We start from the raw sequence: 57,671 nt of genomic DNA, 5'->3' as shown, positions 1-57,671 counted from the left end.
TCTGTCGTAGTAGCCGCCGCCCATTCCCATTCTATTCCCTTGGCTATCAAAGGCGACCAAGGGGGTGATAACCACATCAAGTTGTTGGGGTAAAATCAGCTGGCGAATATCTAGGGCGGGTTCCCAAATGCCGAGGTGGTTCTTTTGTAATGGAGTGGTGGGCTGATAGCGTAAAAAGATCAAATTGCCCTTGCTAAAGGGATGCAGCCTTGGCAGATATACATCAATTCCAGTCGACCACAACGCATCAATTAAAGGCCGAGTATCAAGTTCACCGTCGTTACTTAAGTAAGCGGCTACACTACGCGCATTTTTTGATAGCAATGCTGCGAGCATTGGCGCCATAGCTGTATTGGCATACTGCTGTTGCTGTGCAAAGGACAACTCACGCCTTGCTTGGCGAATTCGCGCTCTAATCGTCTGGCGGCTGTTTAAATCTGCTGTTGCAGGCGATAGTGACGGCGTAATTGCTGGCATCTATTTGGCTCCTATTGATGGTCACTGCAGCTTACCTTTGCGCTTTATTAAAAGCAAAATCTGAGAAGACTAGAACATTTGCTTAATTCAAGGCTGGTATGGTGCAAAGGGCTTCCGGTTTAGACTAGTACTCGGATTCGAATCGAGCCCCCCTAGGCTTACATAACGGGGGAATTGTCGAGGTTATCACTTAGAAGATTAAACTTCCCGTTACGGCTGCTGTGTTGCTGTGACCTTTGTTGATAATTGTGATTGATTGTCAGCGTTTTGGCGTTGCGTGGTTGGTGATTTGTGTAGTATTTTAGTAGCGTAAACTGCTGTGATTTGGCGCTACTGCATTGGGTATTTCGGCTGTAGCGATAGAAGTAAAGTACAAATCTTGGCTTAAATTCATTTTTACCCGATAACGCGCTGTTGTTATTAAATGAAAATTCGCCGCGATGGTTTACTTAACTCTCTCACCTATGTTGGGCAAATTAAGGATGTGATGATGAAACAAATAAGTGGTGCTGATTCGTGTTAATCCGGCTGTTATTACCTGCACAGTACTCTTTGCTATGTTAGGCCGTTACCAGCGTCATTTTGGGCGCATAATTTACTTGGTGTGGTGGTTGTTATTTAGCTTGTTGCCCACCAAGGTTAGTGCATCGGATATTGCTAGTAGTGTTACAGGTGGCGTCGATAATCGCTTTGCGGATGGTGGCTATTTTGAGCTTGGTGCTAGTGTATACAGTGTCAATAAGTTCGATGTGCGTCAGACTGAGCATGAAGCAATTCAACCTAGCTTGCTGATCAGTGGTATCTATCAATATAAAGGTGCGTTTGTTGAGATGGTACATCAGTCTCAAGATGGCATTAACCTAGGCTTTAATTTTTGGAATTCTGAAAACTGGTCGTTAGATATACTCGCTGCCAATTTAAAAAGTTCTTGGGCACGCCCTGAAGGGGTTAATCCAGAGGACCTTATTGAGGCACAGCGTAACGACTACCTGATGTCAGAAGAGTCTTTATACATAGGTGCAGGTTTACGCGCTACCCGCTACTGGGATGATCATTATGTGTTCCAATACCACATTGTCAGCGATTATTACGATGGTCAGGGTATTCAAAGTAGTGCCCGATTAGGCAAGTCATGGCAGGTGCGCAACTGGAATTTTCATGCCCTTGCCAGCCTTGAATACGCATCGTCGAGTTTAAACCAGCAGCTGTTTGGTATTAGCGGTGACGAAGCAACTGCACGTTTCCCTGAGTATACCCCGAGTAGTTCGATTAGCTACGGCTTAGAACTTGGCGTGGCCTACCCGATTAGCGAGAGCTTTGTCTTTCGTGCCATGTACCGTATGAATGTGCTTTCTGATGAAGTCACAGACAGCCCCTTTAATGAATCTGGCTATGTGTCGTTTTTTAACGCCTCAATCAGCTATGTCTTTTAGGTGGCCTATGACTAAATGCTGTTTATTTAGGGTGATACTGATACTGCTATTAATTGCGCCTTTAAGCGCCGTTGCAGACCATGCGGACATTAATTTTACCGCAACGCCTGAGCAATGTGTGGCGTTGCACAAAGGTCAAACTTGCTATCAAGATGTGTTGTTCCAATGGCAAACACCTGCAGTTGGGCGTTACTGTTTAGTTGAGTCTAAAAATGGTCAACAGTTAACCTGCTGGGATGGGCGGGCAGTCCAGCAATATCGGTACGGTTTTGAAAGTAACACCAGTACAGCATATAGTTTAATTCGTAATAATGAGCTGACACCGTTAGCGGAGGTGAAAGTGGTGGTTACTTGGGTTTATAAGGCACCTAAGCAAAGTCAGTCAGGTTGGAGATTGTTTTAATGTCAGCGCCGCAAAAGCACATCTTAGTGGTGGAAGATGATACCTCGCTGTCTGAATGGATCAGTGATTATTTACTCGACCACGGCTACAATATTACTGTGGCGAGCCAAGGGGATTTTGCCTTGGCAATGATTGCAGAAGAGCAGCCTGATCTTGTGCTGTTAGATGTGATGTTGCCAGTGAAAAACGGCTTCGATGTATGCCAACAAGCGCGGGCATTTTATAGTGGACCGATATTGTTCATGACTGCTTGTGTTGAAGATGGCGATGAAATACAGGGCTTAGAAGTGGGAGCAGACGATTATTTAACTAAGCCGATACGCCCTCAAGTGATGCTTGCTCGTATTAAGGCGCTACTCAGGCGCACAACGTTTGATAATATCAAGCAGCAATTAGTTTTTGACTCTCTGGTGCTCAATGCAGTGGCAAAATCGGTGACAATAGATCAGCAACCGCTCGCTTTAAATGCTAACGAGTTTGATGTGTTTTGGTTACTCGCGGTGAAGGTGGGGACCGTCGTCAGTCGCTCTGAGCTGATCGCTGAGCTGCGGGGGATTGAATACGACGGCTTTGATCGTTCCGTGGATATTAGAGTGTCGCGCCTACGTAAAAAGCTCCATGAAGCGCAAAACCAGCCTTACAAAATTAAAACCATCCGCGGTAAAGGTTATCTGTTTTGCCGCGAAGACGATCCACAATATTGACCCAGCAACGGGAAGCGACAAATGAAAAAGCTCATTATCTCGTTAGTGCTTGTGGTATTGCTCTCGATTGTTAGTCTAGGTTGGTCAATCAGTGAGTTTGCCAGTCTCAGCAGCCCTAATGGCAATGGGCCGACAACCAAAGAGCAATTGACCGCGCTAAAACTGCTTGGTGTGGCACTGGCCCGCAGTTTAGATGACGAAACCGTCGACCAAACCCGCTTTATCGAAAGCTGGAATCAACAGAACCAACAGCAACTCTCTATCATTGCTGAAGCCGCATTTGCTTTACCGCCATCGCTAACTGCGCAGTTTAAAGCTGAAGCCTCGCTACTGCTTGAATCAGAAGAGGGGATTTCGCTGCATTACCGTTTGCCTAACCTGGGTAAAGTGCTCAATATCAAAACCCAGTTGGTCTCTCCCCAAGAAAGTGAATTGAGCTTAAATAAGCTCTATACCATGCTGTTTTACACCGGCGTTATCATCATCCTACTGGTGTGGGTGTCACCGTTAATTCGGCAACTGATGAACCTGAGTAAAACTACCAAGGCCTTTGGTATGGGTCAGTTGCAACAACGAATTAAGGTGAGTAAAACCTCTTACATCGCTGAGATTGAAACCGAGTTTAATCGCATGGCAGATAGGATTGAGCAACTGGTGGATGACAATAAGCTGCTTAGCCGTGCAGTGTCTCATGATCTAAAAACCCCGATAGCGAGGTTGAGATTTGGCATGGAAGCGCTAGAAGAGACCGATAATGAACAATTGCGAGTTAAGTACTTTACTCGCTTGAACCGTGACATAGACACCATGGAAGAGTTGGTTGCCACTTTACTGAGCTATGCTCGCCTCGACGAAGCGAATATCAAGCCTGAGCTGCAGGTTATAGAACTCAATGACTGGCTAACACAGAAACTAGCCAGTCATAGTAATATTGCTTACCCGATTGCGTTTGAAGCTTCGCGGCTAGCCATCAAGGTGAAAACCGATCCTAAATATTTATCGATGCAAGTTGCGAATCTGCTCAATAACGCTGAGCGGTTCGGTCAGTCAGCCATTGAAGTGTCGGTTGAAGTGACTGCTGGCCGAGTCTGGGTGCATGTTGCAGATGACGGCAAGGGGATCGATTTAAGCGAAGTCGAGCAAGTGGTGAAGCCATTTGTGCGAGGTCAGCAAAGCCGAGACAACGCAGGTCATGGTATGGGACTGGCGATTGTTAAACGTATTGCTATTTGGATGGGCACCGAGCTTAGCATCGGTCGCTCAAACACCCTAGGCGGGGCGCGCATGTCACTGAGTATTGAGCTGGCTTAAAACTGACGTTAAAGCCATTGCTTGTGCCATAACAATCACAGTGCGCTTAAGGGCACTGTGATTGACACGTGGCAGTTAGCTGTCAGCTGACACATGTTGCAGGATATATTGAGTATTGTATACCCGTGAGTTGCTATCACTGGGTTTGTGTTTTAGCCCAGTGACTTCGACTACCGTAGAGGTTTCTTTATCTATGCTTGAGCTTCCCCAAAAGATATCACTACTTTGTGTCCCAGCACCGAATTGACCTACCGAGTCACGGTTAGTTTGCTCGTTAGTAAAGGTAAAGTAGGGGTAGCCAGCTTGTTGGCAGATCTCCGCAGACTTAAGCATTACATATTTACGCGTTAGTGAACGGTTGGTATTGGTATTGCCCACAAAGCTAATTTGCCAACTATCAGGCGCAATTTGCATCGTTTCAAAGCCTTTACCAAAGGTCCAAAAGCTCTTTTCTGTATCGTACGGCGTGGCACATGCGCTTAGTACAACCGCCAGTACCACGCAGATGGATAGATTTCTAATGTGTTTCATCATCACTCCTTTCTAACTAAAAACTGTAGGTTACGCCAAGGGTGGTTACCCATTGGTTATTGCTGCTAATCAGTGGCGAGTCAGCCAATTCCTCACTTAAATGGGAATGGGCGCTCGATTGGGTTATGTCTAAGTTATCGGTAATGGGGATCACTAAGGCATAACCGGCGTGATAGGAAAATGCAGCGTCGCCCTTATATTCGGCGCGGTCTTGGGTGGCGTCAGATTTAGATACGCCCGCATAGTAGTTAATATACTTTTCACTGTAATAATGCACGCCAGCAAAAGGCACAAAATCGGCAAAGCCAAGCTTCATTGGGTGGTAGTAAGTGATATCTGCTTGATAACCGTCATACACACCTGTTACATCATGTTGGAACTTAGTTGAAAGCGTGCCTCTGCCAAGGTGAATATCAGCGTTTAAGCCTAAATCACCACTGATCTTTCGATCCTTCATACCTTTTAGGATGTCGGCATCACTTGCATCAAATCCTGGGTTGGCGACCACAAAGGCACTGAAATTGATACCGCTATTGTTGTCACCGAAAAAACGATAGTTAATCCCTGCCAGATCAGCGTTAAAGTCCTCACCATGATAACCGCCGTTAAAATATACCCCGGTTTTATGGTCTTGGCCTTTATAGAACTCACTGCCTGTCGCTCCTCCGGCGCCAGCAAAGAACTGGCCTTGGTGACTGTAAATGTTGCCGTTACGGATATAGGTGTTGTCAGCGGCTAATGCAGAATTGGCAAGCAGTAATGTTGAGATAACCAAATAAATCTTTTTCATCGGATGGTCCTTTTTCGTCTTTCAAATATCAGTGGGTTCACTATATTTGAAGGCGAATAAGGACTCTGTATCCAAATGTAACCTGTCACCAAACTGCTTTAGTAAAGGCTTTTACCTCTGCGTTTATTTAATCGGGAGTGTAATGACCTCTCTTGTGTTGGGCTGAGGGCAGCTTGTCGTCGCAGTGGCAATTAATCACTTTGATCTCGCTGTGATTGCCTGTACGGATAGGCAGGGGCAGGCTAAACGTAGCAAAAATTAGCCAAGAAAAAAGCCACCTTAAAAAGGTGGCTTTTTATATTTGAATTGCTCCCCAGAGGGCCGACCTGTCGGTGTAGCCCTTGAACCGTAGGTTCAAGGCGGGTAAACGATTAAATCCTAAGGCTTCTCGGTTCAAGCCGAGCTTGCACAATGTCAATAAAGCATTCACCCTGAGTTTGTAAATATCGGCACAGGGACATAACCAACTGACGCACACCCCAGGGAGCAAAGACGTTTCATCGATACCTTTTGGGTACCTCGCCAGCAATGCTGACTACTGTATTGCTACAGTTTAATCTTCTTTTGAAGAGCGCTCAACCAGTGCATCTTCAAGTGTAGATTGTAACAGACCGATTTTATCATCCATCTGCTTGATATAATCTTGGTTTTTCTGCTGTTCTTCTAAAAGCTCATAGCCAATATTTAATGCCGCCATGATAGCAATTTCTTCACGGCTTAAATTATTGGTACGTGATTTAAGCGAACTTAGCTGTTTTTCAAGCTTGTCTGCCACCTGCCGCAATGCACTCTCTTGTCCAGCTGGACAAGCGATGGAGTAGGCTCGGCCTAATAAGCTAATCTCAATAGCATGGCTACTCATTGCAAAAAGGGCATCCGTTAATGTGGCTCTTGTGCGGACTATATCGGTCTGCTAGGTAAAGTGCAATAAGCAGGCCCTGCTAATAAGATATAGTTAGATTAAATGTTGTTTAGATAACCAAAATGACGTTTTTCTGGGTATATGTCGGGCTATTTATCAGCAAATTTAACCCGGCTAGTGACACTGTGGTTGACCAACATGTTAGCAATTGGGGCGAGCGTTGGGCAGGGGACAGTTCACAGAGTTATATAAAACCCTTGAGCTTGCAGGTTATTTGCCCAGTTTTACACCGATGTGACCTCGGCTTTTCCTTGGTGGCGCACAGCAGATCTGCTAGCATGGCGCAAGAATATTTAGATTTGGACAATGGTTATGGCAACTCCCCCTTCACTTGGTATCGACAGTTTACTTGCAGAACTCAATGCCGCTGAAATTGGTCAGCATCCCGTTGAAGTGCATGGCGCGTTAGTTGGATTAATTTGTGGCGGAGTCAAACCGGCTAAACATGCTTGGGTCAAACCGTTACTCGAATTGATTAATGACGGTCAGTTATTACCAGAAAAGCTACAGCAACTGATTGATGAACTGTTTCAAGACACCTTAGCGCGCATTAGTGACCCTGATTTTGGTTTTAGTCCTATGCTACCCGAAGAGGAAGAGCCGCTAAGTCAGCGTGTGGAGGCCTTGTCATTGTGGGTACAAAGCTTCCTGACCGGGATTGCTATGGTGCAACCTAAACTCAATAAAGCCTCTGCCGATGTCCGTGAAGTGATTGGCGACTTAGCCGAAATCGCACAAGTCGAATTTGATGTAGCAGAAGATGATGAGTCAGAAGCAGCATATATCGAACTGATGGAGTTTGCCCGTATGGCGGCGCTACTTTGTTACTCAGAGTTTGGTCCAGAGCCAAGTGATGAAGCGCAAGGCGACGAGCCTGTAATCCATTAATCACGATACTTTTGCAGAGAAACACTATGAGTCATTACACGCCCGAAGCCGCTGTCAGCGAGCAAGCCGTGGCACAGGTCGATATTGCCATTGTGGGTGGCGCAATGGCTGGCAGCACCTTAGCGCTGGGGTTGCAACAACTGAGTCAATCGCTAGGCAAACCGTTGAAGGTGGCACTGGTTGAAGCCAGCGCCCCTAATCAGCACCATCCTGGGTTTGATGCTCGCTCAATTGCTATCTCTCACGGGTCTATTTTTGAACTTAAGCGATTAGGTGTATGGCCGCATATTGCACATTTGGGCACCGGAATTGAGCATATCCATGTTTCCGATCGCGGCCACTTTGGCATGACAAGCCTTGATGTTGAAGACTTTCATGTGGATTGTTTTGGTGAAGTGGTTGAGCTAGCCCCAGTGGGGGCAGCCTTGTTTGATCAGATCAGTAAAGCCGAAATTGAACTGCATTGTCCGGCAAAGTTAAGCCAGTTAGACACCCACAGCGATAAACAGGTCCTCACTTTAGATAATGGCAGCGTCATCCATGCCAAATTAGTGGTTGCAGCCGATGGGGTTCAATCCCAAGTGCGCCAAAGCGTACAGCAGCCCATCACTAAAGTGGAATTTGACCAAGTAGCGATAGTGGCTAATGTCTGTGTAGACACGCCCCACCATGGCCGCGCTTATGAGCGCTTTACCGAGTCTGGCCCTATTGCTGTATTGCCGATGAGCAACAGCGAAGGCCGATCGCGTATTTCACTGGTATGGGCTTTAAAAAGCGCAGAAGCAGAGCGGGTACTGTCCCTTGATGACAGCGGGTTTTTAGCCGAGTTACAGCAAGCCTTTGGTCATCGTGCAGGCCGGTTTACCGCCGTGGGTAAACGCGTGAGCTACCCGCTGGCACTGTCTTATATGCCTAGGCCGATATACCACCGTACTGTGTTTGTCGGCAATGCTGCCCAAACCCTACACCCGATTGCAGGGCAAGGATTTAACCTAGGGCTGCGTGATATCGCCACCTTACTGGCCGAGATGCAGGATTATTTGCAGCAAGACAATGACGATGTTGGCAGCACTGAACTGCTGCATCGTTACTTGAGCGCGCGCGAGTCAGATCGCAACAGTACCATCAATAATGTCGAGTTTTTGGTGCGCGGGTTTTCCAATAATCATTGGCCATTAGTGGCTGGGCGCAGCCTAGGTTTGCGCCTTCTGTCCTGGTTGCCGCCGTTAAAAACACCGGTAGCAAGAAAGGCGATGGGCTGGAAAGCGCCACGTAAGTTAACCGTAAATTAATTGCTAGGGCAGGGCCCAAATAGTAACTCAATTGGCTAGAGGAATGTTTCATGTTTAGTGCACAAACCTATGATGTCGCCATTGTTGGCGGTGGTATGGTGGGCTTAGCCACCGCAATCGGCTTAGCGATGGCAGATTTGCGAGTGGTTGTGATTGATGCCGGTGAAACACAAACGCTATCGGGCGAGGCGCGCTTGCGGGTGAGCGCCATTAACAAAGCCAGTGAGCGGTTGCTCAACTACCTGGGCGCTTGGCATTATTTAGATGAAAGCCGTGCGGCGCCGTATTCAAAAATGGCAGTGTGGGATAAAGACAGCTTAGGCAAAATTGGCTTTGATGCTGATTCTATGAGTGAAAGCCACTTAGGCAGCATTATTGAAAACGACAACATTTGCCAAGCACTGGCCAAACGTGCTGGTGAGTTTAGCAATATCAATCATATTGAGAACCAACGCTTAGCCAATATAGCTTTTGGCGAGCGTGAAGCATGGTTGAGTTTAGAAAACGGTGACAATCTTAGCGCTGCATTAGTCATCGGCGCCGACGGCGCGAACTCTTGGGTTCGTAGCCAGTGCAATATTCCACTGACTTTCTGGGATTATGGCCACCATGCGGTGGTGGCGACTATTCGCACCGAGATCCCCCATGGCGATACCGCCCGTCAGGTGTTTTTAAATTCTGGGCCATTAGCCTTTTTACCTTTATTTGAAACTAATCTGTGTTCGATTGTGTGGTCACTCCCACCCGAGCAAGCTAAAGCGCTACAAAATGGCGAAACTCAGGCATTTGAACGTCAATTAACCGCAGCTTTTGATGGTCGATTGGGTTATTGTCATTTAACCAGCGAGCTGCATGCCTTCCCGTTAAAAATGCGTTATGCACGTCACTTTGCTCGCCACCGTTTAGTGTTGGCAGGCGACGCGGCGCACACTATTCATCCATTAGCTGGGCAAGGGGTAAACTTAGGCTTTTTAGATGCTGGCGCCATTATTGAAACCATTACCGAATTACACGCTAAAGGTAAAGATATTGGGGATTATGCGCATTTACGTAACCTAGAGCGCTGGCGTAAAGCGGATGCTTTAGAGATGATTGCGGCAATGGAAGGCTTTAAACGCCTATTCGATGGCAGTAATCCTATTAAGAAAGCGGTGCGAGATATCGGCCTCAATTTGGTTGATAACCTTTCTCCTGTGAAAACACTGTTCATGCAACAAGCCATGGGCAATAAAGGTAAGTTACCCACCCCCTGCCAACCTCAGTAGAGTTTTGCGATAAAAACGCAGAATAAGCTAAATAAAACAGTGAGTTGTTTTGGTTTATTCTGCTTTACTTTTTTTCATGTAAAAAAACTACAAAAGTAACATGAGAAAAAGTAATGACAAAACCGTTCGGATTAGAAAATTCTCTTGTATACAAAACTGTGACGCAAGGTATAATTTCGCCGCATTTTGATACCATTGATGGATCTATACCATAAACGTATTACAGATTATCGATGCATCTTTATTTCACCTAAATCGATAGCAAGGCTATCGTTAGGCTCACACCTTGACCTGCGTACCCTACAGTAGGCGAGGCCCCGAAAGGGCATAAAGAAGAGATAATAATGGCTAATAAAACTGTACTCTTTAACAAGCACTTAGAAGCTGGCGCCAAAATGGTTGATTTCCACGGTTGGGATATGCCAATTAACTATGGCTCTCAAATCGAAGAACACCATGCAGTGCGCCAAGACGCCGGTATGTTTGACGTGTCACACATGACAGTAGTAGACGTAACGGGTGCACAAGCTTGTGATTTCCTTCGCAAGCTGCTTGCTAACGACGTTGCCAAACTGAAAGTACCGGGTAAGGCGCTTTACGGTGGCATGTTAGACCACAATGCAGGCGTCATTGACGACCTCATCACCTATTATCTTAGCGACACCCATTACCGTATCGTAGTTAACTCTGCTACCCGCGAAAAAGACTTAGCTTGGATTGCCGAGCAAGTTAAAGGCTTTGATGTCACCATCACTGAGCGTCCTGAGCTGGCAATGATTGCTGTTCAAGGCCCAAATGCCAAAGCAAAAGCGGCTAGCGTATTTAACGATGCACAAAACCAAGCGGTTGAAGGCATGAAGCCATTCTTTGGTGTACAAGCTGACTCATTGTTTATTGCAACCACTGGTTATACCGGTGAAGCAGGTTACGAAATTATCGTACCCGATGCAGAAGCCGAAGCACTATGGCAAGCACTGTTAGACAATGGCGTGCGTCCATGTGGTCTTGGTGCGCGTGACACGCTACGTTTAGAAGCAGGCATGAACCTTTATGGTCTAGACATGGACGAAAGCGTTAACCCGCTAGCGGCCAACATGGGCTGGACTGTTGCGTGGGAACCGACTGACCGTGACTTTATTGGTCGTGAAGCGTTAACGGCTATTAAAGCGGCGGGTACCGATAAACTCGTTGGTTTAGTGATGGAAGCCAAAGGCGTGATTCGCCCAGGTATGGCGGTATTTTTCACCGACAGCGACGGTGTTGAACAGCAAGGCGCGATCACCAGTGGTACTTTCTCGCCAACCTTAGGCTATTCTATTGCCATGGCACGCGTACCTAATTCTGTTGGCGAAGTCGCAGAAGTAGAGATGCGAAAGAAGCGCGTCCCTGTTAAAGTTATCGCACCATCGTTTGTACGCAATGGTAAACAAGCATTCTAGTTTTTGCTGGTTGAGTGGAGACGCTCAACCAATCAAGAACAGCATTATGTGATGAGCGGCTTTGTTAGCCAAATGGCTAATTGAGTTAATCGCGTTCAACAAGTAAACCTTTGGCTAACTTGTTGCGTATAAGCCACAAGCTCATCAACCTAGATACAGTTTTGCCTAATAGGCTTTATAAAAAGCATTAGAACATCAGATAAAGGATCGAAAAAATGAGCAATATCCCTGCTGAACTTAAATATGCCTCTTCACACGAATGGATCCGTAAAGAAGAAGACGGTTCTTACACTGTGGGTATCAGTGAGCACGCCCAAGAGCTATTGGGTGACATGGTATTCGTTGAACTACCAGAAGTGGGCGACACAGTAAGCGCTGGTGAAGATTGTGCTGTTGCAGAGTCTGTTAAAGCGGCTTCTGACATCTACTCACCACTGTCTGGTGAAGTACTTGCTATCAACGAATCTTTAGAAGATTCGCCAGAGCTAGTGAACAGCGATGCATACGGCGACGGTTGGTTCTTCCGCGTTATGCCATCAGATGTCGCTGAAATTGAAAACTTGCTTGATGCTGAAGGCTATCAAGCAGTGGTCGACGACGAGTAAATCGTTGTTGATGGCAAAGCCCCAACGCGACAAGCTTGGGGCTTTGTTCGTTATACTCGCTTTTAATCCTATAGCTAAGTGACTTTATCACGGCAAGGTTAATTAAGGCCCAAGCAAAATGGGCTTGCTGAAGTTATTTAGCTATTGCGTACAAGGGTTTGTATTTGGTTTATACCAAGCAAACGCGACTTAACAACGAGACCGGTAACTCTGCACCCTACAGGCAAGATACTGGCAAATATGGAACTAGGTTAATCATGACCAAAGAAACACTCACTCAGTTAGAGCAGCATGATCGCTTTATCGGTCGTCACATTGGCCCAGATAGCGAGCAACAACAAGAGATGTTGAACTTTGTTGGTGCTGAATCTTTAGAAGATTTAACCGCTCAGATCGTCCCAGAAGCGATCCGCTTAAACCGTGACCTTTTGGTTGGTGATAGCGTTGGCGAAGCTGAAGGCTTAGCTTATCTGCGCACCGTTGCCGATAAGAACAAGGTCAACAAAAGCTATATTGGTATGGGCTATTATGGTACTGAAGTGCCATCGGTTATCCTACGTAACGTATTTGAAAACCCAGGTTGGTACACGGCTTACACGCCATACCAGCCAGAGATTGCCCAAGGCCGTCTTGAAGCTATTTTGAACTTCCAGCAACTGTCTATGGACCTAACCGGCCTAGACCTAGCATCAGCTTCACTGCTTGATGAAGCCACCGCTGCTGCCGAAGCCATGGCCTTAGCTAAGCGTGTATCAAAAGCCAAAAAAGCCAATATCTTCTTTGTGGCAGACGATGTGTTCCCACAAACCCTTGATGTTATTCAAACCCGCGCAGAATGCTTTGGTTTTGAAGTCGTGGTTGGCCCAGCAAGCGAAGCGGTTAACTACGAGCTATTTGGTGCGTTATTCCAGTACACCAACAAGCACGGTCAAATCACCGATTTCACTGAGCTATTCGCCGAGCTAAAAGCGAAAAAAGCCGTCGTAACAGTAGCTGCTGACATCATGTCGCTAGTGATGTTGAAATCACCGGGTTCTATGGGCGCTGACGTAGTCTTTGGTAGCGCGCAACGCTTTGGTGTGCCAATGGGCTTTGGTGGTCCACACGCCGCGTTCTTCGTCTCGCGTGATGCCCACAAGCGTTCACTGCCTGGCCGTATTATCGGTGTATCACAAGATACCCGTGGTAATCGTGCACTGCGTATGGCAATGCAAACCCGTGAGCAACATATCCGCCGCGAAAAAGCGAACTCAAACATCTGTACCGCACAGGTACTACTTGCCAACATGGCGTCGTTCTATGCGGTTTTCCATGGTCCACAAGGCCTGAAAACCATTGCCGAGCGTATCCACCGCCTAACTGACATTCTAGCCACTGGCCTAAGCCAAAAAGGCGTGCAGCTAGTTAACGATACTTGGTTTGATACCGTATCGTTTAGCGGCCTAGAGGTTGCAGCCGTTAAGCAACGCGCTGAAGCTGCTGGTGTTAACCTACGTATCGATGCCGACGGCATTGTTGGCGTCAGCCTCGCCGAAACCACACTGCGCAGCGATATTGCTGAGTTGTTCGATGTGATTTTAGGTGTAGGTCATGGCCTAGATGTTGATGCACTAGATGCAGAGGTAATGGCGAATAGCGCATCAGTCCCAGCGGCGCTGGTACGTGACGATGCTATCTTGACGCATCCAACCTTTAACCGTTATCACAGTGAAACTGAGATGATGCGTTACATCAAGCGTCTAGAGAACAAAGATTTAGCCCTTAACCACTCAATGATCTCACTTGGCTCGTGCACCATGAAGCTAAATGCGGCCACTGAAATGCTACCGGTGAGCTGGCCTGAATTTGCCAACATGCACCCGTTTGCACCGCTAGATCAAACCGAAGGTTATGCGCAGCTAGTTCAAGAGCTATCTGATTGGTTAGTGGATATCACCGGTTACGATGCCGTATGTATGCAACCTAACTCAGGTGCACAAGGTGAGTACGCAGGTCTACTCGCTATTCAAAAATATCACGAGTCTCGTGGTGATGCCCACCGTAACATCTGCTTGATCCCGCAGTCTGCCCACGGTACTAACCCAGCATCAGCTCAGCTTGCGGGTATGAAAGTGGTAGTGACTGCGTGTGATAAAGACGGTAACGTCGACATGGAAGACTTGAAAGCTAAAGCGGCTGAAGTGGCTGAGAACTTGTCTTGCATCATGATCACTTACCCATCAACTCACGGTGTATATGAAGAAACTGTGCGTGAGATTTGCGAAGTGATCCACAGTCATGGCGGTCAAGTTTACCTTGATGGTGCCAACATGAACGCTCAGGTAGGTCTAACATCACCTGGCTTTATCGGCGCCGACGTATCACACCTTAACCTGCATAAAACCTTTGCTATCCCACACGGTGGCGGTGGACCAGGTATGGGCCCAATTGGTGTTAAATCGCACCTAGCACCATTTGTTGCTGGCCACGCAGTCGTCAAGCACGGTCGTGATTCTGACAACAATGGTGCGGTATCAGCAGCGCCATATGGCAGTGCAGGTATTCTACCTATCACTTGGATGTATATAAAGCTGTTAGGCAAGCAAGGCCTTAAACAGTCAACGCAGATGGCACTATTAAATGCCAACTACATGACTAAGCGCCTAAGCGAGCATTACCCAGTACTTTATACCGGCCGTAACGGACGTATCGCTCACGAGTGTATTATCGACCTACGCCCGCTTAAAGAAGCCTCTGGTGTAACCGAAATGGATATTGCTAAGCGTCTTAACGACTATGGCTTCCACGCGCCAACCATGAGCTTCCCTGTTGCAGGTACGCTAATGATTGAGCCAACTGAGTCTGAGTCGAAAGTTGAGCTAGACCGTTTTGTTGACGCAATGATTGCCATCCGTGGTGAGATTGCCCGCGTTGAAGCAGGTGAGTGGCCAGCGGACAACAACCCGCTACATAACGCACCACACACCATGGCCGACATCATGGACCCAGCGTTCGATTCACGCCCTTATACGCGTGAAGAAGCCGTGTTCCCAACCGAAGCGGTTAAGAGCAACAAGTTCTGGCCAGCGGTTAATCGTATTGATGATGTGTATGGGGATAGAAACCTCTTTTGCGCCTGTGTGCCAATGAGCGACTACGAGTAATCTTTGCTGCTTAGGCTCGCTACTGCGGTGTTGAACCTCGGCTCCAGTCCTCATTGACAACAGTCAACTCCGGGCTAGAGCCTTCGGTTCGCCTAGCATTAGCGTCGCCAGCGACGCAATGATGGTGGTAGTTGGGTTATAAAAGAAAAGATATTAAAAAAGCGACCTTAGAGTCGCTTTTTTGTTGGCTATTTAACCTCAGTAATACTGTATCAGTTGCAACTTTTTGCATGGCTCGAAGTTAAGAGTTTGATAATAGTCAACTCCGTGGCAAAAAGCAGCGGCTTTTTTGTCTTACTATCGGCAGTAACGCTATTGGTGTTGATTGGGGGGGCTAGCATTGTTTGAGTGTTCATTGCTACCAGCCAAAGCAGGGCTAGAGCCATCGGTTCGCCTAGCATTAGCATCGCCAGCGACACAATGATAGTGGTAGTTGGCTTGATTGAAGTTAGTTACTTATAAAGAGAAAAAGCGACCTTAGGGACGCTTTTTTGTTCGGGGTAAAGATATATTTCACGTGAATGTATTTGGGGTTAAAGTGTTATACTTTCTAATCTGATTTAGGTGAAGAGATTACTCATGCCTTAATAGTCTATATTGAAGTGTGCTAGTATTTTTATTTATTGTATCGAACATTTCGAGGATACCAGACTCTTGAAGCTCGTTATCACTCATATTATGTATATAGGTACTAATCTTTCTGCAACATCAGCGATTTTATTACCACGTTCAGTGACTTGTTTGACAGCTTCAATTTTGAACTCGTCGGGATAATGTTTTTCGCGCATGTAACACTTCATATTTTTGGTTCATTATAATTCTATGAAGTGTCTACTGATCTAGGGGCTTACCAATGAGCTGTCATTAGCATTTTCTCGCTTACCCAGTATGGTCAAGCTAAGCCTCGCTTTATAGGGGCATTGAAAATAGTATTTGATCCTTAGTAGGTTATAATTCTCGTCTACAGCAACTTGATGGTTAAGCTAGGTATTTCTAAGGCTAACTCGCTGTAGTATTTATTATTTTTTAATCTATTTGATTCAACAGTGTTGAAATGGCTAGAGTCAATGGCAGCATGGTATTCAATAAGTTTAGATATAGTCTCTATATTATGACCTTTTCGGAAATATTCATTGATAGCTGTATTTAGAGGGTCTTGTCCATTTACTTTTATGTTTGTATCAACATCATTTTCTAATAATAATGTCAGTATCGGAATCTTAGCTTTGTACTTGACCGCAACGTTAACTGCGTTACCAAGAGATTCTGAGGAATAAAACATGTTTAACCCATAGTTTTGTAGTTCTATGATTTTTTCAATTTGTCCCTTAATTACTAGTATGAAGATAGTGTTGTCAGGTAAGGTTGCCCCCTGATTCAACAGTTCAATGATTACAAATAATGGTGCGTCCTGCCTAATTGCTTGTAATACCATAACCTGCATAATCTGAGGTGATATTTCTTTCATGGAATTAGCTAAGCTGATTAATTCATTCCATTCCCCCTTTTTAGTTAAGCTAAATATATTTTCTCCTAGCGCTACTCCAATATTGAAATCTGTTGGGTCACTTTTATCTGAGGTAACGGTTTCTTTCGATTGAGTTTTGATTGTTTGGGGAGGAGAAATGTCGTTTTTAGGTTGTTCTGACATGTCGGTTTTTTCTAGTTGTGATTTATTGTGGGGGTGTGAGCTTATATGAGGCTTACTATAGTCTGCGTCATTTTGCCCTTGGCTTTCAAGTAAGAAAAGCATTAAAGCAGTTAACAGTACTATAACTAAGGGTAATGAAATTACTTTTTTTATAAAAATCATATTTTTTAGATTTGTCAAGTGCTAAATTCCTTTTTACTTGTCTTTGTGTCAGCTTTATAATTCTTTTTAAGAGGTTGGTTTTAAATCTGAATGGTCTATTGTAAATTTGAGGACTTTATCATTAACGACAATCAACAAGTAGTTTTTTCACTTGTTGATTGTCGTTGACATCGTTTTTACTTGTTACCAGTTTTTTGTTTGCTGCTTCCTTGAATATTTATTCCTTTTTCATCAGTCATATACCCAAAAGCAATAGAAATGAAAAGCCAAAATAGCAACTGCCAGAAGGCGGGCTGTTGCGTGATAATATCAAACAAATAAAGTCCATAGACCGGAGCAAAAAAACAAATAAAAATCACAGCTGTGCGTTTTACTTGGTTTTTAGGTAGTAAAAATAGGTATTTTATTAACATATAAACCCCTTAGTTACTTTAATTATAAAGCGTTTATGTTCAGCATTTAACTTTTTGCTTTTCAAGCTCTATATCACATTGAGATAGCGCATCGTCGTGAGCTACTGCATTGGCACCCTCACAAACACCAATGGCAACTACATTTGGAGCAAACCCAAGGCAAAGGGTGGCGCCAGTGACAGCTAAAGCGTTTGCAGTATTTCTGCAGTATCTTCTGTCTTCATGTGCATCGATTATACACTGTTGTGACGAACTTAATTCTAGCTCTTCTTGGTTATCTTCGAACACGTCCCAATCATCTTCATCCCAATGGTCATCATTCCAGCCATCTTCCTCCCAATCATTATCATCCCAATCATCCCAGTAATCATCCCATTCTTGTCCTAAGACTTCAAAGCGCTCCATATCATCTTCATCTTCATCTTCATCATACATTTTGTCTTCAATCGCTGATGCGTTATTGAATCCCAAATGATAGGAGGAACTATGTAAATTAGGGCTTGTAGGAGATTTGGTTAAGTCCATTGTAAAAAAAAATGTGGCAAGAAAAAATAATAGTCCATTTTTTATCATGTTATTCCCTTATTTATTGTGGTGTAAAAGTTTATCGAGTAAATAACGCTAGCATATAAAGAGAGTAAGTGTCTAGGTTGTAGGGTAATGAATTATATTGGGCTGACTTTAGTATGTCTTTGTAATGCAAGGCGAGGATTTTAAATAGAGTTTATATAGATACATAATGGATTTTGTTTTCAATATCTTTATTTGAAAGGTGGGCCTATTATTTATTATTTATTATTTATTGTTTATTGTTTATTGTTTATTGTTTATCGGTCTTTCTGAAAATATATATTTAGTGCTTGACCACAAAGCATTAAAGCATTAAAGCATTAAAGCATTAGACAGCCATTGTTAATGGCGTGGGTGACGACCTTCTACTGTGCTTGATTTGCGCATATAACAAGGAGGTTGCATGCCAAGACCTAGACGAACCCTCATTAGTCTCGAACTCTTATCAATAAGATGATCCTATTATCACTGTTGTAGTCGCGTTGTAAGGCGTGCCATCTTTTAAAATAAAGAGTATGTGGTGATGATAAATACACTGGTAAAAATTATGAGCACCGCCGTGGCTGGGTGGAACCACAGAGGCGCTGAGGTAAGTTTGTCGCTTAAAGGGGCTTATAGTAGGTTTCGCATTGCGCTAATACAAAGGTTTCAGCACGTACAATCAAGTCTTTGGTTAAGTTAGTAGTCACTTTGGCTAGCTTAACAGTATTAATTATACCCATTGTGCCGTCTTCTTTTGTATACAAAGCATCCGGACTAACTCTATTGAAAGCGTATGAGGTGAGAACCTCAACACCATTACTTTCTTTGTTGTAGTGATGGACATTCCAAACACTTCCTGTGTACTCAGGGGTTTTAGAGCTCGCTTGGTTCCAAGTGTACATTCCTGTAATGCGATCGTCTGCCCCAAATGTTAGGACAGCTGTTTCTCCTTTTACTGATAAAAGTAATTTTCGGGGATAGTACCTGTTTTCTCCGTCAGCTGAGTCTTCTACAGTATAGTTGCAAGAAAATCTATGGTCTATTCCCTCGTTTGATGCAGAAACGGCTAGTGATAAAAGGCTGGCGATACAAAATGTGATTAATTTTCTCATGTCAATTGACTCTGTAGATTTGTGGGTAACTAATAGCAACCGCTCATTGTATTTCTGTTAAAAGATGGTGTTAGGCTTGCAATCGATCGCTACATTGTGCGGAGTGTTCCTGTAGATTTCTGGATATTATATTTAGACCTAAGCTCTGTAGTTAATTAGAAACTATGAGATATTCGAATATGTAACAGAAAGTACGTTATAAGTGGTTTTTTAGATAAAGGTTTTTGTTGTTTGTAGCCTGTTTTTATGAAAGCAGTGTTCATATTGGTTGTACATATAAGGGATTTTTATGAGATGTTTACCAGCCTTATTCTTGCTTGCCATCCCGTTTTCATCGCTAGCGATAGATGCTTTTCATGTGGAATGCACAAGCTGCTTTACTGAAAGTGAGTTTGTTCAGGTTGCGAAAGAAAATGCTATTGATAAACAGACCATTGTCGTTAATGTGTTTAATGCGGAAAATGCTGACTTACGCAAATACTTAGTTGAGAAAGGTTCGAGAACGGTATGCGATTCAGATGGTAGAGAGCCCGATGGAAAGGGCGATGTTATCGTTAATTGTTGGCAAGAAAACATTTTGACCGCTAAAAAGCAGAGTTTGATAGATGTTGAGCAGACAAACTTTCATGACTTTTCTTCGGCATTGATAGAGTTCAGAGCGCTGTCAGAAGGCACCTCAGTTAGTATTCCAGAAAGGCTTGTTCCTAGCGGCTATGACTTAGTAGGCGCTTCTTTTCGTCAAAACGATGTTATCGATTACTTTAATGGCCAACCTAGTAAGAACAAAATTTATGAGAAGGTGATTCACTATATTGAAGCCGCCTCAAAAATAATTGATATAGGTATGTCACTCACAGCACCCGCGATAGCTTTTGAGTTTGTAGATAAAAGTAAGGCCTATGCGATAGTGGACTTTGTCGATATGGATAACAATATCCATTATAAGTTTACTAAAGTTATCGATAACAATGGCAATGTAGTGGATTTGAAAGCGCAAAATCCATTCTCTGAGTTTTATGATGTAAGTGGATTCTCTTTACAGTCTTGGCAATCGCTTCATCGCGCTATAGAAGCATACGGACTGGTGGTGGTTGACGTAAATAGGCAAGTAGTCCCCAAAGGCGTCATCACCATTATTGATGGTTCTGCGAGTAAATAAGTATGATGAGATTGAACCTAATTTTGGTGCCCTAATAGTAACCATGCGAACGATTAGAGCGGTTACTTTTCTTTTCGCTGTTTGTAGTCGTAGCCTTTTTTGATGGGTACTGATTCTGCTGTGAAACTGGGTTTATGAGGCCGTTGATGTTTATTTAGAGAGTGATGCTGCCTAAGCTGTTTATGCGGATTGCGCTTTAAACCCTGGGTTAACCCTCGTTCAAAGTCGTTAAATGCTTCGGTGTTTATCTCGTAGGGATTGTCTAAATACGACTCCGCTAGCATTCCTTCGTTATAGGCTTTAGATAACATAAGCGACTCCTTGTTTGACAGCTTGCAATAGAGCAATACTAAATTGGTTGGTACTCAGTCATTTATAAATTAATCGCTTCACAATACCAGATCGTATCGTTTCTGATAGTCTTGAAGTAACTGCTGTTGTTGTGAGGCAGCCTGACTTGGTGTTGGACTAACCCCTGTTTGGTATTGGATTTCAAACCACTCTAGAAGCTCTGTTCTTACTTGGTAGCCGTCAGGTATGCATAGTTGAGTATTGTTAACCATGATAGTCGCGGCTCCAAATGAAGCGCCGGAATACCAATGACATTGTGTATATCCTTTTGTTGTCAGCCAGCTCGTGATCTGTAAATTATAGATAGTGGCAGCGAGTATATAGAGTGGTAGGCAGAGGCCTATTAATAATATTTGGCGTTTTTGCTTGTGCATGGAATGCGTGTTATTGATTCTCTGAATTAACCCCCATATTAGGATGATTAATGCGGGCATCATGAAAAATAGAGGCGGCAACAACGGCCTAATTTTCAGCAGGGCCGCTTGTTCTTTGGCTCTAGCTAGCATCGCGATTTCATCATTTAGTGCATAACAGTAACCAATGATGAAGAGTGTCAGCACTAGGATGGCCAACAGTGACTGAGTCACTTTTCTGGTCATTAGTCTCATTGATTACTGTTATTATTCTCTTGTGTTGACTAAGCAGCGTTATCAATTCAAGGCCGACGTTGATTTACGTATCAAGATGTGAGCGACGATTAAGCTAATGAGCTCTCGCTTTATTTAAGCCTTTTTAACAGCTGTTCCCGAAAAGCCTCTGGGTTTTTATGCATTTCCTCAAAGTAAACAAGGCATGCCGCATATTTATTAGATTTCATTAGGCTATGGGTTAAAACGGGGAGTGATATTAAACAAACGGTTAGCCATTTGTGGGCGTGTTCAAAAGTCACGATTACGACGAGATATATTAACAACTGAAGCCAGATATTGTATTGATTGACCTTTGCTGCCTTTGGTTTTCCCCGCGTGATCATTATATTAGGGATGATGGTGATAACGGCTAAAAATGTGGCCGCGGCAGTTAAAAAGGTTAGGTAGTTATCATCTGAGAATTGGCTGAAGTTCTGTTTTATTGAAAGCCCTAATAAAGATAATGCTGCACTCCCACTGATGATCAGTAGCATGATGACAGCAATACCTGTAGCAAAAGTCCCTATACTAAATTTGTACCTATCGAAAATGCTATCTTTCATAAGAAGAGATTTCCTCATAAATACCCACTGCAATATTTTTCAAACTACCATCAAATGAACTACCTGTGACGCTCAGGCTCGCGCTAATAGCATTTTTCAAGTTTAGTGAAATAGCATTGACTAATGCTTGGCTACTGTAACGCCCAGTGAGCTTTCCTGAGTTTGTTAGTGCCTTCATGGTTTGCGCGCTTATTCCAGGGCTATTTAATCTTTGTATTTCCATTGTTAGACGTTTTCTTTCGGGCCGGCTCAATCCTTTAAGCACTTGTAGGATAGACTTTGATGTCGTGAGGTTAATTGTCTTAATCATTTTAATTGTTGTGGCTCCCGCTGCGGCTGCGCCGCCTAATGAGATCACATCTAAAGCTTTGACAGCAGCTTGATACCATTCCTTTTCGTCAATTTTATCTAGTGTTTCGGGGCTATTTGCCTCCGTAAATGAGCGGGCTATGCCATTAAAGCACTGTCCAAGCGAAGCTACTGCAGCGGCGCCGCCTAGATAGGTAACAACAGTGCTCGCGCCGCCTGTCAGCGGGATTGCAACTGCACTACCATAAATGACAATCCAACTAAGAACTGCTGCACTGCAACTTAACCCTGTATTCAATAGCTCGCCTGTTAGCTTGCTTTCACGGCGAGATGTTTTTAGTTCGTTTGCGTAGTTTGATGCTGATATTTGTTTTGGAGGCTCCCTTAAAATCAGCCGTATTGGATCTTTGCGGCAAATTGGGACGAATGGTCTTAATGTTACTACCGTGAATTCATGGTCGATGAAAACGACACCAGCACCTGTTGTTTTTGGGTCTGAATCTAGGGCTTTGAATATATTAGCTACATTCAATTGGTTTTTTAGGCGTATTTTGAGGCTTTGTTCTTTGTGTTCTTGCAAGGGAGAACGTAAAAAAGTCGCAGACATGTTTTATTCCTTTAATCTTTCTCAACCATCCATTGGTTGAAAACGATTCTACGACGAAACCTTTCTCTTTTATAGCCGCTAGCTGTTCGAAAACTGATAGTTTCTATTATTTAATACTTACAGTTTATTTAGTATGTATAAAGGAGGGGCATACTAGGTTGTTGTCAGACAAGGTAATAGAGGAAGTGGGTAAAAGCAAACTGGTTGCCGGTTGCTTATTTCTTTAACAATTACCCCATAGAAATACCTAGGTTACTTTGTGATTACCACTCTATAGCAATCTATGTGCGGTTTTTGTGTGTAGGTGTCTAGGTTAAGCGAAGTGCGCTGGTAGCCCGCATTTACTAAGAGTAATTAATCGCCAATTTATATTTTGGTTATTCGCTCTTTTGAGTGATGACATACTGCTGCTAGTTCTGAACTTAGCAGTTTTATACATTTCGCCTGTTCTGTCTGTCACTCTAGTAAATACTTTTTTATCATTCCCCAGCTCTGAGCGGACGATCGCTCAGCCGTCTTTGTCCTTAAACTCACTTTGCCAACAAGAGCTATCGAAATTATGGGTTATAAATATTACTTGAAGATAGGGTTACTGCTGTCTATTCCACTCGGGGTGCTGCTGTTTCTTTTTCTAGAAGCGGATTCTTGGCAAACATTTGTGCTCTACTTTGTTATTGGTCTGGTGATGATGGGGATTGGCCGCGTCTTTGGTATGATTTGCGATGGCATTGGCTGGTTATTTAAAAAGATTAAAAGCTTATTTGCTAAAGAGGCAAAGTAAGCCTGTAGTTAGGGCACAATCTCGTTTGTGTGCAAAGCTAAACGGTAGCGCATTAGCCCGAATAGATAGTCGAGTGACTCTTATTAAACAGAGGAGTTGTTCGCCTGCTAGCCACAATTTCTTATTGCTATTTCAAGCTGTTAAGTTGATCAATTATTGCATTTCTGCTCGTAAATCATTGTTTATCTACGACTAATGTCTGAGTCCAATTCCGCTTTTATTGTTCGCTATGGCTGCGCCCTTCAGTTAAGGTGCCTCTAATCTATTTTGTAGTCCACTCGGTTGCGGGTGAGTAATAGGGTTGATATGAGCAGTAATTCAAAGTCAGTGCATGCGTCAGCAGATGCAGAGCACAGGGCGGGTGACGGTCAAAGTTATCAGCAGCAACACCGAGCCAGTTCAACGTTTGAGTCACGCGAAGCGTATCTAGAACATGAACTGACCATCATGAACCCCAAGCGTTGGCGGGCCAATTTACCGCGGCGAGATTATCGCTTTGAGGCAGAAGATTCGATTGCCGCAATGGCGGCTACCATAGGTAAGGTCGTGATGGTTGGTGCCATTGCCACAACCTTTGCCACCTCACTTGGTTTACAAGAAAGCTTTATTTTAGAAAATGTTCGTTACGAGCTGATCATTGCCGCGTTTTTCATTGTGGTCTTTTCCGGTTTTCTTCTACCTACAGCTAATTTGGCGGGTACCCATGGTCCGTTGATTCCTATCATTCCCATTGTGGTGGCAGCGGGTGGCCACCCGATGGCATTTGGCTTATTGATTGGTGCGCTAGGCTTAATATTGGCCATCAGCAAAGGTGGCAGTATGTTGGCCAACCTAACCAGTAAAGGAGTGTGCGGCGGGTTACTGCTGTACCTCGGCTTTGTTGGCACCGCCTCTCAGGTGAAAAAGCTGTATGCGTGGGCTGAAGGCATTGGCATGGCGCATATCGCGTTTGTGGTGATATTTTGCACCATTATTTTATACGCGTTGCTTGAGCATTGGCGCAAGCGTTGGCTGGCTGTGCCCTTAAGTTGTTTGCTTGGTGGTACGTTAGCGTTTGCTATGGGCGCGCCTTTTGAGTTTCAAACCGCGCCTGGTTTGCCAAACATGAACCCCATGTATTGGTGGGGGGATGATTCTGGCTGGATGTTAGGTTTGCCCACTATTGAAAGCTTTATGGTGGTGCTACCGTTTGCCATTTTAGCGGTTGCTATGTGGTCGCCTGACTTTTTAGGTCATCAAGTTTTTCAAAAGATTAACTACCCACCACGTACTGAAAAAGTGCATATGAACATTGACGACACCATGACCAGTGCATCGATTCGTCAAACTGTGGGCTCTTTGCTTGGTGGGGCCAACTTTACCTCATCTTGGGGCACGTACATTGTACCGGCGGCAATTGCCAAGCGGCCTATTCCCGCTGGTGCTCTGCTTACAGCGCTGTTTTGTGTGATTGCTGCGTTATGGGGTTACCCAATGGATCTGGCCATCTGGGAGCCGGTTCTGTGTGTGGCATTAGTTGTTGGGGTGTTTATTCCGCTGCTTGAAGCGGGCATGGAGATGACCCGTGAGGGTAAAACCACTCAATCTGCGGCTATCGTGGTGTTCTCGTCGGTATTGGTTAACCCCGCCTTTGGTTGGTCATTGACCATGTTGCTGGATAACTTAGGTTTAATTGGCTGCAAAGACAGAAGCGCTAAACTCACCAAAATGAATCGCTGGATAGCGCCGAGTATTATGTTTGTTATCCTTACCGGGGTGATGGCGATGGTTGGTTTGCTACCTGGTATTCCACCGCTAATTTCGGGGCTTAAATAACCTAAGTCTATAGGTTAGGGAGCACAGGTTCGGGAGCACAGCTCAGGGCTGACATGCTCGTACTCCCAGTGCAAAACAGGGCATTGGGAGGCAACGGGTTGTTTCTCCCTTTGCGCCAGCATGTAATATCAGCGCGCTTTGATTCGTTTGCTGTGATCTATTGCCGCAGCTGGCTAATAGTAACGTACTTATATGGCCGTTATTTTTCGGCACAGGCTTGTTTACGGCAAAGGCCAAGGTTTCGCCAATGTGCCATTGCAATAATGATTGCACCAATCATGGTGGCTGCTTTTTCTCCTGTCTCACCCAGAAAATCATGGCCAAAAATGGCTGAGCCTGCGAGTGTCAGTAAGCCGATAACTGCCAACACCAATACTCGCATGTCTTTGTGCTTATTACAGCCGAGCAATACCGCTAACATACTGGTCGGTAATACAATCAATACCATCACTTCATGATATAGGTGATCGGCTAATCCTAAGGCGGATAACGACGGCATAAGGGCCAATAATACTGGGGTGAGGGCACAATGGATTGCACACAGCGCCGAAATGCTAATGGCGAATTTATCGAGTACAGCTTGCGTTGTATAGTTCATAAGGTTTGGCGTAAACATCCTGTTGTTCAGTGTTAGCGCTATTAGACATTAAAATAAATTGAAATGCTATAACATATCATTATCACTTGTAATTGATGTGTTCAGTTGTCTTTTGCTGCGTTTACTCGTCACAGGAAAGCATGGTGCCGTAGCGTAGGCAATAGGGCTTACGTTTAATTAAAGGTGTCAGCGACTTAGCCATATAGGGATTAATAGGGAATGGCTTTTGTCTATTGAACATTCAACACTGGATGATTAAAAGCCAGCTTGGATATGTGTTAACTGACTTGATGTACTAGCAAGGCGTAGCAGCGACTTTGATAATTTGTCACATATCTGTCTTTGACGGTTAAAATGTTATGTTATAACATTGCGCTTTTATTTTGTCGTCCATTTAGAGCAGAGCACGTGAACAAGTATTTTCTATATTCAGCCATTATCGTATCCAATGGAGCGTTAGCCCAAGATAGTAACCAAACCATAGAAACTTCAGATGATATAGAACGTATTGAGGTGAAGCGCTTATGGCAGCCTTATCGAGGTAATGTCCCGCTGATACAAACACCGCAAGCAGTAGACAGAATTACCGGCGACACGTTGGACAAAGAGGGGATAACCCGCTTCATGGATGCCTTGGACTTTTCTCCAAGCGTGGTAAGACAAAATAACTCTGGCGGTATGTTTGACAGCTTTGCAATTCGTGGATTTTCAGGGGACGAGAATAATCCAACGGGCTACTTAGTTAACGGCTTTAACTCTCGCGGTTATAACGGCAACCGAAATACCGCCAACATTGAAACTATTGAGGTGATGAAAGGGCCTGGTTCATCGCTGTACGGTCAAGGTGAACCCGGTGGCACCGTTAATATCATCACCAAAAAACCACAATTTTACGAGCAAGGTTACATCAAGGGAACGTTAGGTAACTTTAATCAAAAGCAGGTCGAATTTGATCATACTAAAGGTTTGACAGATGATGTGGCCTACCGCATCAATGGCTTTTATGAGGATTCAGAGACACACCGTGATCATGTTGATGTTCAAAGCTTTAACTTGAGCCCATCATTGCTTTGGAATATCTCAGATGCCACCAGTATTAGCTATGAAATGGAGATTCTTGATCAGCGCAAACCATTAGAGCGTGGTGTCTATGTGCTTGATAATGATTTCGACTCTGTTGATACATCTGCTTTCTATGGTGATACTCGCGATGGTGATCATACTGTAAAGGCTTTAGGTCATCAGTTAGTGTTAAATCATCAACTTAGCAATAGTTGGCATATCCTTACTGGTTTAGCGTACCGTGATTCATCTTTTAAAGGTCAATCGTCAGATACAGAGCTCTCCGATGGTCGACAACTGGTGTACGAAGACCCGAATACGCTTTCAAGACAAAGACGTGAGCGTGACTATCAAGCGCAAGATTTCTCGGCGCGTTTTGAAGTTAGTGGTGATGTTGAACTCGCTGGGTTTACAAATAACCTATTGATTGGTTTAGATTATTATAACTTCCAATTAGATACTGATTATCGAGTGTGGCGCACCGCTTGGGGCTCTGGCGATCCGACTTACTCAATCGATCCCAATAGCCCAGACTACACGATGGATCGACCTGAAACCACACCGACAACTTTGACAGAGGAAGAGCAAAATGGCGTAGGCTTTTACGCTCAAGATCTGATTGAACTGACCGACAAGGCCAAGTTATTGCTCGGTTTTAGGGTCGATAAGTTCAACCAAGAAATTCTCAACAAATTAGATGATGAGTTTCAAGAGCAAGACCAAACAGAGGTTTCGTCGCGCTTCGGTTTTGTCTATGAACTGACTGACAGCATCAATGCATACACCAGTTATGCAGAAGGCTTTAGACCCAACCCAGGACTAGATTCCGACAGAAATCCGTTTGAGCCAGAGCAAACTAAATCGTTTGAAATCGGCCTTAAATGGCAAAATGTAGCCAACCGCTTCTCGGGTAGTCTAGCGCTGTATGATGCCAGCAAGACTAACATGTTGACCGCAGAGCCAGATACTGGCCTGTCAGCGACCTTAGGTGAAGTAGAGAGTCAGGGGGTTGAGTTTCAAATGACCACCTATCTGACATCTGATACCAGTATTGATGTGGCTTATGCTTATACAGATGCAAGAACAGCCAAAGATCTTATTGATAATGACTGGGGCGTGCCTATCCCCAAAGGCTCACGTCTTATCAACGTAGCCAAGCATGCAGGTCATGTTTCACTGAGGCATTTCACTGACATTATGGGCAAAGAAACCTACTTTGGCGCCACAGTGAACTATGTTGGTGATCGTCTAGGTGAAACAACCGATCCTGACTATATCCTGCCCGCTTATACCTTAGTCAACTTGTCAGCGACAATGGATTTAACCAGTAGATTTAGCGTGATGCTGGACGTAAATAACCTGTTTAATGAGAAGTACTTTGAAAGCTCCTACCATAAGCTCTGGACTATGCCGGGTGAGCCTTTGAATTTTACGGCCAGTGTTAAGTATCAATTCTAACTTTTAGGTTAATAGCTGCTTAGGCTTGCTAATACTGCCTCAGTTTGCTGTTTTCGCTGCTCATTGACACTAGTCAACTCCGCGGCGAAAACACCAAACTTCATTGTCTTAGCATCGCCAGCGACGCAATGATTTTAAGTAGCTACTTAGCCTCAGTAATACTGCATCAGCCGCAGTTTTTCGATACTCATTGACAACAGTCAACTCCGTGTCGAAAAACAGCGGCTTTTTTGTCTTACTTTCGGCAGTAACGCTATTTTTAAGCATATAGGTGCTAACTCCGCGGCGAAAACACCAAACTTCATTGTCTTAGCATCGCCAGCGACGCAATGATTTTAAGGAGCTACTTAGCCTCAGTAATACTGCGTCAGCTGCAGTTTTTCACTTCTCGAAATAGGGAGTTTGACAACAGTCAACTCCGTGTTGAAAAACAGCGGCTTTTTTGTCTTACTTTCGGCAGTAACGCTATTATTGATCGCAAGGAGTCAACTTGGCGGCAAAACACCAAACTTCATTGTCTTAGCATCGCCAGCGACGCAATGCGTTAAATCTAGTTAACTAGCATCAGCCGCTTTGTGGGGAGTTGGGATTAGCTAGCTATTGCTTGGGTTAGCGCACTCATTACATAAGCACTGCAGTTCAATCTGCGAGTTAAGCAGTTGAAAGTCGGCTTGTTCGATGCTCTCTTTAAGGGCCTCGATTACGCTAGTTTGTATGCCTTTTTCTGCCACTTTGCCGCAGCTTTTACAGATTAAAAATTGCGGGACTTGATGGGCATGGCTGCAAGTAATATGGGAGCAAGCCAAGTACTTGTTTTCAGATGACAGCTTATGCACTAAAGGGAGTGCACTTAAAATATCAAGCATACGGTACACCGACATGGGCGCGAGTGACTCATTATGGGTATCGCGGTAGATGTCGGCAATTTCATAGGCTGACAAAGGTTTGCTGGAATCAAGCAATACGCCTAACACATTGCGTCTTTTGGCTGTTAGCTTTACGCCATTGTCGCGACATATCTGTTCGGCTTTAACAAAAATAGCAGTGTTATCAGGGGTAGGCATAGTCCAATCTAGCAGCAAATCGATGTTGGCATTATTATTTCTTGTCGCGGCGCCATTGTAAATGATTAACAGTAAAACAAGCTGGTATCTTCTAATAATCCTGCTATTTTGCGGTGTTTAACGGCGATTAAGTTGAGTGACGAGCTGAAGCGCAGCGTTAATGCGTATTGCTTGGGGTCATAAGGTTTTGATGAAACGGCTCGCTAAGTCAATGATTTGTGACTTAGCGAGCTGAGTAGTTAATGCTGAAAAGCGTTGCTCAATTGGGCCTATTTAACAAAACCAATGAACAGGTAGGCCGCAAGAATTACAGCGACCCACAGCACCATATTGCCAGATGGGTAAGCACTAGAGATAAAGCTACCGCCGCCTTTCAGTTGTCGGGCAAAAAATTGTTGGCATTGGTCTAGTTTGCCCAGTACGGCTTGGCGTACGCTACCATCAACTTTCCAGATAACCGCAAACATCCGCTGCAAGGCATTAGGCACTAGACGGCGGTACACCCAGTCCACATCGAGGTGAGTTGAGCGCAATTCCGGTGGGTACATCCCTTTAAGGTTTAGCCATACAAATGCCAGTGCTGAGAACAACAATAATTGCGTTTGAGCCAGTACATGGGTCGCATCATATGGGTTGTAACCTGTGTCATATGGCAATAGCGAATACAGGGCTGCCGGATAGATACCAATACCTATACATAAACAGGCTGCAATGAACATTGCCAAGACCATGTTATTGGGTGGATCGTTGGCTCTGATCCCTGAGTCATGGGCAAAGAATGCAAAATAAGGGATCTTGATACCTGCATGGTGGAACACACCCGCAGAGGCAAATAGCAGCATCAACCAAACCCAATCATGACCATTTTCTATCGCGGCAGACATCACCATCGATTTACTCACAAAGCCACTAAACAGTGGGAAGGCCGAGATGGAGGCGGCGCCGACAATACATAAAATGGTGGTTTTAGGCATGGTTTTATACAGGCCGCCAAGATCTGAACCATTGATGCGCCCAGTCATATGTAACACTGCGCCCATACTCATAAACAACAAGCCTTTAAAGATCACGTCATTAAAGGCATGAGATACCGCGCCATTTAACGCTAGCGCTGTACCGATACCAATACCGACCACCATAAAGCCTACTTGGTTTATTAAACTATAAGCCAGTACTCGGCGTAAATCGTTTTCAATCACGGCAAAGAAGATAGGGAAGCAGGTCATGGCGGCCCCAATGTATACCAGCAAATCTGTTCCCGGATAGCCACGGGCTAAGGCATAAACCGCTACCTTAGTGGTAAAGGCGCTGAGTATTACTGTGCCGGTTGGCGTGGCTTCTGGATAGGCATCGGTAAGCCAAGTATGGGCGAATGGAAAGGCGCACTTGATACCAAATGCGATAAAGATGAGCCAGCCAGCAATGCCCTCTAGGCCGATAAAGTCAAACGCGACGCTGCCGGTTTCGGCAATATAAAATAGTGCCCCGACCAACAGAATCACCCCTGAGAGTACCTGCATGATCAGGTAGCGCATCCCGGCACTGTATGCTGCGGGGGTGCGGCGGGCCCAAATTAAAAATACTGAGGTAAAGGCGAGTAGTTCCCAGAATACAAACAGGGTAAGCAGATCACCCGCAAACACTGCACCAATAGCGCTACCTGCGTAAAGCATGGCTGCGACTTGTTGCACGGTATCTTTAACATGTAAAGAATACACAATGGCAATAAAGGCGGCGATATGGAATATGTAGCCAAACATCAGGCTCAATTTATCGGCGCGATAGGGAACCAATTGATAGTCTAAAAACATCAACTGTAGATGGATGCCTTCAGGGACGGTCCACAAATGCAACCCACTGATCACCGGAATCGCTACCATTAACGCACCACGCAGTTTTCCGCGTGTTGTAGCAGCAATTAGTCCGCCAATTAAAAACAGTACAAACGGCGGTAACTCAAGCATCCACATTGCGATCACCTATATTGTTATTGTTAGCTTCTTTGGCGTGGTCATGGCTGACGTCGACTATTTTAATCTTACTGTTATCAGGCTCTTCAACGGGGCCATAGTAATCTTCAGGGCGCATCAAAAAGGTGCGCATCCAGCTGGCAATCAATACCAAAATCACGCAGCCAATAAAGCCATAGATGGGGTAGAAAATAGGAAGGTTTTCCCAGCTATGGTACACGTGGCGGTGAATAACGAAATCCAGTACCACAAGCAATGCACAGCAGGCGTATAGAAGATATAAGATACGCTGGATATTCTTTGGTTTATCAAATAAGTACTGCTTCTCATTGTCCATGGCTGACTCCAGATACAGTCAAGATAGCTTTCGCCAATTCATAAAAGGGCTGTGGGTAGATGAACATAGTCAAGCAGCCTAGAGTGGTGATGGTTATTGCAATTAGTGACGACAGGGGCGCTTCTTTAATGCCGCCGCTAGCCTTTTGATACCCTTTCCCAGGGAAGAAGGCATGGTATGGGATCGGCAACAGATAGGCGATATTGAGTAATGAGCTCAACATTAAGGTCACCATAATGACCCAATAACCAGTTTCGACTGTGCCCATTAATAAGAACCATTTACTCCAAGTGCCGCCGGCTGGTGGCACGCCGATAATACTGAGGCTGGCGATGAAAAATGCCGCCATAGTGATTGGCATAGTAAAGCCTAAACCGCGTAATTCACTGACTTTAGATTTATGTGCAGCAACCAAAATAGCGCCAGCACAGAAGAATAGGGTGATTTTACCGAATGCGTGCGAAGCGATATGCATCGAGCTGCCAATGACCCCCGACGATGTGGCCAGCAGCGCACCTATGGTGATGTAGCCTAATTGACTGACGGTTGAGTAGGCTAATCTGGCTTTAAGGTTGTCTTGTTTCATTGCCACAATCGATGCCATCAGTACCGAAAATGCGGCTAAATAAAGCAAAAATTCGGTAGTTGGCAGTTGAGGCAGTAAATCTAATCCGAAAATAAAGATACAGACTTTAAGTACAGTAAATACCCCTGCTTTTACTACCGCAACGGCGTGTAGTAGTGCACTGACCGGTGTCGGCGCCACCATTGCCGCAGGCAACCAGCGATGAAATGGCATTATGGCTGCCTTACCAATACCAAAGATAAACAGTACCAAAATGGCCCCAGCCACAGTCGTGTCGACATTGGCATCAAATACGCCGCCCGGTGTGAAGTCTAGGCTGCCACCGACAAACCAAGTGAGAATAATGGCCAGTAGGAAAAAGGCAATGGAGGTACTCAATAAGATACCCAGATAGACCCGACCGCCCTGTTTCGCTTTGTCGGTGCCCGCGTGAGTCACCAATGGATAGGTTGAAAGGGTGAGCACTTCGTAGAAGATAAATAGGGTGAATAGGTTGGCCGAAAATGCCAGTGCCATTACCGCACTAATGGCTAACGCGAAGCAGATATAGAAACGGGTTTGATTTTGCTCGTTATGGCCACGCATATAGCCAATGGCATAAATGGTGGTGATTAACCAAAGGAAGCTGGCTATCAGTGCAAAAAGCATCCCTAGTGGTTCAATGACAAAGCTTATTTCTAAGCCGGGCATCAATGTCCACCACGACACAGCAATCGTCGCGCCCGCATTCAAGGCTTGGTAGAGGTTAACTACGCAGTAAAGCACCACCAAGCTGATACTGATAGTAACGGCTTCACGAAGGTTAGGTTTGTTTCCCGTTACCGCTATTGCCAAGGTTGCCACTAGCGGCAACAAAATAGTGAGCTGTAACATCAGCGTCAAAGAAAGATTCATGGGTTAATTCCAAACAAGCTTTGAGAAGCCGCCTGTGCGACCTGCACACTCAGACGAGTATCGATACCAAAATAGATATTGGCGATGACAAGTGCCCAAATAGGACCAAGGAATGTCCAAGGCGCCTCTTTCACCGCTTCACGCCCTGGCAGTGGTGGCTTAAAGTAAGCCGTTTCCACAATGCGCCAGATATAGACTATTGCTAGCAACGAGCCGAGTAGAATCAACACGGCTACTGGCCACATACCCGCTTCAACGCTGGCAATGAGTAGGTACCATTTACTGACAAAACCAACGGTTAATGGCACGCCAATTAGGCTCAATCCGCCAATCACAATGGCTGACATGGTTAAGGGCATTTGTCGGCCCAAGCCTTGGAATTGACTAAGCTGCACACTACCAATGCGGTACATCACCGCCCCTAATGCTAAAAATAGTGCGCCTTTCATCAAGGCGTGATTAAACAAGTGCAGCAAGCTCGCCATAACACCGGTACTGGTATTAATGGAGTAACCAATAATCATATAGCCCACTTGCGCGATACTTGAGTAGGCCAAAATATGTTTCACATTTTGCTGATAAATTGCGGTGATGGAGGCGGCAAATACCCCCACAAGCCCAAGCACCATCAGAATGCTTTGCAGTGGCAAGGTGGTGAACGAAAATGAAATGCCGAATACGGTAAAGGTGAAGCGTATGAGTAAGTACACCGCGACTTTGGTGGCGGTGGCCGCTAAAAACGCAGTCACGATTGAAGGCGCATAGGCATAAGCATTGGGCAGCCACAGGTGCAGTGGGAACAATGCCAGCTTTAAGCAGATACCAACAATCAGGAACGCAAACGCGGCAAACACAGTGCGAGTATGACCCACATCAACGAGCCGGGTAGCCAAGTCACTCATGTTGAGCGTACCGGTCATCTGATAGAGCATGCCGATACCAATGAGGATAAATGTGGCACCAATGGTTCCCATGATCAGGTATTGGTATGCGGCCCACAGTGCCCGTCGGTCTCGTCCGAGTGCAATCAAGGCATAAGCTGATAAGGAAGATATTTCTAAGAATACAAATACGTTGAACGCATCGCCGGTGGCCACAATACCGAACATACCGGTTAACGACAGTAGGTAGAGGCTATAAAACAGGGTATGGCGATCTTCGTCTAACTCTTTTTGTATGCTGGTGTTGGCAGCAAACAGCACCACAGTGCCTATCGTGGAGATGATAAGCAGCAAAAAGGCATTCAGCTTATCGATGCGATATTCAATTCCCCATGGTGCTTCCCAGCCACCAAGTTCATAGATAATCGTGCCAGACTTCATCACCTCCATCAGCAGCAAGATGCTGTTGACGCAGGTTGCTGCACTAACTATTAAGGCAAATATCCACACGAGTTTAGAGCGGTTTAAGAACCAGCATAACGGCGCTGCCATCAGTGGCAGCACAACTTGTAAAACAGGCAGGTGAGCTAACACTATGATTTGTCCTCGTTAAGCTGATCTTGTCTTTGGATCTCATCCTCTTCTACGCAGCCATAGGCTTCTTTGATTCTGATCGCCAGAGCCAGCCCTAATGCTGTGGTCGCTATGCCAACCACAATGGCGGTAAGAATTAGCACATGGGGTAGCGGGTTTGAGTAATCGCTAATTCCTTCTGCTAAAATCGGCGCACTGCCGCGCTCGACCATGCCTACACTGATATAGAAAATAAAGACCGAGGTTTGAAAAATAGTGAGTCCAACCAGCTTCTTAATTAAATTGCCGTGGGCGATAACGATATAAAAACCGATCATCATCAACAGCACCACAATCCAATAGTTATAGAGTCCGAGAAACATCTTGCTCCCCTTTTTGTTTAGCGTTGTGTAGCTGTGCTTGTCTGCGACCTTCAAAGTTGAAAAAGATGCTTAACATGACTGCGGCAACGGTAATACCTACGCCCAATTCAATCAGCAAAATCCCCAAGTGCTGTCCGGCAACTGCATCTTCAGCAAGCGCGTTGTAATCTAGGAAGTTAGCGCCATTGAGCATCGACACGACCCCGACACAGGCGTACAGCAATAGTCCCACCGCTGCGAGGATTTGGATCAGTGCTGGGTTAAATACCCGCTTAGCAGTATCTAAGCCAAATAGCATGGTGTAGAGAATAATGGCTGCCGCAAAGATGACACCTGCTTGGAAGCCGCCGCCTGGGCCAAAGTCGCCATGAAATTGCACATACAGGGCAAACAAAAGGATAAAGGGGATCAGCGCTTTACTGACAATGCGCAGTACCATGTGGCGCTCATGCATTTGCTCTTCTGTGGCTTCGTCTGTTTGGTATTTCTTGCGGCGTCTAGGAAGAGACAGCAATGAGAGCACACCAATACCAGCGGTAAAGATAACTGCAACTTCGCCTAAAGTATCGAAGGCACGGTAGCTACCTAATACTGCGGTCACAATGTTAGGCACGCCCACTTCTTGCATCGACTCATGAATATACCGCGGTGCTACATGCTGATGAACTGGCGCATCAACTGCACCAAAATACGGCATATCCATGGTGCCGTAGATCAGCATGCCGCCAGTAACCAGTACAACAAACAGTGCGAGGAAAGGTTTATGGCGTCTTGGCGCTTCTTTACGGCCGGTCATTGTGATGGCTGACAACATGAGTAAGCCTGAAATACCGGCACCTACTGATGCTTCGGTGAACGCGACATCCACGGCATCAAGTACCACAAAGAAACTGGCAGAGAGTAAACCATAAATGCCGGTTAACATGACGACCGCTAACAAATCTCTACTGCGTACAATCGCAATCGCGATCACGACCAGAAAGGTGAGCAGTACAATATCAACTAAAGCTTCGATGACGTGTTTCCTCCCTTATCTGCACGGCGGCCTTCTTTAGGCGATAAGCCGTTATGCAGCGCAGCTTTTGCTAACGCATGACTGGCTGAAGGATTGATAAACAAGGTGAAGACTAAAATCAAAATCAACTTTATCAGCACTAAACCGTCAGGGGTTTGTAGCATTAATCCTAAAAGTACTAAGCCAGCCCCTAAAGTGTCGGTGACACTGACCGCATGCATGCGAGTATAAAAATCTGGGAAGCGCAAAATGCCCACACCGCCTGACAGACAAAGAAAGCAACCGATGAGCAGGCATAAGCCGCTGCTTATATCGAGCAAGAGACTCATTTTTCACTCTCCTTGTTTGTGTGACTGTCGTAAGGGGTAACCTTAAACTCGGCCGAGTCAGAAAAGCGTAGGACGCCGATGACACTGATAAAGTTAATCAGCGCATACACAAGGGCGATATCGAGAAACTCTGGTCGACCCATTAAAAAGCCCAACACTGAGATCAAGAGTACCGTTTTGGTACCAAACATATTGAAAGCCAGTATCCGGTCGTAAAGTGTAGGGCCTACAATGCAGCGAATGATCGCGAGCAGCATAACGACAAGAATGGCAACGGTGGCAGCAGCTAACATTAGTTTTCTAGCTCTCTTACCCGGCTGTCCATCTCGCCGGTTTTTAGTGTGTCGATATCAGCCTTATCTAAGGCATGAACAGTGAGTTGATCATCTATTAAATCAATGGCGACAGTGCCGGGGGTTAAAGTGATGGAGTTGGCGTAGATCACTTTGCTTATGTCGGTGCACTGGCGGGTATCAATGGTTGTTAGGGTGGGGGAGATACCGCTATTACCTGACCAAATATGCTTAACAACACTGATATTAGATAGCACTACTTCTTTGGCTAACCAAACAATGTAGCTAGGCAGTTTGGCGGATAAGTGAATCGGCTGTGACTCTTGATCTATCACATCCATTTTTTGCGCGATATAGAGCACCAGCATGATGGATGCTGCACCTAATGAAAGTAACAGTGGATTACTGTAGTTGGAGTTAATCCACCAGAATAGCGCCAGAGTTAACAGTAGGCTGAGCTTATGGCTTGGAACAAAGCTGCGGTTATTTTTTTCAGTCATGTTAGTTAGTACTTTGTCTCATTTTAGGTTGTCGTTAAACCTAGCGTAACTGCATAAAAAGGCACTTTGGGTGCCGGCATGTTGAAGCTGTATTCATCCTAGTCTAGTTGCTTTTTGCGTTAGTTTTAACGCGACATTAGTCGGTTAATCATCTTGTTCACATGATGATTCAGCGGCTAATGCTTGATAAATTTGGTTATGTAAAAGCTGTAAAGAGTCAGTCGATGCTGGCATCTGTTCTAGTGTTCGATTGACGACATTTTCAACCAGTTGTTGTTGATCTTTATTTGTTGAAATACAAACATCTGCAGGTTGCTTTTTTGATGTTTGGTTACCGACACGGGTGCGGTAAGCCCTGTCTTGAAAGCCGCCAGAACTTTTTCTGACTTCATAATGGTGGCTGGTATTTAATGAGCCAGCGAGAAAACCTTGAATATAATAGGCGCATGGACTTGCAGATATATCTGCAGTCGAGTTTTTGAGTGACATACAAGATGAAAGTAACAGTTGCTCTTCATCTTGTGCGTTATTTGCCGTGGTTGAGAATGAAACTGGTAGAGTCAATGTTACTAGCACTAAGAGTCGAATGATCCCCATATAAACCCCTTGGTTTAATATTTTCTTATTCATCGATAAGTAATTAGCAGAACTTAGATTCATCATTGCTCATTGCAGTAAGTCTTTTGGTTTACGGTAAATTTTTATTACCTTTATTACCTTTATTACCTTTATTACCTTTATTACTTACTGGTATGTTTTGGCATTGCGCGCTGACTTTGCCTGTTTTAAGTGACGTTCCTTAGTGATAAGTGTAGTAAGGTATTGATATCCTTGCTACGTTTGTATCAGTAATACGCTTACTTAAATCAACATGAAATCAATGTGAAACCAACTTCTTTTGCTCCACTCATTTATTTATAACATAAATTATTTAAGTTTAAATACCAACCCAGAGTAAACTCGGATATTGTTTCGCTACATGACGGGAATTTCGAGTTGTACTATCAAACCCTTGTTAACCCACGTGCTGTAAGGCATTTTGATGTTTGTTTAAGTACCAAAGCGGCTGTGGGTTAAGTTTTCATTTATGTTAGGTTAAGCCTGTTTTAATTTAAGCTTAAGTTGTTTTTAAGTTTATTTTAAGTTTTGTTGTCGGGTTATTATCAAAATCAACTCGTTAGCGACTGCCTATTTTGACGCTAAAATAGATGTGAATTTAGCGGGTAAGGTTAGCTTAGATTGATAGTTTGCAATGCACAGTATTGCTAATCTATTCGGTTAAAATTGTCATGGTTAGCATCGTGTAAAACGCCGTTTATTATCACTTTTTAGCAGCGGAACAGTTTGTGTTTTGTGCGTTTTTTAGAGTACGTCTATCAATTGTTGCGGACATTGCGACTACTGCTAAACACTAAAATGAATGGTCAGCGAGCCAGCGGCTGTTTAAGCTATTTTCACTGATAGCTGCTTGGCTGACCATGCGGTTACCCATTGTCTGCCTACGCCATCATGTTGGGTATCGCAATGCATTTCAGCGGGCTTATAGGCCAAGGGGCCTGGCTGATAAAAACAATTAACTTTATGCGATATTGCTGCATGGCTATTTTACCCCATGTTTACTCATCACTATGACGACTTCGTACCGTGGAAAAAAGTGCAATTGATACTGGTTTAATGGGTTACGCCCATCACCTAAGGTTTAACGGTGTTAGCGGTATCTGTTTGTTATAGATTGAGTATACTGAGTTGTTATTCGCTACTAGGTTAGTTTCACCGGCAACATTATGTCTCAGAATCCAAATATCTACCTTAACGACCCCGACCCGCTTAGCGAGTTGTTGACCCGTTTAGACTTAAAAGCGGAAGTTTATGTCAACGGTGACTTCTGTGGATCTTGGGCGGTTGATACTGCGGGTAGTAAACGTATTCCATTTCATCTCATTGGATCCGGCAGCGCCTGGCTACATTTCGAAGGTAAAACCCCACAGCAGTTAACGACTCATGATTTGGTGGTATTTCCACATGATGCACACCATGTGATATCAAGCTCGGCTACGCGGCCAGCTCCAGCACTAGTTAATGCGCCAATAGAGCACGAGGGTGAAGCCACAAATATGCTGTGTGGCTTTTTTGAATTTGGCAATCCTGCCTTATTTCCGGTGCTGGCGGCATTGCCATCAGTGATAGTGCTTAAATCAGATAGTGAGCAAAAAGGGCAGCGAGTTGCTGGTTTGATTAGCCAAATGCTCAATGAATTGCAGCAGCGCCAGCCTGGATTTTATAGCGTCATCGACCAAATTGCGTTTTTGCTGTTTATTGAACTGCTGCGCCAGCAAATGGCCAGCGGTGAATTAGAAACAGGGTTACTTGGGGCATTATTTGATGCGCGTTTGGGCAAGGCGTTAAATGCGATTCACCAGGGGCCGGAAAAACCATGGACACTGTCGACCCTAGCGGAACAAGCGTTTATGAGTCGCTCGACGTTTGCTGAGATGTTTAGCAAAACTGTTGGTTTGTCACCAATGAAGTATTTAACGCTATGGCGTATGACTCAAGCTAGGCATATGCTGCAAACGACCCAGTTGTCGGTATCGCAGATCGCGCAGCAAAGTGGTTATGAATCAGAAGCGGCGTTTCGTAAAGCTTATCGAAATACTTTGGGTGAACCTCCGGGAGTTGTTCGGGCTCACAAAGCATAATATGGCGAGATTTAAGCTGTAAATATACAAACAGCGGCCAGTATAATACAGGTCGCTGTTTGATAATAAGGGATAGCAATCGTTATAGCTTGCTGGCAGCCACGTCTTTCACCTTAGGCCATTGCGCTTGTGCTTGGTTGATATGGGTTGGTACATCTTTCTTCCAAGCTTCATATACACTGAGGTTTTTGTTGACAAATAGTTTGCCGTCGACGATTTCAAAGGCTTTACCATCGATTTCAAACTTCTTACCAAAGGTCATGCCATAGGCGCAAAACCCACCATATTGCGGTGCGTATTTATCTGGATTTGCTACAAAGGTATCGCGGTTTTCGGCGCTACTAAAACGATAAATGGCGTCATTATAACTTGCAGTAAATTGCGGCAATCCTTCTACGGGCTTGTTTTCAGTAAAATAGGCGACCACATCATGGCCAGCCAGAATAACCCCATTAGCGTCAGTTTCAGTATCGACACCAGCATGGGAAAAAGTACTGATAGTGAGTGCGATAGCAGCAATCAGTGTTGTGGCTGATTTAGTCATCAATTTAGCGAAAGACATAATAAATTCTCTTGGTTTGGTTTAAGTGTTATTTAGTTTAGATAAGCGTATTAGTGGACGATATGGCCAAAAGTCAGCTTGTTATGTCTAAAAGTCCGGATGGTGATAAGCCAAGCTTTATCGGCTACTAAGAGCCAAGTGTCTAAGCTCAACTAGGTGTATTGTTTTTAAGCATTAGTTGCATCAAGGTGGATAAGGTCGCAAGCTAGCTCAATGAGTATCGATGCCCGGCTTTGCAGCGGGCGGCAGTCTGACTTAAGTGAAATCAAGGGATCAATACATGCAGCAAGAGTTTCCAATGACCGTCATCGCCGATGGCAACTTTTCAAAATTGCTTAACCCCCTATTAGCGCAATTGGAGATGTGGCTGAATTTTCAAGCGTTGAAAACCGACTGGTATGCCAATGAAGCGTGTGTTTTGACCTTTAGGTTTACCTTAGTCAATACGCTCGCAAGTCAAGCCGAACAGATAGCGGCGCCGAGTTGGGTACAGGAAGCGGGCGTTGCCTACCATCATGACAGCGACAAATTGGAGACGGTTGCGTTTATCGCTGTGGCAGATATAGTCCAGGCTGGGTCTGGGATTGAGCAAGCAATTAAAGATAGGTTGTTAACGGTAGCCAACGAGGTTGGGCGGCAACATGGGTTACAGAGCTTGTCTTAACCGCTGTATATCTTGGCTGAGATAGCAAGGTACCAACCTAGTTAGCCGCTAAAACCTAGACAAGAAAAAGGGGGATAGAAATGACGGCCTGCAGGGTAGCCATTTTCCATCCCCCATATACTACTCGCGATGCTGCAAAGCAGTAATTGTAGCGGGCTTCCTGCTATTGCTCAGGTCGCCCAGGTTCTCGCCTTTAAGCGATGTTGGTACTAACGTTCAAAGTTATGGAACATATCGATACCGAACGACTTACCAGTATCATGACAGGTTGCACAAGATTCCATTGTATCTTGCTTGTACCACTCACCCGTTACCGCTGGAACATTGTATTCACCACCATTTTGTTCCATATGGTTCTGAGCAGAAGCACTGTCGTGACAAGCAATACAGTTGGCCGTCACTGGGCTAGTCATTACACCAGCAACCCCTTCATTAAACGCTTTAGAAAGGATGTATTGGTTAGGGATATCAGCTAGGCTGACACCGTCAGCATGACAAGATACACAGTTATCACCATTTAAGCTTGCTGCTGAGTTCGCTTCTGGAGCTTTGTCACCTAACATGTTACCGCGACCCCAGTGCATGCTGTGAACCATTGGTCCATAACCTGGCGCTGAGTATGCTCCGCGACGATCTTGACCATTGTTATGACAAGCTACACAGTCCATACCGCCATTATTGTAAGCACCATTTTTGTGGAAGTTTGTCTCATTTGTGTGACAAGTCGTACAGCTGTCACTAGTCACAGATAAGCGACGCTCATAAGCCATAGCTGGCTCAAGTGTGTCGTAATCTACGGCATCAGAATATGCGGTAAATGAGATGCTATATTCACTGTCACTATCTACCCAGCCATCATAACTTAAGCCAATACGGGCAGAAGCCATAATTGCAGAGCTTTCAAAACCAGCATTCGTTACAGGGTAACAATGTGTACGACTACCATCGGCATTGTCAGTTTTGTACTCGCCATCAGTATGACCACCAAAACGACCTACGATTGATTCATCATAATAACCGTGTAGATATGCGCCTGCATATACAATGGGTTGTCCTGGGATATGAGCACCGCCATCTGGGTTATAAGAATCACCGATGTTAACCATTGTTTCGGTCTCACCAGTGACTTCATACAGCGACATAGTCGTACACCACTCACCTAAGTCGTTTTTAAATGGGTCAGTAGTTTCAGCTCTATAACCAACACGCATTGCTTGAAGTGTATCAAGACCTGATTTTTCAGCATGGAATGCACGCGCATCGAAACCATCAGAAGGAACAATTACCGCTGATTGACCTGTTCCGTGACAATCTGAACAGCCATTGCCCGCAATACTTGTATTGATTACAGGTTCAGCGTGACAGGTATAGCAGTTAGTTGGAGCAAAATCTTTTTCAAATTTTTGGTGATTAATATGACCCAGCTTTTGCATGGTGTTTTTAGCGTAGCCACCAGTGTCTAAAGAAGAACCATCTTCTGCAATATCGCGTGGTACGTTGTTGTGACACACCATACAACCGCCAACAAAATCAACTTCTCCGCTAGTGTTTAGTGCAACATATTTGGCATGTTTAATATCAGAAGTCGCATAGTCAACGTGACATGAATAGCAGGTTTCAGTCGTTGTGGTATGAATGCCTTCTGGTTTGTTAACAATAATGTAAGGCGAGTCAGCAATGGTTTCGCCGTCACCCACTTGTAAACGAGTTAACACTTCTGAATCAGCCTGAACCGAAGCGATTGGTGCAACAAGCTGATAATGGCCATCATCTAGCATAGTTAATGTAGCGCCTTCAGTAGGTGCATCACCTCCTACTGTTACGCTGCCACCGACTTCGCCGTCACGAGAGCGCTGAATACCGCTGTCTGTCTTAAGGGCTAAATAGACTGCTGCGTCTGTTAAGCCATTAATTAGATTGCCTTCTTCGTTAGTGATTTCAAACTCAAGAGTGACTTTACCTTCTTCAACTAGGTGAGAGATAAACTCAACATTAGTGACTTCGGAAGTTTCTACAACAGGCGAACCACCAGGTTCACCTGGCGCTCCTGGTTCACCTGGAGCACCGTCTTTACCATCTTCACCGTCACTACACCCCGCCATACCGATGGCGGCCACTAACGCCATCGCAAGTACTGATTTGTTATATGTTCTCATCATTTTTATCCCTTTATAGGTATTTTTCTGCAAATGCAGTAAATACAATATAGAAGAATTCAACAAAATCTGAACATATGTGTATAAAGTCTGTGACTGAAAATTAAAGATTCTGCCACCGAAATTTCGATAATTGAAAGTAATAATTGCAATTACTGAAATTTGGTTACCTAAATTAGTGAGCAGTTATGATGATTGGAGTAAATTGGTAACGATTTCGAATAGTATTTGTCTTCTTTCTTCATTATATCTTCTGTTTTTTTCTTGTTTTTCAATTATATAGTATTGTGGTGCGGTTAAGCCTTGATGCAACTTACTAAACTGTTCTTCAGCGAGAATCTCTGTTCTGAGTGTGGGAATATTGGTATAAAACTGCGCATCTAAAGCGGGGGTGAAGGCGACGCTACCCATTGTTAATAAATGGCTAATTAACTCTTCTCTGTTATTGACCTTGTCTACTTCAAGCAGATCGACACGCGCATTTTTACAATACATTTCCAGCGGGTCGACTCTATCGTTAAACCCCTTACTTTCGAGGTATGTGAATGGATGGTTCGCAATTGCTTCTAAGGTAATCGTGGTGTCATTATCCCATATTGGGTGATCTTTTTTGGCGGCCAAATAGAGCTTAGTATGGGTACCGATATACTCACAACTGAGCTCGGAAGATTGGCAGCTTTCTAATGCGATGCCAAAGTCGACCTCGCCATTGTGAATCCACTCTTGAGAATTGTGCACCCATTGCTGTAGGCGTATTTTTCCCAGTACGTCATTTTTAGGGTGTTGTTCAATGGCGATGGCTAGGCTAGTCATAATATTTTTGGCCACAGCAATATTGATAACGGGCACGGTATCGGAGGCAGGTTCATATTGAGCGACTTGCTCTAATTGACTAATGGTTTGATATACATCGCAAATAGGTTTGTAGAGCATTTCTGCTAGCGGTGTTGGTTTTAGGCCTTGTTGTCGACGGTAAAATAACTCGTCGTCAAATGTGGCTCGAAGCGACGCTAAACAGCGGCTGACCTTAGGTGCGGAGACTTGCAGCTCATTGGCGGTGTTATTGGCATAGCCATTCTCGTAAAGCACTTTGAATACAATTAGGCTAAAAACATCTAGGTCGGATATTTTCTTTAAAGACTTGCTCAGCATAATGAAAACTCAAAGTTAATTAGGAATACCATGGATTATGTATAACACATAGATATCTAATATAGAGCGGTTAACGGTGTGAATTGTAAATTTTGCTGAAAATTGTTGGCAGTAGATCACATCATATGCTGCGATGTTGATCTAGGCAATTTGGCCTTAGATAAGTTAGTGATTCAGTGTTAAAAGTGCTTACATTTGTATCATCATTCTCGCTGTTTAGTGCACTTTTATTTGCTTAAATTGATATCACCAGCCTTCAACGCCAGCCATATCAGGTAGTTGGTGTGCTATGCCTTTGTGACAATCAATACAGGTTTTTTCTCCTGATGCTAAGTGAGTTGAGTGCATTGCGGCAGCGCGTTCAGATTGGGCGGTGAAGTCCATGTAGTCAAACTCATGGCAGTTTCTACATTCTAACGAGTTATTCGCTTTTAAGCGGTTCCATTCGTGTTGCGCCAGTTGCCGACGTTTAGCCTCAAATTTCTCTGGTGTGTTAATCGAACCGACTAAATGTGCCCAAATCTCTTTGGATGCCTGCATTTTTCGGGCAATTTTGTCGGTCCATTTATGGGGGACATGGCAATCATGACAGGTTGCTCTAACGCCACTGCGGTTAGAGTAGTGAATAGTCGGCTGCATCTCTTGATAGACGTTTTGGTGGCAGCTACTGCAAAACTCTTCGGTACTGGACATCTCTAGCGCAGTGTTAAATGCCCCCCAGAAAATGATCCCCGCAATAAAACCGCCTATAACCAAAAAACCTAAGCTGTAGTGAACACTTGGTTTGTTTATGACCTGCCATATTGTGTTAAGCAGCGCTTTGAGTTTTTGCATAACAGTCGATCCCGCCTTCAATAGCATTGTGATTATCTTGTCAGCCTGAGAATGCATTCATTTCCATCGCCGCCGAAAGCACCAGTTTTAACGATTGGTACAGCTATACAATAGCGATTAAAAATCGATTTGGATCACTTTTATTAGTATTTGATGAATTAATTGCTCGTTGACGGGATTTGAGTGGCGAGATTAGCGCTTGGCGTTTCCCTATTTTGCGTAGTCTGCTTGTTCGTCAACTGTGTCGTTTTATTTAGGTAAAGTTAAGCTGATGTTGACTAGCCTAAGCAATATTTGATCTGTGTCGCTAATATCAAGATTCGCTAAAGTTTGCGCTTGTTTAGGTCGCTTTGAGTGCATAGGCTGGCGGGCACAAACTGAAGTGGCATGTCAGCTTTATGTCCTGCTTCAAGTCAACAACAGTTCTAGATGTTACCTGACAACATGACCGAGAAAACGAGTACCGATGAATGATTTTATAGCCAGTGACAATGTCTCATCGTACACGGTGGCGGCTTTATTGCACCAGTGGGGCATAGCCCCAAGAGTAAAAGATGCTGTGCAAGTTGATTTCTCATTTGAACGTTATCAATTTAGCTGCGTAGTGAAAGAGCAGATGTTGATATTGCACTTTGGCGATGTGATTTTTAAGCAGCAAGAGCCAATTGTGTTAGACGTTATTCAGGCTGAACTGGGCTTTATCAACAAACGTTTGGATAATAGCTTTGTTTGTTTGAGTGCTTTTCAGACCAAAAAGCATGAGGTGGGCGTTGAGTTTAGCTATGGTTTGCCCATAGTTAACTGTTTAGTGGTTGATCACTTGCACTTTAGCTTGAAGTACTTTCTCAATGGTTGTGTCGATGTGCTTAAGGCGCTTAGTGTGCAAGGCTATAGCACGCTGGTTAACTACCTGCTTGATGATAACGAGTTAACCCAGTCCAAGCCATCAATGGCTGAGTCATTCACTTCTGTCGCTGAATTCCCTGGCAGTGAAACTACAGGCACTGAAACTACAGGTACTGAAATTACAGGTTCTGCTTCAGTTAGCCCAACCCATAGTAATACATTAGCTCCTCATTCAGTTGCGGCGCAGCCTAGCGTAACTAAGCGGGGGCGCTGTTTTAGCTGTGATGGCCTAGGAGCCTATTCAAACGGCTGTTGCTGCTCAATATGCCATGGCTCTGGGGTGAGTCCTGAATATGCCGCGAGAATAGGAGCAAGAGCGCAAACTAGGACGCAGGCTAAGCAGCAAGGCATCGAGGTGCCAAAGGGCAAGCTTGTTTCACCACACAAGTCTGTTATGGGTCATGCTTCTGCCAAGGGGCAATTGAGTGCTTACGCTGCTTGTTACACTGGTAGCCATGTAGCAGCTGAGCATGCTGGCAATACAGAAAGTTGGTATGAAGAGAGCGCCATGCAGGACAGTAATTTGAGTGACTATAGCGCTGAAATGGGCCATGACGGCGATGATTTTTAAGTCTGCACGGCGGGGGAAATAGGCAACCGTGTTTAATTACGAACTTAAAAGGCTGCTGGTTAAGGTATAATAACGGCTAGATAGTTACTGCTAATTACGAGCGTTTATGATCACTTTTACCACCAACTACGGCGATATTGAGATAGAGCTCGATATGCAAACGGCGCCGGTAAGCTGTAAGAACTTTTTGCGTTATTGCCGCGAAGGCTTTTATGAAGGCACGATTTTCCATCGAGTCATTAAAGGGTTTATGGTGCAAGGCGGTGGGTTCGATGCCGACATGCAAGAATTACCTACCCATGCTGCTATTGTTAACGAGGCCAATCGCGGTTTAAAGAACATTAAAGGCACCATTGCCATGGCTCGCACCGACGCGCCACATTCCGCAACGGCACAGTTTTTTATCAACCTTGAAAATAATGACTTTTTGGATCATCGGGCAACCACTAATGCCGGTTGGGGTTACGCTGTATTTGGCGCTGTGACCGCCGGAATGGATGTGGTGAAGAAGATAGAACGGGTTCGAACCACATCAATACTAGGTCATGATGATGTGCCCCGAGAGCCTATCATTATTGAGAAAGTTAGCGTAAATATGGATTAAATGTGGTGATGGTTAGTGCTGCAGATATTTATCGGCAGCACCACTGCTTGCGAGGTTGCTATTACTTGTTAACCTGCAACCAATCGACATTGACTCCAGCTTGGTCAAACATATCTTGGCTTATCTTAATTTTATCTCCCCAGCGTGACAGAAAATCTTCACTAGGTTGTGGGCTGTGTACCGCCGTTAGTCCTGTTTGGATTATCTTCGCCGCACAATTGGGGCAGGGGAAATGGGTGACCCAAATTTCACAGCCACTCAGGTCTCGCTTAGCATATAAAATGGCATTCTCTTCAGCATGTAGGGTTTTGAGCAGCTTCATTTCACGGTTGTCAGTCTCAGCACTATCAGATATGCCGTGAGGGTAACCGTTAAAACCGAGTGCAACAATGCGGTTATCTTCGGTGATCACCGCGCCAACTTGTGTGGAGGGGTCCTTGCTCCAAGATGCAACGAGCTCGGCCATCTGTAAAAAACGTGTCGCCCATTTAGTCATCATTTGTTTGAAACTCCTAAATTTATGCTTTTCAAATCAATTAACTTACCTAAGCGCTATTTTGAGCTGTTTACTATCGGGGAGTAAAGCTTAATTTGTTAAAAACAGCGTTTAGTGAAAATGTGTTTACGCTATTACAAAGGCTTAAGGTGTGTAGTGAGTGAAGTGTGGTTTGTTTTAGAGCCGATGTAGAAGCTGATGTTGCTAGAACTTTGTAGGCTGGTAGGGCAGACAGTAAGAGGTGTCTATCCCCCTTACTGTATACTGTGCCAATTACCTGGTCATGCTACGTCTTCTAAATAGGGCTAATGTCACTAACGCTATAACCCAGAAGTTCATACTGCCCCCTCCAGAGCCACCTGAATCGGCATTGTCATTATTATCACTATTACCACTACCGCCATTTGAACTGCTGTTACTTGAACGTGATGGGTCGAGTGGGTAGGCGTCAATGGTATCGCTAACACCATCGTTATCATCATCGGTATCAGTGTTGTTGCCAATGCCATCGTTGTCAGTGTCTACAGATTCAGTCGAATCAAGTGGGAAGGCATCTAGACTATCTGCTACGCCGTCGTTGTCATCATCGGTATCGGCATTGTTGCCTATACCATCGCTGTCAGAATCTAGCCATTCTGAAGCGTCGAGTGGGAAAGCATCGGCAGTATCAGCTGCACCATCGTTATCATCATCTGTGTCAGCATTGTTGCCTATACCGTCATTGTCAGTATCAACCGACTCGGTTGGATCTTGCGGCAACGCATCTTCTGAATCAACAACGCCATCATTGTCGTCATCATTGTCGGCATTATTACCGATACCATCGTTGTCGGTATCTAGCCATTCTGAAGCGTCGAGTGGGAAAATATCGGCAGTGTCAGCCACGCCATCGTTATCATCATCGGTGTCGGCATTGTTGCTTATGCCATCACTGTCGGTATCGACCCATTCGCTAGCGTCAACCGGGAAAGCATCCTCGTGATCAGCGACACCGTCGTTATCATCATCGTTATCAGCATTGTTACCTATGCCGTCATTATCTGTGTCGACCGATTCTTGATTATCATAAGGAAATGCATCTTCATCGTCGTTAACACCATCATTATCGGAATCATTGTCAAATTGATTCCAGAGACCATCGCAATCGATGTCGTAATGACAGTCATTTGATGCAAAAAAAGCAGGTGATGCAATATAGGTCAATTTGTTGCCAGTTACATCACTGCTTTCAATTTTTAAGTCATAACTGGCTTCTGGCAGCGAATTCAGTTGCCCCGAGGCGTGATTGGTATTGGATTCAGCAAGCAGTAACCAATCTGATTCTGAACTTGGTTTATAGAATATTGCGGTACTGAAGATATTGTCATCATTTACTGTTAGATGAACCTCACCGCTTCCTTTTGCCAAGTGAGTATGCTCCCCACCGAGGGTCTTGATACTTAGCTCTTCAATTACTGGTGGTGAAAAATCAGTCGCAGTTAAGTCATAGTCTAATGTGGCTGTAAGTAAGACAGGTGTGCCTTCAATTCTATATTGATCGAACTCAAAGTGGCCATTAGTTGACTCACTGTCTAGCCAGATACTACCTAGGGCCTCAGGACTATATTGGTAGGTAAATTGGCTATTTCCTATTTCCCAACTAGTTTGGTGATGGGGACTATCAATAGTAAACTGAACCTGCCCATGATAATGGGTTAATAAATTATCAGAAAACAAGGCGGTGCTATTAGCTTCATCAAAACTGAGGAAATACTGATTATTTTTATTAATGAGCTTTGCTTTAAAGGCTGGTAATGTGTGCGCCACTTTAACGTTGAACTGGTAATTTTCAAATTCAATCTCCTTTAAAGTCTCTTTAGTACTGACTGTATTTGTTAGCGTTAACTTATTTGGTGAATTAATTTGATATTGGGCGGTTCGGTAACCATAGTCTTCTTCATTAGAGTTTGGGCTGTAACTGGAATAATCTTGCGAGCTACTTACATAACTAAACCCCTTATCAGGCCGCGGCGATACAGTTAATTGGCGCGTTTGAATTGGCGTGTTGATATCTAAATAGGTTCCCCCTGTCGGAAAAATACCTATTGACGGGTCTAGGTACGAAAAATAATGATTAAGTGATAGTTTTCCAGAAGGTTGAATTTCATTGTCAGCATAGGCAAAATTAAGTTTGTGAATATCATTTTCTGCTATTGAAAACAGCGCTTTGCCATCGCTTTGAATGCTTGCAGAATCTAATCGTTGAGGCAACGCCATATCTTTAACGCCAATGTGGTCAAAGCTTCGGTTGACGACGCTATCATAATACATCTCGTCGGATGGAGGTATAATATAAAGTTGTGGAAGCGCCTCTGCAAATGGCCTAACGGTTTGCGTTGAAAAATGTGTTCTTTTGTAGCTAGGTAAAACCAACATCGTTGAGGCTTCGTAGGGGGAAGGTAAGCGGCCTTGCTGATCGATATGGATGTCATCAACAACGATATCGTACTCTACAGGATGCCATTTCAGTGACTTTGAAAACGTCGCTGTAGAATCCGTTTCTATTTCTAACAATGCACCAAGATAATGCAATCCAGTATAATTATTCCATGTGTACATAATAACAGCGTACTCACTTGGATCAGCAGGAAAAATGTGTTGACTGCTCTCATATGCGCCTAAGTAGCTACCGATGACCCCATGCTCTTTATCTACCAACTCAAAGTATACAATATTATTTTGGAAATCTGGCCATTGCACTGTGATTGTATGAGGGTGCATAAGGGCAATCGGAATAGCGCTTGTTTGGTTATCGGTGATGATATCTAGCCATGCAATGTAAGCTGGATTGTCCAAAGTCTTTTTAGGCAAATTAGCAGGCACATCGATAGCTATATTAATATTGGCTTGTTCGAGTTGTTCTAATGTCAGTGACTGGCTAGAAAGTACATAATCGATGGGGTTGTCATCATCTTTACGTATGCTTAAAGAAACAGTTTTTTGAGCACTACCAAGATTTTTAAGTTCAATGTTGTGAGAGCTTGTACTACTCGAGCGTTGATGTTGCCAACCGAGATTAATAATGGCAGTGTCACTTACGACTGCTGATTGTGCAGCATTCAATACATCAACGATACCAGTTCCTTGTTGATTAAAGGGTTTATTTAAGTCGATAGTATTTGCCATGAGCAAACTTTTTAATTCAGCTCCCGTAAGCTGGTTGTTGTTTGATAATAGTAGCGCTGCTGCACCGGCTACCATAGGTACCGCCATACTGGTGCCACTGAGGTGTTGATAATCTCCATTTAGTGTCGTGGAATTAATATTGCTTCCTGGTGCGGCAATTTCGGGTTTCGCGTGGCCATTCGCTTTGGCGTACCCTATTGAACTGAAGTCGGCAATATCGTCTAAACCTGATGATGCTGCCACGGTAAGCCCTTTTTCAGCATTGCCGGGTGAGCGTATTTGAAAATTGCCAGATTCCTCGTTATTGCCTGCAGCTATAACCACTAAAATGCCCGAATCTGAGGCAATATTGATGGCATTTTCCAGTGGCTCTGTAGGTTTATGATTACTACTTAAACTGAGATTGATGATGTCCGCACCATCATTAGTTGATGGATCTCCGTCAGGATCACTGGCAGCTTCGATTGCTTGGATGACTTTATAATCAGGGCAATCCCCCCATTCATTACATGCTTTGTATGCCAGCAGTTTGGCGTCTGGAGCTACACCTTTTAGATTACCGTTTGCGGCGACAATTCCCGCAACATGAGTACCATGACTTTCATCATCCATCGGGTCATTATCATCATTGATGAAATCATAGCCACCCATCACTTTACAAGCCGAACCTAAGCAGCCTCCAAGGTCTGGGTGGGTGTAGTCGATACCTGTGTCAATTACAGCGACAAGTGTACCTTCTCCGGTTATCGTGTTTTCACCATGAAGATTCCAAACTTGGTCTGCTTTAATTTGTTGAATGCTATCAGAGACTTGAATTTTCAGATCATAGCTGGGATGTACACGTAGGACAGCGGGGTCGTTCAATACCTTGTCCAAGTCTTGTTCATAAAACTCGGCCACAATGAGATTCTGGGTTCTGCTCAGTTGTGCCTTTAACGTAAAGTTCGGTACTTTAGCGGTTAAACCACTGACAAGGCTTTGCTGCTGTCGGGCTCGAACATCTACTAGTTGTTGATTTGAAGTGGTTAACTTATAAGAGCTAGAAAAATCATCGTCTATTAACTCAATAAAGTAGCGCTGTATTTGCTGCTGTTGTGGAGAGGAAATACTAGTACTAAGCTTTTGGCTTATTGCCGTATTGCTTACAGTCGGCGTTTGCGGTGCTGAAGTTGACGTTGGTTTTATTACGGCTTGACAAGTAAAAGTTAATAAGCCAATTGTCAGTATAGCTAATTTCATACCCATCCCTAGTTATTTTAGGTTTCTCTAAAATTTGTGTTTAATAGCAATTGTTTACGATATCCTATCGGCGTTGAGGATACCCAAAGGTAATTGTTAAATCAATTAACAATTATTGCTTTGCGTATGCTCTGGTTTTGTCGGAGAATTAAACATTGGAGGGATATGCTATACAGGTGCTAATCACTAGTGTTTATATCTTATTCTGGCTGCTTGATAGCTAAATGACACCGATTTAGTCATTTGGCTGGTTTTTGCTATAGCAGTTTGGATGTCGATTGCTTAGAAGACTAATTTTATTGGCTCAAGGTAGCTGCGGTTATACTCAAGCTTTATTGTAAACAGCGTACCACTTCTGGTTGGGTGTGATCGAGATCACTATTGTGCTTTGGTCTACTTTGATTACTATTCCATTTGAGGTAGTTGTAATGGGTTAGATTCATAATAATAAAGTAGGAAGCAATATGTTGAGAACCACGTTAGCTATAGGGATTTGTGTCGCCCTATCAGGTTGTGCTGGCGGTGCGATGACAAGCACGCAAAATGATAATTCAGCGGTACAAACACAAGCTGTTACGGCAAATCCATTGATGACAGCGAGCACGCTGCAATATCAAACTCCTGATTTTACAAAAATTGAGTTTGCCCATTTCCGCCCCGCAATCATGGCGGGCATTGCGGAACAAAAACAACAAATAACAGCCATTGCAAATAACCGTGCAGCGCCAAGCTTTGACAATACTATTGTCGCGATGGAAAAAAGTGGCGCATTATTAAAGCGTGCTTCGGGCGTGTTTTACAATCTTGCCGGTACAGACTCTAACGAGCAGATGCGAGCGTTACAAACTGAGTTGGCGCCAATGCTGTCCAGTCATCGGGACGATATCTATCTCAATGCGCAATTATTTTCCAAGGTAAAAACCCTTGTTAACCAACAGGCATCGCTTAATTTAGACGGTGAATCTGCACGTTTACTGCAAATTACCTATGAGCGCTTTATTAGTGCCGGTGCAGCCTTAGACGATGAAGGCAAAGCCAAAGTGCGCGAACTGAATAAAGACTTAGCTAGCCTGCAGAATGAGTTTGGTCAAAAGCAATTGGCAATTTTATCTGAGCAGTTTGTGTATTTTGATAACAAAGCCGCACTAGCCGGACTATCAGACGGCGCACTTTCCAATGCAGCCGCTTTAGCCGCTAAACAGGGGAAAGAGGGCCAGTATGCGCTGAAACTTTCCAATACCACGCGTCAGTCTGTACTCGCTTCTTTAGATAACCGCGATAGCCGTGAAAAGGTGTTTAAAGCGTCGTTTAACCGTGCTAACCAAGGTGATAACGATACCCGTCAAATTGTCGCTAAGCTCGCCAAAAAACGCGCTCAAAAAGCCCACGTGCTTGGGTTTGAAAATTGGGCTGAATATCGATTACAAAACACCTTAGCGCAAACTCCTGATGCGGTGATTGATATGTTCTCGGCGATGGTGCCAAACGTGGTAGCTAACACTGAAAAAGAAGCCGCGGCCATTAAGCAAATGATCGAGCGCCAAGGCGGTGATTTTGACGTTAAACCCTGGGATTGGGCGTATTACGCCGAAAAGGTGCGTCAAGATAAATACGCGATCGATTCAGCCCAATTACAGCAGTATTTCCAGTTTGATAATGTGCTAGAAAAAGGCGTGTTTTATACCATGAACCAGCTATTTGGTATTACATTCAAGCCTCGCCCTGATTTGCCAGTATATCACCCTGATGTGAAAGCCTATGAGATTTTCGATGATAATGGCGATTCGTTAGCTATTTTCTTTGCTGATTATTTTGCAAGAGAAGGCAAGCGTGGCGGAGCTTGGATGAGTTCGTTTGTTGGCCAAAGTCGCTTGCTTGAGCAAAAACCTGTAGTCGTGAATGTGATGAACATTCCTAAAGCGGCGCAAGGGCAACCACAACTGGTGAGCTTTGATAATGTCAGCACTATGTTCCATGAAATGGGCCACGGTTTGCACGGTGCATTGTCTAACGTTAACTATCCTTCGCTAGCGGGGACCGCCGTATCGCGCGACATGGTGGAGTTTCCATCTACGTTCCAAGAAGACTGGTCGATTGATCCCCAAGTGCTAAGCAATTACGCCAAGCACCATCAGACAGGTGAGGCGATTCCAAAGCCTTTGTTGGACAAAGCGATCGCCGCAGCGCAGTTTAACCAAGGCTTTGATACGTTAGAGTATATGGCGGCATCACTGTTAGATCAGCAATGGCATAGCATTAGCCATGAGTTGCCGCTGCAAGATGTTGAAGCTTTTGAAGCACAAGCGTTGGCCAATACTGGGGTGGATATTGACTTAGTACCGCCACGTTATCGCTCAACCTTCTTCTCACACACATTTGCTGGTGGCTATTCTGCAAGCTATTACGCTTACATGTGGAGTGAAATTATGGCGGCAGATGCATTTGAGTATGTGCAGCAAAATGGTGGATTGAACCGTGAAAACGGTGACAAGTTCCGTCGCACCATATTAGAGGTGGGTAACAGCGTTGATGGTATGGAGGCCTACCAAAACTTTAAAGGTAGTGCGCCAACCACTGAAGCATTACTTAAGCGTCGCGGTATCAACTAGCGCTTTAAGATATCTGTGATTAAAGCTTTAGGTGGCAATCCGAGTTCATTTTAACAATGAACTCGGATTTTTGTTTCTAGGCCCAGATATAGAGTCTTGAGCAAAGGTCAGTGATTGCCTACAATAGCCGTCGATTCTTTTTACTATTTGAGCATGATCATGAACGACACCAGTGCACAACCGGCTTTACCCGATCGTCTTTCTGTTAATCCACGAAGCAAATTCCACGTTGCGGCTATTTTTGAGCACGATATTGGTATTACCGTGAACGGTAAAGAACGTTTTGACGTTGAAGAGTATTGCATTAGTGAAGGTTGGGTAAAAGTCCCAGCTGGCAAAGCGTTGGACCGTCGTGGTCAACCTTTGCTGATGACTATCAAAGGTACTGTGGAAGCTTTTTACAAGTAAAAGGCGATAGCTAACAGTTGCTTTGTTGTTTAGACGCTTAGACACACCACCGAGAATGACCGACAAAAACGCCGCTAATCAAAGCGGCGTTTTTTATTGGACGAATGACGGCTGGCTTATTTGTGCATTTGCTTAATTAAGGCTGCACGTTCGTCGTAGTCTTGGTGGCAGCTACCACAGCTATCCTTGGCCACATTCCATGGCTGCACGTACTTACCATCTTTAGAGAAGTTCTCTGGGCTGTCTGAGGCAAATTCCAAGTTGATTCTAAAGAAGTGTTGGCTCTTGGGCATATGACAGCTGGTACATTTAGCTTCGTACTGATGGACCTCTAGCCCTTGGCTAAACTCTTTCTCGCCATGGCAATCAAGGCAGGTTTTAATCAACGCATCTTCATGACCTGGCTGATCTTCATTCGCTTTGGATCTGTGCGGGTTATGACAGGTATGGCAGGCCATTGCATGTTTTTTACCGGTTCTCTCACCCGTGTTGGCATCGAGCCCTAACATGGCATCGCCAGCAACACGGCCACCATCAAAGTAAGGGATGGTGCGGCCGCCGATGCTGTCGCCACCAAAATCTTGGTTGTGCTCGCTGACAAAGTCGGGGTAGTGACGATTAGTTTTCTTACTGTGGCATTCTGAGCATGAAATTGCCAAACCAAAGCCCATGTCGTCTTTGACTAAATCAGCAGTCAGTCTGCCCGTTGCAACCCGAGAGATATCGTCAGCCGATTGAGTTTGAATATGTTTACTACCCGCACCATGACAAGCTTCACATTGAATGCCTGGTTGATTGTAGGTACCACCAAAGCCTTTTAGATCATCTTGTCGGTGAGGGTTAAGATCTGAATCTGGGGTAAAATCTTTCCACCCAGTCGAGTGACAAATACCACAGTCAAACTCTTGAGAGTCCGGTGCTGCGTCCGGAAGATAGCCTTGCATATGGTTAATAGAGATGTCTTCACCATTTTGCGGCATTGACACGGCAATACCGGTGCCGGTGTAGATATAACCATCTTTATCTAAGAAGTTAGCCCAAGTGTCGTAGCCGCCGATAACATAGCTAATATCACTCCAGTCGGTGGGGATGCCACTGCTGTTATTGGCGCCATACATTAACTCAACGGCACCTTCAAGCGAGCTAAATGGATACTCAGGTGCTTTGCCGTCAACCACTTTGTTCAGCTTAAAGTTATGCCCAGTTTCAAAGAAGGTCTGTTTGTCGCTATGGCACGATACACAGCTTTGCGAACCCACATATTCAGCCACACCTTCATCAGGGGCATTAATAGTGACGGTAACGGTAGTAGAATCGCTCGCCCCTTGAGGGTCTGTGATGGTGTAGTTAATGATTGTGGTGCCGGCAGCGTCAGCGGTGTAAAGCAAAAGATCGCCTTGTTGGTCTATCTCGCCAGTGCCTTCGGTAATGCTGTATTCACTGATGCTGATTGGCAGGCCTTGGGGGTGATAGTCATTGGCAAGTACATCTATACGTACCTCAGTTCCGACCCATGCGGTTGCTGTATCGGCAACGGCCACAGGCGCTTTGTTGTCATTGTCTGATGAGTCATCACTGCCACATGCTGTCACAGTGAGTCCTATCAGCATGGCTAATGATGCTGTTTTATATAATCCCATTTCATCACTCTCTTTGTTAAATATGCCGTTCTTTGACGGCATTGATTAAGCCAGTTGGTGTCCATTTAGCGGTGACCAACTGTCGGGTCTACGTTGCTGCAAAATTAGGCCAGCGAGGGCCTAATGCGTTATCTGTTTTAAGCAGCAATGTGTATCGCTAGACCCAGAGAGTGCATAGCATTCCATGGTTTGTTTGCTGGTATGGAGGCGATTGACCAGCATCATTACCGTCTGCAATTACCGACCTTGTCCAATGACAATCGGTGCTGCTTAATGGGCCCAGTTGTGACCCGGCACTCACTTTTGCCGATCCACTGGCGCAGTTCTCGGCATGTTATTGTTCGGTTTACTCGTGCTATTAACCATTAGAAAATTGTGGTTAATGGCGGTTAATTTTGTTTGCCGTAGAAGATGTTTAATACATTTCAATCGGCCAAATATTGAATAAATATAAAATGTTATACGCAATATTTGCGGCGGTTTTACCACCTGCTAGCGCTACTCAATCGTCGTCATTTTCGATTGCCGTGTTGGCGTAGCGAATAAATTCTTAATTAGTATCTTTCTGGAAAGCTTCTTTCTGGAAAGATACTAGATGGCATTCATCTTTCTAGCAAGATATAATCTGGAGCAGAGATTAAAAGTGAGAGGTAGAGCAAGTGGAAAAGTGCATGGAAGACATTTTGCAGTTAAATGAAGCGAATTGGCCCGAGTGT

At 44.5% G+C, this 57,671-nt stretch carries 52 protein-coding genes, 1 other RNA gene and 1 pseudogene (2 of these 54 running past the window's edge); 21 read left to right on the top strand and 33 right to left on the bottom strand.

Annotated elements, in window-relative coordinates:
• Positions 1-477: the 5' portion of a 5-formyltetrahydrofolate cyclo-ligase gene (locus L865_RS0100795; RefSeq protein WP_028771478.1), read on the bottom strand. It extends 150 nt beyond the left edge of the window; only the first 477 of its 627 coding nucleotides appear in the window; its start codon is at positions 475-477; its stop codon lies off the left edge, out of view.
• A 557-nt stretch (positions 478-1,034) separates the two neighbouring features.
• Here L865_RS0100795 and L865_RS0100790 point away from each other — a divergent pair.
• The 4 genes from L865_RS0100790 to L865_RS0100775 are packed head-to-tail and all read left to right on the top strand — an operon-like array spanning position 1,035 to position 4,328.
• On the top strand, positions 1,035-1,910 hold the full coding sequence (locus tag L865_RS0100790) for a MipA/OmpV family protein (protein ID WP_425423593.1): 876 nt from the start codon (positions 1,035-1,037) through the stop codon (positions 1,908-1,910).
• 7 nt (positions 1,911-1,917) lie between these two features.
• Complete coding sequence (locus tag L865_RS0100785) at positions 1,918-2,313, top strand: DUF3019 domain-containing protein (RefSeq protein WP_028771476.1); 396 nt, start codon at positions 1,918-1,920, stop codon at positions 2,311-2,313.
• Entirely contained in the window at positions 2,313-3,017 is a 705-nt protein-coding gene (locus L865_RS0100780) for a response regulator (RefSeq protein ID WP_028771475.1), read from the top strand. The genes L865_RS0100785 and L865_RS0100780 overlap by 1 nt, the downstream gene beginning before the upstream one ends.
• Positions 3,018-3,038: 21 nt before the next feature.
• Positions 3,039-4,328, top strand: a complete 1,290-nt coding sequence (locus tag L865_RS0100775) for an ATP-binding protein (RefSeq protein WP_028771474.1) — start codon at positions 3,039-3,041, stop codon at positions 4,326-4,328.
• A 75-nt stretch (positions 4,329-4,403) separates the two neighbouring features.
• Here the strand turns inward: L865_RS0100775 and L865_RS0100770 are convergent, their stop codons facing one another.
• The 4 genes from L865_RS0100770 to L865_RS0100760 form a co-directional block, all read right to left on the bottom strand.
• Complete coding sequence (locus L865_RS0100770; protein WP_028771473.1) at positions 4,404-4,859, bottom strand: CC0125/CC1285 family lipoprotein; 456 nt, start codon at positions 4,857-4,859, stop codon at positions 4,404-4,406.
• Positions 4,860-4,875: 16 nt separating this feature from the next.
• Positions 4,876-5,649, bottom strand: coding sequence for an outer membrane protein OmpV (gene ompV, locus L865_RS0100765; RefSeq protein ID WP_028771472.1), 774 nt, complete (start codon positions 5,647-5,649; stop codon positions 4,876-4,878).
• A gap of 306 nt (positions 5,650-5,955) precedes the next feature.
• Positions 5,956-6,138: non-coding RNA, 6S RNA (ssrS, locus tag L865_RS24735), on the bottom strand.
• Positions 6,139-6,202: 64 nt separating this feature from the next.
• Positions 6,203-6,511, bottom strand: a complete 309-nt coding sequence (locus L865_RS0100760; protein WP_028771471.1) for a cell division protein ZapA — start codon at positions 6,509-6,511, stop codon at positions 6,203-6,205.
• A gap of 372 nt (positions 6,512-6,883) precedes the next feature.
• Between L865_RS0100760 and L865_RS0100755 the strand changes: the two genes are divergently transcribed.
• The 6 genes from L865_RS0100755 to gcvP all read left to right on the top strand — a co-directional run bounded on the left by L865_RS0100755 (position 6,884) and on the right by gcvP (position 15,203).
• Positions 6,884-7,459: a UPF0149 family protein gene (locus L865_RS0100755; RefSeq protein WP_028771470.1), complete on the top strand. Its 576-nt coding sequence runs from the start codon at positions 6,884-6,886 to the stop codon at positions 7,457-7,459.
• Between the two features lie 26 nt (positions 7,460-7,485).
• Positions 7,486-8,751 carry a 2-octaprenyl-6-methoxyphenyl hydroxylase gene (ubiH, locus tag L865_RS0100750; RefSeq protein WP_028771469.1) on the top strand — a complete coding sequence of 422 codons (1,266 nt, stop codon included), beginning with the start codon at positions 7,486-7,488 and terminating at the stop codon, positions 8,749-8,751.
• Positions 8,752-8,801: 50 nt separating this feature from the next.
• Entirely contained in the window at positions 8,802-10,016 is a 1,215-nt protein-coding gene (locus L865_RS0100745; RefSeq protein WP_028771468.1) for an FAD-dependent monooxygenase, read from the top strand.
• Between the two features lie 344 nt (positions 10,017-10,360).
• Entirely contained in the window at positions 10,361-11,455 is a 1,095-nt protein-coding gene (gcvT, locus tag L865_RS0100740; RefSeq protein WP_028771467.1) for a glycine cleavage system aminomethyltransferase GcvT, read from the top strand.
• Between the two features lie 215 nt (positions 11,456-11,670).
• Positions 11,671-12,060 (top strand): glycine cleavage system protein GcvH, encoded by a 390-nt coding sequence (gcvH, locus tag L865_RS0100735; RefSeq protein WP_028771466.1) that lies wholly within the window; start codon positions 11,671-11,673, stop codon positions 12,058-12,060.
• Positions 12,061-12,317: 257 nt separating this feature from the next.
• A complete protein-coding gene (gcvP, locus tag L865_RS0100730) occupies positions 12,318-15,203 on the top strand; it encodes an aminomethyl-transferring glycine dehydrogenase (protein WP_028771465.1) in 2,886 nt (961 codons plus the stop codon).
• A 692-nt stretch (positions 15,204-15,895) separates the two neighbouring features.
• On the opposite strand, the pseudogene L865_RS24730 reads toward gcvP, so the two are convergent.
• The 5 genes and pseudogenes from L865_RS24730 to L865_RS0100700 form a co-directional block, all read right to left on the bottom strand.
• Positions 15,896-15,991 (bottom strand): annotated as a pseudogene (locus L865_RS24730) (transposase); the annotation flags it as partial.
• Between the two features lie 173 nt (positions 15,992-16,164).
• Entirely contained in the window at positions 16,165-17,034 is an 870-nt protein-coding gene (locus L865_RS0100715) for a hypothetical protein (protein ID WP_157577376.1), read from the bottom strand.
• Between the two features lie 158 nt (positions 17,035-17,192).
• The gene (locus tag L865_RS0100710; protein WP_028771462.1) at positions 17,193-17,429 is read right to left on the bottom strand and encodes a hypothetical protein; all 237 of its coding nucleotides are present in this window, start codon (positions 17,427-17,429) and stop codon (positions 17,193-17,195) included.
• 39 nt (positions 17,430-17,468) lie between these two features.
• Positions 17,469-18,002 (bottom strand): hypothetical protein, encoded by a 534-nt coding sequence (locus L865_RS24445; RefSeq protein ID WP_051484354.1) that lies wholly within the window; start codon positions 18,000-18,002, stop codon positions 17,469-17,471.
• A 599-nt stretch (positions 18,003-18,601) separates the two neighbouring features.
• Positions 18,602-19,093, bottom strand: a complete 492-nt coding sequence (locus tag L865_RS0100700; protein ID WP_028771461.1) for a hypothetical protein — start codon at positions 19,091-19,093, stop codon at positions 18,602-18,604.
• A 289-nt stretch (positions 19,094-19,382) separates the two neighbouring features.
• Between L865_RS0100700 and L865_RS0100695 the strand changes: the two genes are divergently transcribed.
• On the top strand, positions 19,383-20,252 hold the full coding sequence (locus L865_RS0100695) for a hypothetical protein (protein ID WP_028771460.1): 870 nt from the start codon (positions 19,383-19,385) through the stop codon (positions 20,250-20,252).
• Between the two features lie 62 nt (positions 20,253-20,314).
• Here the strand turns inward: L865_RS0100695 and L865_RS0100690 are convergent, their stop codons facing one another.
• From L865_RS0100690 to ssp4, 4 genes are all read right to left on the bottom strand, one after another.
• Complete coding sequence (locus tag L865_RS0100690; RefSeq protein ID WP_028771459.1) at positions 20,315-20,563, bottom strand: hypothetical protein; 249 nt, start codon at positions 20,561-20,563, stop codon at positions 20,315-20,317.
• Between the two features lie 78 nt (positions 20,564-20,641).
• On the bottom strand, positions 20,642-20,815 hold the full coding sequence (locus tag L865_RS25375) for a hypothetical protein (RefSeq protein WP_157577374.1): 174 nt from the start codon (positions 20,813-20,815) through the stop codon (positions 20,642-20,644).
• 506 nt (positions 20,816-21,321) lie between these two features.
• Entirely contained in the window at positions 21,322-21,795 is a 474-nt protein-coding gene (locus L865_RS0100680; protein WP_028771457.1) for a hypothetical protein, read from the bottom strand.
• A complete protein-coding gene (ssp4, locus tag L865_RS0100675) occupies positions 21,785-22,711 on the bottom strand; it encodes an Ssp4 family T6SS effector (RefSeq protein WP_028771456.1) in 927 nt (308 codons plus the stop codon). Before ssp4 ends, L865_RS0100680 begins: the two co-directional genes overlap by 11 nt.
• A gap of 559 nt (positions 22,712-23,270) precedes the next feature.
• Between ssp4 and L865_RS0100670 the strand changes: the two genes are divergently transcribed.
• A complete protein-coding gene (locus L865_RS0100670; protein ID WP_028771455.1) occupies positions 23,271-23,492 on the top strand; it encodes a hypothetical protein in 222 nt (73 codons plus the stop codon).
• Between the two features lie 306 nt (positions 23,493-23,798).
• Positions 23,799-25,307: a DUF3360 family protein gene (locus tag L865_RS0100665; protein WP_028771454.1), complete on the top strand. Its 1,509-nt coding sequence runs from the start codon at positions 23,799-23,801 to the stop codon at positions 25,305-25,307.
• A 199-nt stretch (positions 25,308-25,506) separates the two neighbouring features.
• Here L865_RS0100665 and L865_RS0100660 read toward each other — a convergent pair whose 3' ends face one another.
• Positions 25,507-25,905 (bottom strand): MerC domain-containing protein, encoded by a 399-nt coding sequence (locus tag L865_RS0100660; RefSeq protein WP_037470258.1) that lies wholly within the window; start codon positions 25,903-25,905, stop codon positions 25,507-25,509.
• 408 nt (positions 25,906-26,313) lie between these two features.
• Here L865_RS0100660 and L865_RS0100655 point away from each other — a divergent pair, with 408 nt between their 5' ends.
• Positions 26,314-28,425, top strand: a complete 2,112-nt coding sequence (locus L865_RS0100655; protein WP_028771452.1) for a TonB-dependent siderophore receptor — start codon at positions 26,314-26,316, stop codon at positions 28,423-28,425.
• Between the two features lie 593 nt (positions 28,426-29,018).
• On the opposite strand, the gene L865_RS0100645 is transcribed toward L865_RS0100655, so the two are convergent.
• From L865_RS0100645 to L865_RS0100595, 11 genes are all read right to left on the bottom strand, one after another.
• Entirely contained in the window at positions 29,019-29,489 is a 471-nt protein-coding gene (locus L865_RS0100645) for a Fur family transcriptional regulator (RefSeq protein ID WP_028771451.1), read from the bottom strand.
• A gap of 269 nt (positions 29,490-29,758) precedes the next feature.
• Entirely contained in the window at positions 29,759-31,459 is a 1,701-nt protein-coding gene (locus L865_RS0100640) for a Na(+)/H(+) antiporter subunit D (RefSeq protein WP_028771450.1), read from the bottom strand.
• Positions 31,446-31,796: a hypothetical protein gene (locus tag L865_RS22780; RefSeq protein ID WP_037470256.1), complete on the bottom strand. Its 351-nt coding sequence runs from the start codon at positions 31,794-31,796 to the stop codon at positions 31,446-31,448. Before L865_RS22780 ends, L865_RS0100640 begins: the two co-directional genes overlap by 14 nt.
• On the bottom strand, positions 31,786-33,276 hold the full coding sequence (locus tag L865_RS0100630; RefSeq protein ID WP_028771449.1) for a monovalent cation/H+ antiporter subunit D family protein: 1,491 nt from the start codon (positions 33,274-33,276) through the stop codon (positions 31,786-31,788). The genes L865_RS22780 and L865_RS0100630 overlap by 11 nt, the downstream gene beginning before the upstream one ends.
• Positions 33,273-34,751, bottom strand: a complete 1,479-nt coding sequence (locus L865_RS0100625) for a monovalent cation/H+ antiporter subunit D family protein (RefSeq protein WP_028771448.1) — start codon at positions 34,749-34,751, stop codon at positions 33,273-33,275. The genes L865_RS0100630 and L865_RS0100625 overlap by 4 nt, the downstream gene beginning before the upstream one ends.
• Positions 34,751-35,113, bottom strand: a complete 363-nt coding sequence (locus tag L865_RS0100620) for a cation:proton antiporter subunit C (protein ID WP_028771447.1) — start codon at positions 35,111-35,113, stop codon at positions 34,751-34,753. Before L865_RS0100620 ends, L865_RS0100625 begins: the two co-directional genes overlap by 1 nt.
• The gene (locus L865_RS22775) at positions 35,094-36,086 is read right to left on the bottom strand and encodes a Na(+)/H(+) antiporter subunit B (RefSeq protein ID WP_372847088.1); all 993 of its coding nucleotides are present in this window, start codon (positions 36,084-36,086) and stop codon (positions 35,094-35,096) included. Before L865_RS22775 ends, L865_RS0100620 begins: the two co-directional genes overlap by 20 nt.
• 29 nt (positions 36,087-36,115) lie before the next feature.
• Positions 36,116-36,457, bottom strand: coding sequence for a monovalent cation/H(+) antiporter subunit G (gene mnhG, locus L865_RS0100610; protein ID WP_028771446.1), 342 nt, complete (start codon positions 36,455-36,457; stop codon positions 36,116-36,118).
• Positions 36,454-36,750 carry an MrpF/PhaF family protein gene (locus L865_RS0100605; RefSeq protein ID WP_028771445.1) on the bottom strand — a complete coding sequence of 99 codons (297 nt, stop codon included), beginning with the start codon at positions 36,748-36,750 and terminating at the stop codon, positions 36,454-36,456. The genes mnhG and L865_RS0100605 overlap by 4 nt, the downstream gene beginning before the upstream one ends.
• Positions 36,750-37,250 carry a Na+/H+ antiporter subunit E gene (locus tag L865_RS0100600; protein WP_028771444.1) on the bottom strand — a complete coding sequence of 167 codons (501 nt, stop codon included), beginning with the start codon at positions 37,248-37,250 and terminating at the stop codon, positions 36,750-36,752. Before L865_RS0100600 ends, L865_RS0100605 begins: the two co-directional genes overlap by 1 nt.
• A gap of 144 nt (positions 37,251-37,394) precedes the next feature.
• Positions 37,395-37,910: a hypothetical protein gene (locus tag L865_RS0100595; RefSeq protein ID WP_245608368.1), complete on the bottom strand. Its 516-nt coding sequence runs from the start codon at positions 37,908-37,910 to the stop codon at positions 37,395-37,397.
• Between the two features lie 1,124 nt (positions 37,911-39,034).
• Between L865_RS0100595 and L865_RS0100585 the strand changes: the two genes are divergently transcribed.
• A complete protein-coding gene (locus L865_RS0100585) occupies positions 39,035-39,949 on the top strand; it encodes an AraC family transcriptional regulator (RefSeq protein WP_028771442.1) in 915 nt (304 codons plus the stop codon).
• Between the two features lie 82 nt (positions 39,950-40,031).
• On the opposite strand, the gene L865_RS0100580 is transcribed toward L865_RS0100585, so the two are convergent.
• Positions 40,032-40,511, bottom strand: a complete 480-nt coding sequence (locus L865_RS0100580; protein ID WP_245608367.1) for a YHS domain-containing (seleno)protein — start codon at positions 40,509-40,511, stop codon at positions 40,032-40,034.
• Positions 40,512-40,791: 280 nt separating this feature from the next.
• On the opposite strand from L865_RS0100580, the gene L865_RS0100575 reads away from it, so the two are divergent.
• Entirely contained in the window at positions 40,792-41,175 is a 384-nt protein-coding gene (locus L865_RS0100575; RefSeq protein ID WP_028771440.1) for a hypothetical protein, read from the top strand.
• A 209-nt stretch (positions 41,176-41,384) separates the two neighbouring features.
• Here the strand turns inward: L865_RS0100575 and L865_RS0100570 are convergent, their stop codons facing one another.
• The 3 genes from L865_RS0100570 to L865_RS0100560 all read right to left on the bottom strand — a co-directional run bounded on the left by L865_RS0100570 (position 41,385) and on the right by L865_RS0100560 (position 45,317).
• Positions 41,385-43,334 carry a multiheme c-type cytochrome gene (locus tag L865_RS0100570; RefSeq protein ID WP_342666120.1) on the bottom strand — a complete coding sequence of 650 codons (1,950 nt, stop codon included), beginning with the start codon at positions 43,332-43,334 and terminating at the stop codon, positions 41,385-41,387.
• A 183-nt stretch (positions 43,335-43,517) separates the two neighbouring features.
• Positions 43,518-44,483 (bottom strand): LysR substrate-binding domain-containing protein, encoded by a 966-nt coding sequence (locus tag L865_RS0100565; RefSeq protein WP_028771438.1) that lies wholly within the window; start codon positions 44,481-44,483, stop codon positions 43,518-43,520.
• Positions 44,484-44,729: 246 nt separating this feature from the next.
• The gene (locus L865_RS0100560; RefSeq protein ID WP_028771437.1) at positions 44,730-45,317 is read right to left on the bottom strand and encodes a NapC/NirT family cytochrome c; all 588 of its coding nucleotides are present in this window, start codon (positions 45,315-45,317) and stop codon (positions 44,730-44,732) included.
• Positions 45,318-45,783: 466 nt separating this feature from the next.
• Between L865_RS0100560 and L865_RS0100555 the strand changes: the two genes are divergently transcribed.
• Both L865_RS0100555 and L865_RS0100550 read left to right on the top strand, forming a co-directional pair.
• The gene (locus L865_RS0100555; RefSeq protein ID WP_028771436.1) at positions 45,784-46,794 is read left to right on the top strand and encodes a DnaJ-like cysteine-rich domain-containing protein; all 1,011 of its coding nucleotides are present in this window, start codon (positions 45,784-45,786) and stop codon (positions 46,792-46,794) included.
• Positions 46,795-46,900: 106 nt separating this feature from the next.
• The gene (locus L865_RS0100550) at positions 46,901-47,398 is read left to right on the top strand and encodes a peptidylprolyl isomerase (RefSeq protein WP_028771435.1); all 498 of its coding nucleotides are present in this window, start codon (positions 46,901-46,903) and stop codon (positions 47,396-47,398) included.
• A gap of 61 nt (positions 47,399-47,459) precedes the next feature.
• On the opposite strand, the gene L865_RS0100545 is transcribed toward L865_RS0100550, so the two are convergent.
• Entirely contained in the window at positions 47,460-47,897 is a 438-nt protein-coding gene (locus L865_RS0100545) for a dCMP deaminase family protein (RefSeq protein WP_028771434.1), read from the bottom strand.
• 270 nt (positions 47,898-48,167) lie between these two features.
• Entirely contained in the window at positions 48,168-52,298 is a 4,131-nt protein-coding gene (locus tag L865_RS24440) for a S8 family peptidase (protein ID WP_051484350.1), read from the bottom strand.
• Positions 52,299-52,762: 464 nt separating this feature from the next.
• Here L865_RS24440 and L865_RS0100535 point away from each other — a divergent pair, with 464 nt between their 5' ends.
• A complete protein-coding gene (locus tag L865_RS0100535; RefSeq protein ID WP_028771433.1) occupies positions 52,763-54,907 on the top strand; it encodes a M3 family metallopeptidase in 2,145 nt (714 codons plus the stop codon).
• 159 nt (positions 54,908-55,066) lie between these two features.
• The gene (locus tag L865_RS0100530; protein WP_028771432.1) at positions 55,067-55,315 is read left to right on the top strand and encodes a DUF3297 family protein; all 249 of its coding nucleotides are present in this window, start codon (positions 55,067-55,069) and stop codon (positions 55,313-55,315) included.
• Positions 55,316-55,431: 116 nt separating this feature from the next.
• Here L865_RS0100530 and L865_RS0100525 read toward each other — a convergent pair whose 3' ends face one another.
• The gene (locus L865_RS0100525; RefSeq protein WP_037470251.1) at positions 55,432-56,955 is read right to left on the bottom strand and encodes an Ig-like domain-containing protein; all 1,524 of its coding nucleotides are present in this window, start codon (positions 56,953-56,955) and stop codon (positions 55,432-55,434) included.
• A 671-nt stretch (positions 56,956-57,626) separates the two neighbouring features.
• On the opposite strand from L865_RS0100525, the gene L865_RS22765 reads away from it, so the two are divergent.
• Positions 57,627-57,671: the 5' portion of a MarR family winged helix-turn-helix transcriptional regulator gene (locus L865_RS22765; protein ID WP_084632429.1), read on the top strand. The gene runs 483 nt beyond the window's last position; only the first 45 of its 528 coding nucleotides appear in the window; its start codon is at positions 57,627-57,629; its stop codon lies off the right edge, out of view.

Source organism: Shewanella waksmanii ATCC BAA-643 (genome assembly GCF_000518805.1).
GTDB lineage: Bacteria > Pseudomonadota > Gammaproteobacteria > Enterobacterales > Shewanellaceae > Shewanella > Shewanella waksmanii.
This window is presented reverse-complemented; position numbering and strand designations above follow the sequence as displayed.

Bases quoted from the DNA above. Each gene is read 5' to 3' on its own strand.
- gcvH (WP_028771466.1), top strand. From the start codon at position 11,671: ATGAGCAATATCCCTGCTGAACTTAAATATGCCTCTTCACACGAATGG.
- L865_RS0100570 (WP_342666120.1), bottom strand. From the start codon at position 43,334: ATGATGAGAACATATAACAAATCAGTACTTGCGATGGCGTTAGTGGCC.
- L865_RS0100560 (WP_028771437.1), bottom strand. From the start codon at position 45,317: ATGCAAAAACTCAAAGCGCTGCTTAACACAATATGGCAGGTCATAAAC.
- L865_RS0100690 (WP_028771459.1), bottom strand. From the start codon at position 20,563: ATGTTATCTAAAGCCTATAACGAAGGAATGCTAGCGGAGTCGTATTTA.
- L865_RS0100710 (WP_028771462.1), bottom strand. From the start codon at position 17,429: ATGTTAATAAAATACCTATTTTTACTACCTAAAAACCAAGTAAAACGC.
- L865_RS0100525 (WP_037470251.1), bottom strand. From the start codon at position 56,955: ATGGGATTATATAAAACAGCATCATTAGCCATGCTGATAGGACTCACT.
- gcvP (WP_028771465.1), top strand. From the start codon at position 12,318: ATGACCAAAGAAACACTCACTCAGTTAGAGCAGCATGATCGCTTTATC.
- ompV (WP_028771472.1), bottom strand. From the start codon at position 5,649: ATGAAAAAGATTTATTTGGTTATCTCAACATTACTGCTTGCCAATTCT.
- L865_RS0100620 (WP_028771447.1), bottom strand. From the start codon at position 35,113: ATGTTTCTCGGACTCTATAACTATTGGATTGTGGTGCTGTTGATGATG.
- L865_RS0100600 (WP_028771444.1), bottom strand. From the start codon at position 37,250: ATGACTGAAAAAAATAACCGCAGCTTTGTTCCAAGCCATAAGCTCAGC.
- L865_RS0100535 (WP_028771433.1), top strand. From the start codon at position 52,763: ATGTTGAGAACCACGTTAGCTATAGGGATTTGTGTCGCCCTATCAGGT.
- L865_RS0100755 (WP_028771470.1), top strand. From the start codon at position 6,884: ATGGCAACTCCCCCTTCACTTGGTATCGACAGTTTACTTGCAGAACTC.
- L865_RS0100745 (WP_028771468.1), top strand. From the start codon at position 8,802: ATGTTTAGTGCACAAACCTATGATGTCGCCATTGTTGGCGGTGGTATG.
- L865_RS0100580 (WP_245608367.1), bottom strand. From the start codon at position 40,511: ATGTCTTTCGCTAAATTGATGACTAAATCAGCCACAACACTGATTGCT.
- L865_RS0100545 (WP_028771434.1), bottom strand. From the start codon at position 47,897: ATGATGACTAAATGGGCGACACGTTTTTTACAGATGGCCGAGCTCGTT.
- L865_RS0100670 (WP_028771455.1), top strand. From the start codon at position 23,271: ATGGGTTATAAATATTACTTGAAGATAGGGTTACTGCTGTCTATTCCA.
- L865_RS0100785 (WP_028771476.1), top strand. From the start codon at position 1,918: ATGACTAAATGCTGTTTATTTAGGGTGATACTGATACTGCTATTAATT.
- L865_RS0100565 (WP_028771438.1), bottom strand. From the start codon at position 44,483: ATGCTGAGCAAGTCTTTAAAGAAAATATCCGACCTAGATGTTTTTAGC.
- ssp4 (WP_028771456.1), bottom strand. From the start codon at position 22,711: ATGTCTGCGACTTTTTTACGTTCTCCCTTGCAAGAACACAAAGAACAA.
- L865_RS0100530 (WP_028771432.1), top strand. From the start codon at position 55,067: ATGAACGACACCAGTGCACAACCGGCTTTACCCGATCGTCTTTCTGTT.
- L865_RS0100780 (WP_028771475.1), top strand. From the start codon at position 2,313: ATGTCAGCGCCGCAAAAGCACATCTTAGTGGTGGAAGATGATACCTCG.
- L865_RS0100695 (WP_028771460.1), top strand. From the start codon at position 19,383: ATGAGATGTTTACCAGCCTTATTCTTGCTTGCCATCCCGTTTTCATCG.
- L865_RS0100660 (WP_037470258.1), bottom strand. From the start codon at position 25,905: ATGAACTATACAACGCAAGCTGTACTCGATAAATTCGCCATTAGCATT.
- L865_RS0100585 (WP_028771442.1), top strand. From the start codon at position 39,035: ATGTCTCAGAATCCAAATATCTACCTTAACGACCCCGACCCGCTTAGC.
- L865_RS0100555 (WP_028771436.1), top strand. From the start codon at position 45,784: ATGAATGATTTTATAGCCAGTGACAATGTCTCATCGTACACGGTGGCG.
- L865_RS0100550 (WP_028771435.1), top strand. From the start codon at position 46,901: ATGATCACTTTTACCACCAACTACGGCGATATTGAGATAGAGCTCGAT.
- L865_RS0100605 (WP_028771445.1), bottom strand. From the start codon at position 36,750: ATGTTAGCTGCTGCCACCGTTGCCATTCTTGTCGTTATGCTGCTCGCG.
- L865_RS0100630 (WP_028771449.1), bottom strand. From the start codon at position 33,276: ATGAATCTTTCTTTGACGCTGATGTTACAGCTCACTATTTTGTTGCCG.
- L865_RS0100645 (WP_028771451.1), bottom strand. From the start codon at position 29,489: ATGCCTACCCCTGATAACACTGCTATTTTTGTTAAAGCCGAACAGATA.
- L865_RS0100700 (WP_028771461.1), bottom strand. From the start codon at position 19,093: ATGAGAAAATTAATCACATTTTGTATCGCCAGCCTTTTATCACTAGCC.
- gcvT (WP_028771467.1), top strand. From the start codon at position 10,361: ATGGCTAATAAAACTGTACTCTTTAACAAGCACTTAGAAGCTGGCGCC.
- L865_RS24440 (WP_051484350.1), bottom strand. From the start codon at position 52,298: ATGAAATTAGCTATACTGACAATTGGCTTATTAACTTTTACTTGTCAA.
- ubiH (WP_028771469.1), top strand. From the start codon at position 7,486: ATGAGTCATTACACGCCCGAAGCCGCTGTCAGCGAGCAAGCCGTGGCA.
- L865_RS0100575 (WP_028771440.1), top strand. From the start codon at position 40,792: ATGCAGCAAGAGTTTCCAATGACCGTCATCGCCGATGGCAACTTTTCA.
- L865_RS25375 (WP_157577374.1), bottom strand. From the start codon at position 20,815: ATGGTTAACAATACTCAACTATGCATACCTGACGGCTACCAAGTAAGA.
- L865_RS0100665 (WP_028771454.1), top strand. From the start codon at position 23,799: ATGAGCAGTAATTCAAAGTCAGTGCATGCGTCAGCAGATGCAGAGCAC.
- L865_RS0100680 (WP_028771457.1), bottom strand. From the start codon at position 21,795: ATGAAAGATAGCATTTTCGATAGGTACAAATTTAGTATAGGGACTTTT.
- L865_RS0100775 (WP_028771474.1), top strand. From the start codon at position 3,039: ATGAAAAAGCTCATTATCTCGTTAGTGCTTGTGGTATTGCTCTCGATT.
- L865_RS0100760 (WP_028771471.1), bottom strand. From the start codon at position 6,511: ATGAGTAGCCATGCTATTGAGATTAGCTTATTAGGCCGAGCCTACTCC.
- L865_RS0100770 (WP_028771473.1), bottom strand. From the start codon at position 4,859: ATGAAACACATTAGAAATCTATCCATCTGCGTGGTACTGGCGGTTGTA.
- L865_RS22780 (WP_037470256.1), bottom strand. From the start codon at position 31,796: ATGGACAATGAGAAGCAGTACTTATTTGATAAACCAAAGAATATCCAG.
- L865_RS0100790 (WP_425423593.1), top strand. From the start codon at position 1,035: ATGTTAGGCCGTTACCAGCGTCATTTTGGGCGCATAATTTACTTGGTG.
- L865_RS0100595 (WP_245608368.1), bottom strand. From the start codon at position 37,910: ATGAATCTAAGTTCTGCTAATTACTTATCGATGAATAAGAAAATATTA.
- L865_RS0100640 (WP_028771450.1), bottom strand. From the start codon at position 31,459: ATGTGGATGCTTGAGTTACCGCCGTTTGTACTGTTTTTAATTGGCGGA.
- mnhG (WP_028771446.1), bottom strand. From the start codon at position 36,457: ATGAGTCTCTTGCTCGATATAAGCAGCGGCTTATGCCTGCTCATCGGT.
- L865_RS24445 (WP_051484354.1), bottom strand. From the start codon at position 18,002: ATGATAAAAAATGGACTATTATTTTTTCTTGCCACATTTTTTTTTACA.